Genomic DNA, 57,101 nt, shown 5'->3' with positions numbered 1-57,101 from the left:
TCCGCCATTTATCGCTGGTCGGGCGGCCATCCGGCAGCGGATGCGGCGCATCCTTCAGCGGTTCATCCAGCGCCACCACCAGCAGGTCGAGATCCGGCCCCAGCTGGCCGAGCCGCTCGGCAAAACTGTCACGCCGCCAGCGCCGCAGCGGACGGCGGCCGGTGACGATTTTGCCCAGATTATGTTCGCGCGCGTAGCCCAGCACCGCTTCGGCTTCATCCGGCTCGGAGAGGGTGGCGGTTTCCGCCCCCAGCTCCTGCGCCAGCTGCAGCGTGCGCAGAATCGCCCGCCGCCGTCCTTCCGGCAGCCGGTGAAGACGGGGCGTTTCAACATAGACCGCATGCCATTCACTGCCAAGACGCGCCGCCAGCCGGGCGGCCGTGCGCACCAGCTTCTCACTGCCGCTGTCGTCGCCGATGCAGAGCAGAATGGCGTCGCGGGTGTGCCAGACGCGATCCCGCCCCTGCTGATCGCGCCAGGCGCGCATCTGGTCATCCACCCGATCGGCGGTGCGGCGCAGGGCCAGCTCACGCAGCGCGAACAGGTTACCTTTGCGGAAAAAGTTTTCGATAGCGCGCTCTGCCCGGTCACCGATGTAGACCTTGCCCTCTTTCAGCCGCTGACGCAGATCGTCGGGCGGCAGATCGACCAGCACCACCTCATCGGCGCTGTCGAAAAAGGGATCGGGCACGGTTTCGCGCACCTGAATGCCGGTGACGCCCCCGACCACATCGTTGAGGCTCTCAAGATGCTGCACGTTGACGGTGGTCAGCACGTCGATGCCCGCTTCAAGCAGCTCTTCGATGTCCTGCCAGCGCTTGGGATGGCGCGAGCCCTGCACGTTGGTGTGCGCCAGCTCATCCATCAGGATCACCGCCGGATGGCGAGCCAGTGCCGCATCGAGATCGAACTCCGCATGACGCGAGCGACCGGTCGCACGACGCGGCAACAGGGGTAATCCCGTCAGCAGCTGCGCGGTTTCCGGCCGTTCATGGGTCTCCACCACGCCGATCAGCACATCCAGACCCTGCGCGCGCAGCCGCTGCGCCTCCTGCAGCATGGCGTAGGTTTTGCCCACACCGGCACAGGCACCAAAGTAGATTTTCAGCTGCCCGCGATGGGTTTCGCGGTTAGCCTGTAGCAGCGCGTCGGGATCGGGACGCTGGGGTTCGTGATTCATAGCTTCCTTAATGGCATAACAGAAACACCCTTACAGATCGTTGAGCGCCATATTGAGCTGCAGCACATTGACCGTCGGCGAGCCGAGGAATGGCATCAGCGGACGGTGCGTCTGCTGGTCGATCAGCGCCTCGACCTGCGCCAGCGGCAGCTTCCGGCTGGCGGCGATGCGCGGTGCCTGCCATAACGCGGCGTCAGTTGAGATATCCGGGTCCAGCCCGCTGGCTGAGGTGGTGACCAGCTCAACCGGCACTGCGGCAGGTGCCTGCGGATTGGCGGCCCGCAGCGCCGCGACGCGCTCCGCGACGGCTTTGTCCAGCGCCGGGTTACTGGCTGCCAGATTGCTGCCCCCTGAGGCCAGCGGATTATCGGGTTTGTCGCTGGTGGCTGAAGGGCGGCCCCAGAAATAACCGGGCTGCGTGAAGTTCTGACCAATCAGCGCGGATCCACGCACCACGCCATCCTCCTCCAGCAGCGATCCATTCGCCTGCGCCGGAAACAGCCACTGCGCCAGGCTGGTCGTGAGGAAAGGATAAACCACGCCGGTGACCAGGGTAAGCAGTAACAACAGTAAAATTGCCGGACGTAACTGACTCATTTTTTGCTCCTCAGGCCATGCCTGATAACACTAACAGCAGATCGATAGCTTTGATGCCGACAAACGGCACCAGCAGGCCGCCCAGCCCATAAATCAGCAGGTTGCGGCGCAGCAGCGCAGCGGCACTCAGTGGCCGGTAGCTGACGCCTTTCAGGGCCAGCGGGATCAGAAAGACAATCACCAGAGCGTTGAAGATCACCGCTGAGAGGATTGCGCTGGCGGGCGAGTGCAGCTGCATGACGTTGAGCATGTTGAGCTGCGGATAGGTCGCCGCAAACGCCGCCGGGATGATCGCAAAATATTTCGCCACGTCGTTGGCGATACTGAAGGTGGTCAGCGAACCGCGCGTCATCAGCATCTGTTTACCGATGTGCACCACTTCCAGCAGCTTGGTCGGGTTCGAGTCGAGGTCGACCATGTTGCCCGCCTCTTTCGCCGCCTGCGTACCGGAGTTCATCGCCACCGCCACATCGGCCTGTGCCAGCGCAGGCGCATCGTTGGTGCCGTCGCCGGTCATCGCGACCAGACGCCCTTCCGCCTGATACTGGCGGATCAGCGCCAGCTTCGCTTCCGGCGTCGCCTCAGAGAGAAAATCATCCACGCCCGCTTCCGCCGCAATCGCTGCCGCCGTCAGCGGGTTATCGCCGGTGATCATCACGGTTTTGATGCCCATCTTGCGCAGCTCGGCAAAGCGCTCTTTGATGCCGCCTTTTACGATATCCTTCAGCGCCACCACGCCCAGCACGTTTGCGCCCTCGGCGACGACCAGCGGGGTGCCCCCGGTGCGCGCCACCTCTTCGACCTGGGCATTCACCTCGGCCGGGAAACGGCCATGACTGGCTTCGATGTGGCGACGCACCGCATCCACCGCCCCTTTACGGATCAGCCGGTCCTGCACGTTGACGCCGCTCATGCGGGTCTGCGCCGAGAAGGGAATAAAGGTGGCCCCCATGCTGCTGAGATCGCGTTCACGCAGATTAAACTGCTGTTTAGCCAGCACCACGATGCTGCGGCCCTCCGGCGTCTCATCGGCCAGCGACGCCAGCTGCGCCGCGTCGGCCAGCTGCTCTTCGCTGACCCCCGGCGCGGGCAGGAACTGCGTCGCCTGACGGTTACCCAGGGTGATGGTGCCGGTTTTATCCAGCATCAGCACATCCACATCGCCTGCGGCCTCGACGGCACGGCCGCTGGTGGCGATGACGTTAGCGCCCAGCATCCGGCTCATCCCCGCCACCCCAATCGCTGACAGCAGGCCACCAATCGTGGTCGGGATCAGACAGACCAGCAGCGCCACCAGCACCGTAACGCTGACCGGCGTTCCGCCCCAGGCCGAGAAAGGCCAGAGCGTCACGGTCGCCAGCAGGAAGACGATAGTCAGCGAAACCAGCAGGATGGTCAGGGCAATCTCGTTTGGCGTTTTGCGACGCTTCGCACCTTCCACCATGGCGATCATCCGGTCGAGGAAGGTTTCACCCGGGTTGGCGCTGCAGGTGATCACCAGCCAGTCAGAGAGAATACGGGTCCCGCCGGTCACGGAGGCAAAGTCCCCGCCCGACTCGCGGATCACCGGGGCGGACTCGCCGGTAATGGCGCTCTCATCCACCGAGGCCCCGCCCTCCAGCACTTCACCGTCGCAGGGAATGATGTCGCCCGCTTCCACCAGCACCGCGTCGCCTTTGCGCAGCTGATCGGCGGCCACCTGCTGCCATTCTGCGCCATAGCGCGCCGCTGACAGTTTTTTGGCAAAGCTGGTCTTTTTCACCCCTTTCAGGCTGCTCGCCTGGGCCTTACTGCGCCCCTCTGCCAGCGCCTCCGCCAGATTGGCGAACAGCACGGTAAACCAGAGCCAGAGCGCAATCGCTCCGGTAAAACTGGCGCTGCCGTCGATCCGGCCCGCCAGCATCGCCAGCGCCAGCAGCGAGGTCAGGATGCTGCCGAGGTAGACCACAAACATCACCGGGTTACGGAACTGCACCCGGGGATCGAGCTTTTTCACCGCATCCCAGGCTGAGGTGCGCAGCAGCGCTGCGTCAAATAACGCCTGTTGTTGACGACTCATGAGGATTGTCCCTGAACAAGTTGCAGATGCTCAGCCACCGGGCCCAGCGCCAGAGCAGGAATAAAGGTCAGTGCGCCGACCAGCAGCACCGTACCGATCAGCAGTGCGATAAACAGCGGGCCGTGGGTAGGCAGCGTGCCATTGCCCACCGGCTGCACTTTTTTCGCCGCCATCGCACCGGCAATCGCCATCACCGGAATGATGATGCCGAAGCGGCCCAGCAGCATGCAGACGGCCAGTAACAGGTTCCAGAACGGCGTGTTGGCGCTGAGTCCGGCAAAGGCACTGCCGTTGTTGTTGGCCGCGGATGAGACGGCGTAAAGCACTTCGCTGAAGCCGTGAATGCCCGGGTTTGCCATAGCGCTGCGTCCGGCGTCGGTCATCATCGCCAGAGCGGTGCCGATCAGCACCAGCGCCGGGGTGACCAGAATCGCCAGGGCGGTCATTTTCATCTCCCAGACATCGACTTTTTTACCCAGAAACTCCGGCGTGCGGCCAATCATCAGCCCGGCGATAAACACCGCCAGCAGCACAAACAGCAGCATGCCATAGAGGCCGGCTCCGACACCGCCGAACACCACTTCGCCCAGCTGCATCAGCCACATCGGCACCATCCCGCCCAGCGCGGTAAAGGAGTCGTGCATGGCATTGACCGCACCGCACGAGGCTGCCGTCGTGATCACAGCGAACAGGCTGCTGTTAAGAATGCCAAAGCGCGTCTCTTTGCCTTCCATATTGACGGCGCTGTCAGCCCCCAGCTGGAGGAAGTGCGGGTTGCCCTGCAGTTCGGCCCACATCACCACCGCCACCGCCGCTACAAACATCAGCGTCATCGCCCACAGCAGCATGTGGCCCTGACGACGGTCACGCACGCTTTCGCCAAACGCGAAGCAGAGCGCCGCCGGGATCAGGAAGATGCTCAGCATCTGCACGAAGTTGGTGAGCACATTCGGGTTTTCAAACGGATGGGCGGAGTTGGCGTTAAAGAAGCCGCCACCGTTGGTGCCCAGCATTTTGATCGCCTCCTGCGACGCCACCGGCCCCATCGACAGCGTCTGCTGCGCGCCTTCCAGCGTGGAGAGGTTGTGATAAGGCAGGACGTTCTGAATGCTGCCCTGACTGACAAAGAACAGCGCCATCAGCAGGCTGATGGGCAGTAAGACGTAGAGCGTGATGCGCGTCAGGTCGCGCCAGGCGTTGCCCAGCGTGGCGATGCTGCGATTCGCGAAGCCACGGATCAGGGCAAATGCCACCGCAATGCCGGTCGCGGCAGAGAGGAAGTTCTGCACCGTCAGGCCCACCATCTGACTGAAATAGCTCAGGGTGCTCTCACCGCTGTAGGACTGCCAGTTAGTGTTGGTGACAAAGCTGATGGCGGTGTTGAGCGCCAGATGCCAGCTCAGGCCAGGCAGCTGCTGTGGATTGAGCGGCAGCGCCCCCTGCATCAGCAGAATCGCCAGCAGCACGACAAAACCCAGCGCATTAAACAGCAGAATCGCCAGCAGATAGTGCGGCCAGCGCATGTCAGATTGCTGCGCCCCCAGCAGTCGCCACAGCGGCGCTTCAAGGCGGGCAAACGCCGGCTTATCCGCCACTAACGACGCCAGACCCCGGCCGAGCGGCTGCGCCAGCACCATCAGCAGCAGCAGATAAACGGCGATAAGTAAGAAAGCATTGGCCGCCATCAGAAGGCCTCCGCATTTAACAGGGCATAGATCAGATAGCCCAGTAACAACACCACCAGCAGAATGCCGGTTATTACGCCCACGCTCACAGGAACCTCCAGAGGTTTGGATTTAGGGCATAGCTTGCGCGGAGGCGTATAAAGAAGGGGTTAAAATGCAGCGGGCGGGCGTAAAAATAGTGTAAAAATGGCGAAATATCAGGCGACTTCCAGCGCCCAGATACGATTAAGATCGACATTACCCCACAGCGTACTGTCCTCTGCGCCGACAATGCTGTCAGTGCAGAAACTGTCGCCAAGGTCGAGCTCCTCCGGTTTGACTTCGCGCTGGGCGTGCAGCGACCAGAACACATGCACACAGGGACGCATCAGCGACTTTTCACCCGCTCTGACCACCAGTGCCACCCGGCCGGAGGCGAGACGCACCAGCGATCCCACCGGATAGATGCCGATGGTGCGCACAAAGGTGTGCAGCAGGCCGGGGTCAAAATGGCCGCGCCAGCTCAGCATCTGATGCATCGCCTCAGCAGGCGTCCAGCCGTTGCGATAGGCACGGGTTGAGGTCACGGCATCATAGACGTCACACACCGCCGCCATGCGGGCATAGAGCGAAATCGCCTCCCCTTTCAGGCCGTGCGGGTAGCCGCTGCCATCATATTTCTCATGATGATGCAGGGCGATATCCAGCAGATCGTCATCGGCGTCAGCTTCTATCAGCATCTGCGTGCCAACCACCGGATGCTCGCGCATCACCCTGAACTCTTCGTCAGTCAGCTTGCCGGCTTTGTTGAGGATCGCCAGCGGCACGGCCGCTTTACCGACATCATGCAGTAAACCGCCCATGCCCACCCGCCGCAGCTGCTGGTCGTTCAGCCCGAGTGTTTTACCCAGCGCAATCATCAGCCCGCAGACCGCCATGGAGTGCAGGTAGGTATAGTCATCATGATTCTTCAGCCGCGCCACGCTCAGCATGGCGGAAGGTTCACGCGTGATCGATCCGGCGATTTCATCCACCAGATTCATCATATAGTCGAGCTTCAGGCCGTTACCCAGCCGCGCTTCGTTGAACATCGCCAGGACTTTCGGTTTGCCCTGCTGGAAGATCTGCTGGGCCTGATCGAGTTCCTGAAAAAAGGGGGTGCGACTAATGGTTTTTTTCGCGACCACGGTGGCGATCGGGGCCTGCACTGAACGATCGAGATCGATCCAGAGCTGGCGGATCCCTTCACTGCGTAACAGGGCGATTTGTCGTGGATCGGCGATCAGCATCTCATTACGAATGCGCTGGTCTTTGATCCACCAGACTTCCAGCTTGTGGATAAACATCCCCGGGCGCAGTTCATCAATGGTAATCAGCTTTATCACGCTATCACTCCTTAAGCTCAGCGAGGGAGATAAGGTGATATCGGCAGCTGGACAAATTTTCTTCAGGCTGTTTTGTGCGGCGGAGGCGTTCAGCACACGATATGTCTGTCATACCCGTTTCTTTCTTTTTGTTATTTACAGGACGCAGGACGTTCAACCTGTTTACCGACGCGCTCAATCAATGCTGTAGCCAGCAAAAACAGCAGGATTGCCATCGCACAGAGTGTGGGCTGGCTGAGTATTTCACCGGCGCTGACAGCAATAACGCCACGCTTTTCCGGCAAAGTGTGGCGGCGCCAGCAAGAGTGAAAAGAGGCGGTTGTCAAACCTGACTCTCCTTCATAAGCTGCAAATGATCTTATTTGTCCATTTGCAGAATAAATGAAAAATCCATTCCATCCGGTTAACCTCGGGAGTCCGCAATGAAAAAATGTGCATGGGCAATTCTCTGTCTGCTCGCTCTTTCCACGTCGGCGCTGGCAGAGAAAATTGGCGTGTCGATGGCCTATTTCGACCAGAACTTTCTCACCCTTATCCGCCAGGCGATCGACAAGGAGGCAAAAGCGCAAAAGCTGGATGCGCAGTTTGAAGATGCGCGCGGCGATGTGGGCCGTCAGACCGATCAGGTGCAGAGCTTCATCAGCGCCGGAGTGGATGCGATTATCGTCGATCCGGTCGACTCCGCCAGCACCCCTGCCCTGACCCGCCTGGCGCAGCAGGCTCACATTCCGCTGGTTTACGTTAACCGCACGCCGGGCGATAAAACCCTGCCTCCGGGCGTGGTGTTTGTCGGCTCAGATGAGCGCGAATCGGGCACGCTGCAGATGGAGGCGCTGGCAAAACAGGCCGGCTATCGTGGCCGGGTCGCCATTATGATCGGTAATCTTAGCGATGCGGGTGCGTTGCAGCGCACCCGGGATGTGGAGCAGGTGGTCGCAAAGTATCCCGGGATGAAAGTGGTGCTGAAACAGACCGCCAACTATGCGCGCAACGAGGGAATGGATTTAATGCTTAGCTGGCTGTCGAACGGCGAAGATATCGATATTGTCGCCGCCAACAACGATGAAATGGCGATTGGTGCCACTATGGCGATCGCGCAGGCGAAGCCGAAGAAAACCATTCTGGTGGGCGGTATTGATGCCACGCCGGATGGCCTGAAAGCGCTGGCGAGCGGCAAACTGGCGGTCACGGTTTTCCAGGATGCCGTGGGTCAGGGCAGAAAATCGGTTGAGGTGGCGCAGCAGATGATTAAAGGCCAGAAGGTAGCGTCCCATCAGTGGATCCCGTTTGAGCTGGTCACGCAGCAGAATATGCAGCAATACAGCACGAAGAACCCGTGACGCAGACTGGCGCGGCCGCGTGACCGCGCCGTTTATTACGCGTCGTTCAGCAGCTTCGCCATCATCACGACATCGCGCAGCTGCCCGTCACGCAGGGCGGCCTGGCGCTTCACCCCCTCCCGTTCAAAGCCCAGCCGCTGATAGAGCCGCAGCGCCCGTTCGTTGTCGTGAAACACCTCCAGCTCCATCCGGGTGATCCCCAGCCAGTTACGGGCATAGTTCATCGCGGTGCGGATCAGACGCTCACCAACGCCGCGTCCGGCAAAGTCAGGATGTACACCCAGCCCAAAGCTGATGCAGTGGCGGGTACGCGGCTTACTGTCGACGAACAGCGTCAGCTCACCGGCCAGCACGCCGTCGATTTCGGCGACAAACGCAACAAAACCCTCTGCATCCATCCTGGCGAATTTTTTCTCCCAGAGGGCGACGCTGGGAAACGGCAGTTGCAGTGTCCAGGGGTAAACATCGGGGTGACTGTAAAGCCGCTGATAGGCGGCAGCATCCTGCGGTTCCCGTGCCCGTATGACAATTTCCATATTTTCTCCTGTTAGCCGGATGGGGTTCATGCACTAAGCTGTAGCTCTTTACCGGATGAAAAGAGCCTCGCTATGTTGTATCGCCGTTTTGAGCGTTTTATCAATATTTTTCATGACGCGCCGACCGATTCACCGCCCTCCACGGTCTGGCCCTTTTACCTCTACTATCTGCGCCAGGTCTGGCCCAGTTTTGCGGCACTGCTGCTGGTAGGCCTGGTCTCCGCGCTGATCGAGGTGTCGCTGTTTGGCTATCTGAGCCGCCTCATTGATATGGTCAATCACGCCACGCCCGCCACGCTGTTCCGGGATAACTGGCCACTGCTGCTCTGGATGGGGGCGGTGGCGCTGATTCTGCGGCCAATCTTTATCGGCCTGCACGACATGCTGGTGCACCAGAGTATCAGCCCGAGCATGACCAGTATGATCCGCTGGCAGCATCACAACTACGTGCTGCGTCAGAGCCTCAACTTCTTTCAGAACGATTTTGCCGGTCGTATCGCCCAGCGCATCATGCAGACCGGCAATTCACTGCGCGACTCGGCGGTGCAGCTGGTGGATGCCATCTGGCATGTCCTGATCTACGCCGTGACGTCGCTGATCCTGTTTGCCGATGCCGACTGGCGGCTGATGATCCCGCTGATCCTCTGGATGGTGGCCTACAGCGCCTCACTGCGTTTCTTTGTGCCGCGCGTCAAGGCGCGTTCGGTGGTCTCCTCAGAAGCACGCTCTAAGCTGATGGGCACCATCGTTGACGGTTATACCAATATCGCCACCATCAAGCTGTTCGCCCACAGCGATCTGGAACGTCAGTATGCGCGCGAGGCCATTCAGGAGCAGACCGATAAAACCCAGCACGCCAGCCGCATGGTCACCAGCATGGATCTGACGCTGTCAGCGCTGAACGGCCTGCTGATTGTCTCCACCTCCGGGCTGGCGCTCTGGCTATGGAGCCAGTCACTGATCAGCGTCGGGGCGATTGCCCTGGCGACCGGTCTGGTGATCCGCCTGGTGAACATGTCCGGCTGGATCATGTGGGTCGTCAACGGCATCTTTGAAAATATCGGCATGGTGCAGGATGGCCTGAACACCATCGCCCAGCCGCTGAGCGTGCAGGATGCGCCGCAGGCGAAGCAGCTGAAGGTGACGCGCGGCCAGATTCGCTATGAAGATGTGCGCTTCGACTATGGTGGCGGTCGTCAGGTCATTAACCACCTTAACCTCACCATTCAGCCCGGCGAGAAGATTGGTCTGATTGGTCCCTCGGGTGCCGGCAAGTCGACGCTGGTCAACCTGCTGCTGCGGCTCTATGACCTGAACGGTGGCCGGATTGTGATCGACGATCAGGATATCGCCAGCGTGACGCAGGAGAGCCTGCGCAGCCAGATTGGCATGATCACCCAGGACACCTCGCTGCTGCACCGCTCAATCCGCGAAAACCTGCTTTATGGCCGTCCCGACGCCAGTGAAGAGGCGCTCCAGCTTGCGATCCGCCGCGCCCGCGCCGACGAGTTTATTCCCCTGCTCTCCGACCCGCAGGGCCGCACCGGCCTGGACGCCCACGTGGGCGAACGCGGGGTGAAGCTGTCGGGCGGTCAGCGTCAGCGTGTGGCGATCGCCCGCGTACTGCTGAAAGATGCCCCGATTCTGATCATGGATGAGGCCACCTCGGCGCTCGACTCAGAAGTGGAAGCCGCGATTCAGGAGAGTCTGGAGTCGCTGATGCAGGGTAAAACCGTCATCGCCATCGCGCACCGCCTGTCGACCATCGCGAAGATGGACCGGCTGGTGGTGCTGGATAAGGGAGGCATCGCCGAGATGGGCAGCCATCAGGAACTGCTGGCGCAAAACGGCCTCTATGCCCGGCTGTGGCAGCATCAGACCGGGGGGTTTGTCGGCGTCGATTAATCGCCGCGCCGATAGGGTAAGGCGTCGCGCGCTTCTTCCGCCCAGCCGCGCACGCCTTCCCGCTCCTGCTGCAGAAAATCGGCGACGGCATCGCGCAGGCCGGGATGCAGCAGATAGTGCCAGGAGTGGGTGATTTGCGGCTCAAAGCCGCGCACCAGCTTGTGCTCACCCTGCGCACCCGCATCAAACCGTGTCAGCCCTTCATCCAGAGCCAGATCCATCCCCTGATAGAAACAGGTTTCGAAGTGCAGCCGGTCAAACTCCGCCAGACAGCCCCAGTAGCGGCCATAGAGCGTGTTGCTGTCGCGCAGATAAAAGGCCATCGCCGCCGGTTGCTGCTGTAAGCGGGCGATCACCACCACAATATTCTGCGGCATCCGCTCCGCCAGCAGGCTGAAGAAATCCCGCGTCAGGTAGGGGCGCTGGCCGCGCACCGCATAGGTGTTGGCGTAACAGGTATAGACAAAATCCCACTGATCTTCCCGCAGCTGATGGCCCGGATAGCGGTCAAATTCGAAGCCGCTCTGCGCCACCTGTTCACGCTCTTTGCGTAGCTGTTTGCGCTTGCGCGACATCAGCGTATCGAGGAAATCCTGAAAATCACGGTAGCCCCGGTTGTGCCAGTGATACTGACAGCCGAGCCGCGACAGCCAGTCGGGCTGCTCAGCCAGCAGGGTATTGGCCTGCGCGTCGGTAAAGTTGATGTGCGCGCCGCTTAAGCCCTGCTGCAACAGGTGCTCAGGCAGGGCCGCCAGCAGGTGTGCGGCGGCAGAGGGATCACCCAGCAGACGGGCACCGCTGACGGGGCTGAAGGGAATCGCCCCCAGCCATTTCGGGTAGTAGCGAATCCCGGCGCGCTGGCTGGCATCCGCCCAGGCGTGATCAAAGACATACTCGCCCTGGGAATGGCGTTTGCGGTAGCCCGGCAGCGCGGCGCGGGTCACGCCGTTTTCCTGCCACAGCAGATGATCAGGCTGCCAGCCCGATGCAGGCCGCACGCTGCCGCTCTCTTCTAACGTGAGCAGAAAGGCGTGGCGCAGAAACGGCTGGTCATCCGGCAACAGGGCATCCCACTCAGCGGCGGGAATCGCCGTCAGCGAGTTCAGGTGGATCAGCGACATGAATTACTCCAGACAACGGCGGGCAGAGATGCAGTCAAGCAGGTTTTGCGCGTCAGCGAAAGGGCTAAGGCACGCAAAGTGAAGGCTGCATCCGCTGAGCACAGCCCCTATACTGCGACTTTATCCCACAGGATATCGCCATGGATCGACTCGATTGTGACCGGATGTTTGTCACGGTGCTGGAAACCGGCAGCTTTTCTGCGGCGGCGTTACGTCTCGGCACCAGCAGCAGTCAGGCGTCAAAGCTGGTATCGAAGCTGGAGCAGCAGCTCGGTGTGCAGCTGTTTAAGCGCAGCACCCGCGCCCTGTCGCCGACCGATGTCGGGCGCGCCTATTACGAACGGGTCAAACACCTGCTCGACGCGTTTGAGACGCTGGATGCCAGCGTGCGCGAAAGCGCCATGACGCCGACCGGCCGGCTGAAAATCAGCGCGCCCGGCTCCTTTGGCACGGCGGTGCTCTCTCAGGTGCTGGTCGCCTTTGCCCGCCGCTATCCGCTGATTGAGCTGGACGTCAGCTTTTCAGATCGGGCCGTGAACATCGTCGATGAAGGATTTGATATGGCGATCCGCATCGGCAACCTGAGCGACAGCAGCCTGGTGGCGCGCAGGCTGGGCGAGGTTCACGTGCGCTTCGCCGCCTCACCGGCCTATCTTGAACAGTTCGGCACCCCGCAGCACTGGCAGGAGATCGCTCAGCATCAGTGCATTATCGACACCAATTTTCGCGATCCCCGGCACTGGCCGTTTGCCGGTTCCGACGGTGAGGTCGTGACCGTGCCTGTGCAGGGCCGTCTGCGCTTCGCCAACACCGAAGCCTGTCTGCAGGCGGCTATCGCGGGCCTGGGCATCGCGCGCCTGCCCGGATTTATCGCGGCCCCTGCGCTGCAACGCGGTGATATCGTTCGGCTGCTGGAGAACTTCGAGACGCCGCCACTGGGTCTGTTTGCGGTTTATCCGCCCGCCCGCCATCTGCCCCACCGGGCGCGCCTGCTTATCGACTTCCTGGTCACCCATTTCATTCATTTTCCACCCGTCTGATTTCTTCCAATATGGAAGAAATCATTGTCTTCAGAGCCGGATTATCAGCCTTTTAGTCATCAGTTATGCTGCTTCTCATCTCAACAGAGGAGTCGCACAATGTTAGTAGAAGGCAAGTGGAGTAGTGACTGGCATCCGGTGCAGGCTACCGATAAACAGGGCGGTTTCGTCCGCCAGACATCCGGTTTCCGCGACTTCATCAGCAGCGATGGCTCAACAGCATTCCCGGCAGAGCCCGACCGCTACCATCTCTATGTGGCGCTGATCTGCCCGTGGGCATCACGTGCGCTGATCGCCCGCAGGCTCAAAGGGCTGGAGTCGCTCGTCGGCGTCACGGTGGTGGAGCCGCAGCTCGGTGCTCAGGGCTGGCGCTTCGGTGATTTTCCTGGCGCGCAGCAGGACCCGCTGAATAACGCGCAGTACCTGCATGAGATCTATACCCGCGTGGCACCCGATTACACGGGCCGGGCCACCGTGCCGGTGCTGTGGGACAAGAAAACCGGCACCATTGTCAGCAACGAGTCGGCAGACATCGTGCGCATGTTCAACAGCGGCTTTGGCGATCTGGCCGATAACCGCATCGACCTCTATCCCGCCGCACTGCGCGCTGAGATTGATGCGCTCAATGAGAGCCTCTATCCGCGCCTGAATAACGGGGTTTACCGCGCCGGATTTGCCACGACCGCCATCAGCTATCAGCAGGCGTTTAACGACGTCTTCAGCCAGCTGGATGAGCTGGAGGCGCTGCTGAGCGATGGCCGCACGTTTCTGCTGGGGGAACGGCTGACCGAAACCGACATTCGCCTGTTTGTGACCCTGATCCGCTTTGACGTGGCCTATCACGGCCTGTTCAAATGCAACCTGCGCCGCATACGCGACTATACGCTGCTCAACCGCTATCTTAAGAGCATGCTGTCGGTCTCCGGCGTGCGTGAGACGGTCAACATCGATCACATCAAACAGGGTTACTACTCGATCAAGGCGCTCAACCCGAACGGCATCGTGCCGGCGGGCCCGGATATGAGCGAATACGGTTTTTAAAGGAGCAATGATGGCAAAGGCACTGGTGATTTTTCTGCATGGCGTGGGGAGTAACGGCGATGACCTGGCCCCGCTGGGCCACCACTGGGCGACGCTGTTGCCGGATGTGATTTTTGCCGCGCCCAATGCGCCTGAACGTTTTGCCGCAGGGTTTGGCTGGCAGTGGTTCAGCCTGACCGACGTGACGCCAGAAAATCGGCCAGGCCGGGTGCGGGCAGCGCGCGCCGCGTTTGACGCAACCCTGAACGCTATCGTTGCGCAGCATGGCTTCGCCGACCGCTGGCAGGATGTGGTGCTGGTCGGCTTTTCACAGGGGTCGATTATGGCGCTGGACGCGCTCGCCTCGGGCCGTTATCCGCTGGCAGGCGTGGTCGCCTTTTCCGGTCGTCTGGCCGTTGAGGGGCAATTAACCCCGCAGGCTCATGTGCCCGCGCTGCTGATCCACGGCCAGGCCGATGAGGTGATCCCGTGGCAGGAGAGCGAATCGGCCGCGACACGACTCAGAGCTGCCGGGGTGCCGGTCGACGCGCGCTTTGAACCGGCCACCGGCCACACCATTTCAGGTCCGGGCGCGATGCACGCCGCCGCCTTTATCGGACAGTGCCTGCAGGATTAACGCCGGTAGCGGTCTAACGCCTGCCAGGCCTGCGCCGCCGCCACCTCAGGCGGCAGGCGTTTCAGTCTGTCATTGAAGACTTCAATACCCAGCGGCCCCTGATAGCCTGCGCTTTTGAGCTTATCGACAAAGCGATCCACGTCGATAATGCCGTCGCCAGGCAGCAGACGCTGATGCTTCGCCATCGCCATCAGGCTCTGTTTGTCCTGAGCCGGAACGGCGGCCATATCACACAGCTGCACCTCATAAATGCGGTCGGCCGGAATGCCATCCAGATGGGCGGCGTCGCCCCCGCGCGCGCAGATATGGAACAGGTCGACCACCAGACCGATATTCGGCTGGTCGAGCCGCTGCAACCGCTGCCACGCCAGCGGCAGCGTGTTATCCACACTACACCAGGCCATCGGCTCATACATAATGCGCATGTTGTAGCGCGCGGCTTCAGAGGCCATCCAGCGCAGGTCATCATCGATCAGTTCAGCGCAGCAATCTTCCCGGGTGCTGGCCGGAGCCTGAAGGGTATCGCAGCCCAGCGCCTGGGCGATCTGAATAAACTGACGCAGCTCTTCGCGCTTCTGTGCGCGCAGTGCCATGGGTGCGCCGGTGAAATCGCGCAGCACCTGGAGGTTGGTAAAGCCGGGTCCCTGCCGGGCCGCGATCTCAGCCAGCGCCGCCGCACCGCCCTCGCACGCCTCAACATCCTCGCGCCAGATCTCCACCTGATCGAAACCGGCGTCACGCGCCGCCTGGAGTTTCTGGCCGGGTTCACCGTTTAACAACACCAGGTTAAGGAAGGTGGGGTTGGTTCGCATTGCTCGGCTCCTTAATCGTCCGGAATAATCGGTGATGTTCAGGTCATGCCCCCGGTGAGAGACGGGCGTGACCTGAACCCCTCTGTTTCTCTGGCGCACAGGGGCCGGTTAACCGGCTCAGCCCAGCAGCGTCACCAGCGCAAAACCGGCAAACGCCATCAGCAGTGAACCGATCACATGGACCAGCGCGCTGGCCATCGCCCAGAGATACTTACCTGATTGTAGCAACACCATTAATTCTGCCGTGAAGGAGGAGAAGGTGGTCAGCCCGCCGCACAGGCCGGTGACGATCAGCAGTTTCCAGATCGGGTCGATGTCGGGGTGGCGAACAAACCAGGCCATCGCACCGCCAATCACCAGCCCGCCGATCAGATTCACCAGCAGCGTGCCGGGTGGCAGATTGGGAAAGAGCGCATTAAAGCGCATCGCGAACAGCCAGCGCAGCACACAGCCGGCCGAGCCGCCGATCATCACCGCCAGTAACGGTTTCAACATAACTTGCTCCTGATTGCAGATTAACGCCGGGCTGAGAGGAGAGGCAGAGATAAACTGCGCCTGACGCCTCAGCTCCCGCGAAAGGATTGAGTGTCAGGCGTCATCAGCCGGTGTTAAGCCCACCGGCGGTTGGGAAAGGTGGCACGCCATCACCTTGAGCCGGTGATAATACGACGCCCGTTTCAGGCTGGCAACCTTGCGCCGGGAAACCGGCCCGGCTGGCGTAAATGCTTGACGCCCACGCTGCGGGCGGGGTAATGCTGAGGGATGAGAGTCGGTGACGGAGAGGCGATGCGAACCCTGATTTTTGATACTGATATCGGCGTGGATGATGCTTTTGCGCTGGCTTATGCGGCGCGCACCCAGCATCTGCTGGGCATTACCACCGTTTTCGGCAACGTGGCGGTGGGTCAGGCGGTGAAAAATGCCCGGCTGTTCTGCCAGAAGATGGCGATCGACGCAGAGGTTTATCGCGGCTGCGCGCGACCGCTGGCGATGGCCCCGTCGGCTCCCGCCACCCTGCACGGCCAGGATGGGCTGGGTGATGCGTTTGAAAACAGCTGTAGCGATCAGGCCCCCGGCGCAGTGCAGTTTATTATCGACAGCGTGCGGGCACAGCCGCATCAGATCACCCTGGTGGCGATCGGTCCGCTGACCAACATCGCCTCGGCCATTAATCAGGCACCCGACATCATTCCGCTGGTGAAAGAGCTGGTGATCATGGGCGGTGCGTTCGGCAGCGGGGGACACAGTGGCAACGTGACGCCCTTCAGCGAATTTAATATCTGGAAAGATCCCCATGCTGCCGATCAGGTGCTCACCTCGGCGCTGAATGTGGTGGTGATCCCACTGGATGTTACCCACAAGGTCCTGATCACCGGCGAAGAGGTTCAGCGGCTGAATCAGCCGGTGCTGAGTGCCATCTGTCGCCCTTACCTGGCTTACAGTCTGGCGAAAGAGGGATTTAACGGCATGGCGCTGCACGACACCCTGGCGGTGGCATGGCTGAGTCTGCCAGAGGCGTTTACCCTGGCCGAAAGCCCGCTGCGGGTGATCACCGAAGGGATCGCCTGCGGTCAGACGGTGCGCAGGCTGAGCGCACTGGCCTCCCGGCAGGACCCGTTTGCCGGTCTGCCCGCCCAGCGCATCGCGCTCGGCGTGGATGCTGACGCGGTGCGGGCGCACTTCTTTAACACCCTCACCGCGCCCTGACGCGCTGGCTGGCCGCGTTACCGGTCGAAATGAATCACGCCTTTGATCAGTTCGCGATTGTTGATGACCTGCGGTTCAAAGGTTTCATCCAGCGTGGAGAACGCCAGAGAGTGATTCAGCATCATGCTGGCGCGCAGCTGACCGCTGGCCATCAGGGAGCAGACCCGATCAAAATCTTCGCGGGTGGCGTTGCGGCTCCCGAGCAGGGTGGCCTCTTTTTTGTGAAACTCACTGTCCGGGATCACCAGATCGCCTTTGTGCAGGCCGACATAGACGACCGTGCCGCCGTGCCGTATCAGGCTGACCGCGTTGTTCATGGCCGCCGGGTTGCCGGTGGCGTCGATCACTTTCAGCGGCAGCCGCCCGCCCGCTTGCTCGCGCAGCGCCGCATCGAATGCCGCGTCTGCCGGGTTCAGCGCCACCAGGCCAAGCTGGTCAGCGACATGCTGACGACGAAATGCGCTGGTGTCCGCCACGATCACCTGCGCACCGCTGGCAGCGGCAATGGCAGCCACACCCAGGCCAATCGGCCCTGCACCCACCACCAGCACCTGCTCATCAGCGGTCACGCCAGCCCGACGCACCGCATGCGCGCTGATGGCAAACGGCTCAATCAGCGCAGCCGCCTCCGGTGTCACTTCATCCACCGCCAGCAGCGTGCTGACCGGCACGCTTAAGTAGTCGCTGAATCCCCCATCCTGATGGACGCCAATCACGGAGATCTGCTCACAGCAGTTAGTTTTACCGCTCTGGCAGGCGTCGCAGTGCAGGCAGGCGATGTAGGGCATAAGCGCCACCCGCTGGCCCGGCTGAACACCTTCAGCGCCACGGCCCAGCGCGACCACCTCCGCACAGATTTCATGGCCCAGCACCCGGGGATAGCTGAAAAAGGGCTGATTGCCGGACCAGGCGTGAATATCTGTTCCGCAGATCCCGGCGGTAAGAATTTTGATCAGCGCCTCGCCCGCGGCGGGCGCTGGCCTGTCGCGGGTGGCCCAGACCATTCTGCGTGGTTCAGCGATGACCAGTGCTTTCATTGTTGTCATGGTGAGTCTCCGGTTGTCCTGCAGGCAGTTATGCCGAATCCGGCAGCGGACGCGGGTCTCGCTTGCCGGAAGTGTGAAGCACCACGGTTTTTTTGGGCTCTGAATGGTTTTTAATGCATAAAAAACCGGAGAGTGCGATGAGCCGCAGCCAGAATTTGCGTCAGAACGTGGTTAACCAGATGCTGGAAAGTATTGCTCAGCGCCATATTCGCTCCCCGCTGCCGCCACAGGCGGCGCTGGCGGAGATGTTCAATATCAGCCGGACCACGGTGCGCCATACCCTGCACTACCTGCACCAGTGCGGCGTACTGGATAAGGTTGAACAGACCTGGGTTATCGTGCGCGAGCCGCGCGAAGAGGACAGTTTCAGCGCCGTCACGCCGCCGATTGAGCAGCAGGCCAGCCACGTAGAGCAGATGTTTTTTAATCTGATTAACCAGCGGCAGCTGGTGCCGGGTGACACGTTCAGCGAACTGCAGCTGGCGCAGCAGGTGAAGGTCAGTCCGGTCGTGGTGCGTGAATTTCTGCTGCGTTTTATGCGCTATGACCTGCTGGAGCCGGTTAAACGCGGCCAGTGGCGGATGAAGAAATTCACCCAGGACTACGCGGAGAAGCTGTTTGAACTGCGCGAGATGCTGGAAACCCACGCCCTGAGCCGCTTCCTGAATCTGCCCGCCAGTGATGAGCGCTGGGTTCAGGCGCGGGATCTGCTGGATCGCCATCGATCGATGCGCGACACCATCGCCAGCAATTATCGCCACTTTGCCGCGCTGGATCGGCAGATGCATTCCCTGATCTTATCCGCCGCCAGCAATCCGTTCTTTAATCAGTCGCTGGAGATCATCTCGGTGATCTTTCATTCGCACTATCAGTGGGATGAGAGCGATCTTAAGCAGCGCAATATCGTGGCGCTGGAGGAGCATATGGCGATTCTGACCGCGCTGATTGGCCGTCAGGATGTCGACGCGCTCTGCGCCCTGCACAACCATCTGGCCACCGCAAAAACCTCCATGGTGCGATCAATCAGCCAGTACAATTAAAAACCGATTAAAAACCACAAAGCATTAGCTCCCGCACGCTTCAGAAACATCTTTGCAACATCCTTTTCCCTTTGCTCTTAGTCTCGACGGTAACGTCACGGCGGCCTTTTGCCGCTGCGCGCAGACCCTTCTCACCATAACGATAACCAGCCAGTTTCGGGAGAGTGCAATGGAAAAGACCTCAGTATCCGGCCGTGATCGCGCGTCCGGTGAGATGACACCAGACCAGGATTTCGTGCCCATGCGCAGCGACGTGGTGCGCTCACCGCGCATCCGTAAGATTCAGGTCACCGCGATGCTGCTGTTGCTGTTTGCGGCCGTCATCAACTATCTGGATCGCAGCTCGCTGTCGGTGGCCAATATGACTATCCGTGAGGAGATGGGACTGAGCGCCACCGAAATCGGCGTTCTGCTCTCCGCTTTTTCGCTGGCTTATGGTCTGGCGCAGCTGCCGTGCGGTGCGCTGCTGGATCGCAAAGGGCCGCGCATCATGCTCGGCATCGGCATGTTCATCTGGTCACTGTTTCAGGCGGCCTCCGGCCTGGTGCACAACTTCACCCAGTTTGTGCTGGTGCGTATCGGCCTCGGCATTGGCGAAGCGCCGATGAACCCGTGCGGCGTCAAAGTGATCAACGACTGGTTCAATATCAAAGATCGCGGCATGCCGATGGGGATGTTTAACGCCGCCTCGATGATCGGGCTGTCGGTTGCACCGCCGATTCTGGCGGCGATGATGCTGGTGATGGGCTGGCGGGGGATGTTTGTCACCATCGGCATCCTCGGCATCTTCCTCGCCATTGGCTGGTACATGGTCTATCGCGACCGCGATAACCGCACTCTGAGCGCCGAAGAGATCCACTATCTGCAGGCGGGCAGCGTGGCGTCACGCAAAGAGCCAATCAGCTTCAGGGAGTGGCGCGGCCTGTTTAAGCAGCGCACCATGTGGGGCATGATGATTGGCTTCAGCGGCATCAACTACACCGCCTGGCTCTATATCGCCTGGCTGCCGGGCTATCTGCAGTCGACTTATCACCTCGATCTCAAAAGCACGGGCCTGCTGGCGGCGATTCCGTTCCTGTTCGGTGCGGCGGGCATGCTGCTGAATGGCTATGTGGTCGATACGCTGGTGCGCCGCGGGTTTAACGCGGTGAAAATCCGCAAAGTCTGCATCGTCAGCGGCATGCTGCTGTCAGCCGGATTTACCGCCGTTGTCACCCGCGCGACCGACACCACCAGCGCCGTGACGCTGATCGGCATGGCGCTGTTCTGTATCCACTTTGCCGGTACGTCGTGCTGGGGGCTGATCCACGCCAACGTTACCGCGCGCATGACCGCCTCGGTCGGCAGCATTCAGAACTTCGCCAGCTTTATCTTTGCCTCGTTTGCGCCGGTCATTACCGGCTGGGTGCTCGACACCACCCAATCGTTCAGCCTGGCGCTGATGATTTGCGCCTGTGTCACGCTCATCGGCGCCCTCGCCTATCTGCTGCTGGTGCGTAAGCCGATCATCGACGGCGAATAACCCCCGCTGACGGCGCGGCGGTCAGCTCAGCGTCGTCAGCGTAACCCCATGTTTCGCCCCGTAACGCTGAATACCGGCGATCACCTTCTCCGTGCTGAGCGGCGGTGGCGGTGGCAGCAGCGGTGCTCTTTCACGCAGCGCCGAGTCGAAGCGGGCAAAGGTAGCAAAATCGCGCGGGAACCGCTCTTCATCCACGCCGATGAAGACCCCCTCATCACGGGCATGCTCCAGCAGCGCCCGCCAGCGATCAATCTCCGCCAGCCCGATGCTGTCGGTGCCGTGAGAAAAGAGCATCATGTCGATATTGCGGAACGGCGGCTGTTTTTCCAGGAAGCGTTGCAGGGCCGCCGCTGACGGCTCGGTGCAGAACACCAGCCAGAACGGGATAGCCTGCTGCCGGATGCTGCTCCACGGGTCCATCAGCAGGAAACTGTCCACCGTCAGACGGGTCGGTAAAATACCGGCAGCCAGATACCAGTCACGATAGATCTCTGCCACCACATAACTCATCGCTTCCGGATCTTCATAGCGAATCTCCATCAGCTTCCAGTTCTGGGCTTCCGCCAGCTTTTTCAGTGGTGAGATGAGATAGCCATCCAGCCCCCACTCCGCTTCCGGCACCCGATCGGTGATGGCGGGCGGTGTCCAGCGCTCGCGGTCAACGCCATAACGTGCCAGATACTCCGCAACCCGCGGACCACCCTGTAAATACTCCTGCTCGGTTGCCCCGCCGAGCGCGCCAAACTGAAAGAAGGAGCGATCGCTGGTGCGCGTGACCGGCCACTGGCGGGTACAGTGATTAATGAACAGGGTGGATCCGGCAGGCAGGCTGCCCATCAGGAACTCGTTAAAGGCCAGCGGCAGGTCGCGCAGTTTCAGCCGGAAATAGCGCATCTGGTCCAGCATCAGCCGATCCTGATTGGGGTCCTGCATATGGTGAACCGCCAGCCGCGGCCAGGCGGAGAGCAGCGCAGCGGCAATCTCTTTACCCTCCTCAAAACCTGCCTGCGCATCATCGGGATCGCTGCTGGTTGCCCGCACCGGGCAGAGAAAGGTTTGTGGCAGCCAGGGCACGCCCATCGCCGCCGCCAGATGCATCAGCGCACCGTTCGACGAGCCGATAAAGGCGGCGGGATAATCCTGCTGGGGATACTCACTGACCATCCATTCGGCGATGCCCTCCACATCCAGCTCCCCCGCCTGGCGCAGGCTGATGCCCTCTGCCATCCCGCCCAGCGCGTAGCCCCACTCCCGCAGTCCGGTCGGCAGCCGGTTCAGCGACGGCAGCAGCCGATCCAGCGTCGGAGACTGGCTGGGACTGGCAAAGGGGCGATCGTGCAGCGCATTCGCCAGCGCCAGCAGCATCGCTGCGGCGGAGTCAAAACGGGCAATACCTTTCGGGGGTTTACTCATGCTGATTCTCCTGCTGAATGCGCGCCAGGAACGGGCGAATGGCGTGACAGAAACTCCACGGATAGACGTAATGCAGGGTGTGCGTGCCGTCGCGCAGTGTAATCAGTTCGCTGTGCGGCATCAGCGCGGCAAGCTCATCCAGCCAGCGTGCCGGACAGACCGGATCGCGCGAGCCGCGCAGCAGCAGCGTGGGCGCATTGATGTAGGTAAGGCGATGCTCGATGTGGTCGCGCATCATCTCACGCATCGTGCCAAAGGCGCGGCGCAGACCCGCTTTAGCGTAATCGATGCGGGCCAGCGGCCCCGGCGGTCGCCGTGTTTCCAGCCGGCCATTGCGCCAGTCGCGCCACAGCTGACGCGGCAGGCTGCGGGCATGGCGGTCCACCGTCGGTCCCTGCAGCACCAGCCCCGCCACCACCTGCGGATGCTTCACCGCCAGCGCGGCCAGAATCTGACAGCCAAACGAGTTACCGACCCAGATTGCGCGCTGAAAGCCGTTGTGCTGCAGCCACAACCAGAGCGCCTCCGCCTGCTGGTCGACTGACATCACCGGCGCAGAAGCGGGCAGCGTACTGGCTCCGAAACCAGGCAGGTCCGGCACCAGCACGTGATAGTCGCGGCTCAGCGCCAGCGCCAGTGGCTCCATCGCCCGGCCTGACATCACCAGTCCGTGGATCAGCACCACCGGCAGTCCCTTATCCTCATTGGGCGTGACCCGGGTGAACATCCGCCAGTCGCCCACCTGCTGAAAGTAACCGGCCATGCCGGCATGGTGGCTGCGCGGTGACACCGGCGGTGTCTGTTTCAGCTGCTGCCAGCGTTTCATGCCCCACAGGGTGGCCGCCACACCTAATCCCACGCCTGCCACCATCGCTGCCTGTTTTCGTCGCTGCTTCTGGCTCATCCACTGCTCCTGTTTCGGGGAGAATAATTCAGTGTAGGCCGGGATCGGATGGGAGGCGGTTTATCGGTGTCATGGCGAGGAAAAGTTCAGCGTGTCTCTTGCGGGGAGGCGGGACGCCGGAAAGCGTGTCTTCAGCCCCTGGATTCGCGGAGAGGGGAAAAGGCGCCAGCGCGCCTTTTCCCTCTTATTACTGTGCTTTGCGATAGGGATCTTTGATTAATGCCACGGAGAACGCCCCAATCAGCAGCACGGCAGAGACCGCCAGCAGTGCCCAGGTAAATCCCCCGCTGCTCTGGCGGATATAGCCAATCAGGGAGGGGCCGACAAAGCCGCCCAGATTCCCGACAGAGACGATCATCGCTAATCCACCTGCCGCTGCGCTGCCGGTAAGAAAGCCCGAAGGGAGAGCCCAGAATGAGGCCTGAAAAGCGAGAATGCCGCTGACGGTAAAGCAGAGTGCCAGCATCTTCAGAACGGGCTCATTCACGACGGCGCTGCAGGCCAGCGCAAAGGCGGCGATAACGAGTGCACCACTGATCCAGCGAATGCGATGCCCGGAGGCATTGGCCCGCCGTGCCCAGAACAGCATGCTGAACGCGGCACAAATGTAGGGTAATGCGGTCAGGAAACCGGTGGTGGTGTGGCTGACGCCAAGCTGGCGGATGATCTGCGGCATCCACAGGCCCACCCCGATCGAACCGACAATCCCGCAGAAGTTAATAAATGCCAGCAGATAAAGCAGCGGATTCCGCAGCGCATCGCGCAGGCTGGAGCCGTGTGCTTTTTCAATCTGCTGTTGCTCGTTCTTCAGTCGTCTGCTCAGCAGGGACTTTTCCGTGTCGCTCAGCCAGTTTGCCTTCTCCGGGCGGTCGTTAAGGAAGAAGAGGCACAGCACGCCGAGGATCACTGCCGGGAACCCTTCCAGCAGCAGCAGCCACTGCCAGTTACGGATATGTTCATGCCCTGTGATTTGCATCAGCATCCCCGATAGGGGAGCCCCGATGATATTGGCCACGGGGATCCCGACTAAAAAGGCGGCCGTAATTTTTGCGCGCCAGCTTCCGGGGAACCAGTATGTGAAGAACAGGTAAATACCGGGCGTGAATCCGGCTTCGGCCACCCCCAGACAAAAACGGGCAAAGGCAAAGCTCAGGGGGCCGGACACGAAGGCGGTCGCCATGGAGATGAGTCCCCATGAGATCATGATGCGGGCGATCCAGATACGGGCGCCCACTTTTTGCATGATCAGGTTGCTGGGCACTTCAAACAGAAAATAGCCGATAAAAAACATCCCGGCGCCGAATCCGAACTGCTCAGCCGTGATGCCCAGATCGGCATTCATGCCCAGCGCCGCGAAACTGACGTTGGTGCGATCCAGATAGCTGACGACATAACAGATGAAAATAAAAGGCAGGATGCGGCGAAACGCTTTACCGGCTGCCTGTTCACTTTGTTCAAAATCCTTTTGATTCATCTCTTCACGATCGCCGGACACGGTTTCCGGCTCCGCAGGTGAGCCAGTGCTTACAGTATGCAGATTCATGAGTGCCTCCGCTGCGTTCAGAGAACGCAGAGTTGTTCTTAGAGAAAAGCAGTGGACATAAAGGACAGTGGATGGCCGGGCGTCTTCATTGAACAGGTAAGAATGCTGCCGCTGACCGATTCGGTGATAAACAGCTGCTGTAAATTTTCGCCACCAAAGCAGAGGTTGGTGGTGGAGCGTCCGGCGGGACTGGTGAGGATTTCGGCAGGCTCAGCCAGATCGTTGAGCAGCCAGACGCGACCCAGACCCGGATTGGCAATCAGTAGCTCACCCTGCGCGTTGATGGCCAGTCCATCGGGACCGCTGGGCCCGTGCGAGGTAAAATATTGACTCACTTTGCTGACCGACCCATCACGCTGAAGCGGCACGCGCCAGATGGCATTGCCGCGCGTCATCGCGACATAAAGCACTTTTTCATCTGGCGACAGAACCAGCCCGTTTGGGCTTGGACAGTTATCCAGCAGGATATCCAGTCGTCCGTCCTGGCTGAGACGATAAACACGGCCAGTCGGATCGTGAAGTCCCGTCTGACCCTGATCGGTGAAATAGAGGTTTCCCCGGCTGTCGGGCGTTAAATCGTTCACACCGCGAAAGCTCTCACTGTGGCGGCGAGGCAGCCACGGCGTCACGTCCTGCGTTTTAAGCGAGAGCTTCATTAACCCGTGATGATAATCTGTAATCAGAAGGGTATCCGGATCGACGAGTTTCATGCCGTTCGGTTCGCCATCATATTGCACGATGAGATCCCAGTTGCCTGCCATATCGACCCGGAATATCCGGCCATACGGGATATCGGTCAGGTACAGACAACCGGAAGGGTGCCAGATCGGCCCTTCCAGGAATGAGTCGGTAAGCTGTCCTCCGCGATTGGCGGCAGCCCAGACATTGTTGCTATCAGGGGAACGAAAGTGGTCGGGCAGCCGGGTAAAAATTGATGTCTCCCTGACATCCGCCTGCGTCAGATAAGTCATAGAATGGTGCCCTTTTCAGTGAATCCCATAACCCGGCTGACACAATCCGTGCGCACGTGTGCGTCTCTGCGGTGAATCAGCGGTGTCTCATCAGCGAACATAGCCTGCCTCACATTATGTTTTACTAAGTAAAACTCAGGTGTACATGATGAAATAACTATATCGACCACACTGGCGCTGATGCCAGTGTTATGAGCTTGTTTATTATGTAAACAAGATATCACTCACAAATTATGCCGACATGTACCGGCCAGGTCATGAACCGCAGACGGGTGAAAAGCGAGAAAGGCTGAAGCCGCTTTTTAAAATGATGATGGAAAAGGGTTGAAGTCGTGTATAAAAAAATAATTTTTTCAATATCTTATACCTGAAGAAGAAATGATCACCTGTCACGTCAAATACGTTATCGATCCCTGTCAGATACGCGAATTTGAAAATTATGCTTCGGGATGGAACTGCTTCAGGGTTTAAGAAAGAGAACGGAGAAACGGAGGCGGCAACCTGAACAGACCTCAGGCGCAGAAAAAACGGGTTTCAGTCAGCGGAGGCAAAACAGAGAGGTGATAATCACCGGTCGATCCCTGACCGCGATTATCGAGGGTTTCCTGCGGGGTGCTCAGGAGATGGCACCCGGCGGTACGTGTTTGAACGTCTCAACGTAAGCACGGAACACGTATTTGAAAATGCGTTTCATGGAGCACCTGATTCAAATTAAGTTGAAGATATACTGAAAAAGTATAACTTCTGTGCGTTTTAACAGCAAATAAATTTGAACCCGATCACAAAACTACGGCTTCTCGCTTCATAAAAACCTATGCGGTGTAGCCGAGATGCTGCAGCAGAATGGTGGAACCAACGGCAATTAAGACGAGGCCACCGAGCACTTCCGCCCACTTACCCAGCACCGGACCAATAAAGCGCCCGACCAGGACACCGGTCGTTGCCATTACCGTGGTCGCGGCACCAATCGTCAGCGCGGTGGTGATGATGTTCACCTGTAAAAAGGCCAGGCCAACACCGACCGCCAGCGCATCAAGGCTGGTGGCTACCGCAGTGGTCGCCAGTACCACAAAGCCGTGGCTTTTTGGCGCTTCACAGGGTTCGGCGACCGCAGTCTGACGGAAGCCTTCCATCATCATACGGCCACCCAGGAACGCCAGCAGTGTAAACGCAACCCAGTGGTCCCACGCCATGATGTAACGGCTGGCTGCCAGGCCGAGTGCCCAGCCAATCAGCGGAGTCAGTGCTTCAATAGAGCCGAAAATCAGACCGGTGCGCAGCGCTTCTTTAAAACCAGGACGATGCAGCGTCGCACCTTTGCCCAGCGCAGCAGCAAATGCGTCCATCGACATACCCAGCGCAAGAATTAACGTAGCAATAAAGGTCATGATTTATTCACCTGGGGCGAAAAAGCGGCTATTCACGCTGAATTCACCACACAAAGTGTTCAGTTATGAAAAAGTGCGCGCAGTCTACCATGCAAACCCGCAGATAAAAAGACAGCAAAATCAGGGATTTAAGTATAGCAAAGGCTATAACTCTTATCTTCCGCTATGAATGGACCTAAGTCGATGGTGGCAAAGCGTTTTCTGGCCACTCTGAGTGCCTGAATCCCCGCTCCCTTCGCCTTTGCGCCCGACACCGCCATTGAACCGCGCGACCAATTACCGGAAAATACCGGGCTGATAATGATGGGATACCGGTAATGAATAACCCTTTTGAAACGTTGATCGTGCCTGGTGGCATTCTGCTGCTGGGTTTTCTCTCGGCGCTGCTGCTGCCCGCCCCTGCCTTCAGCCTGACCGTGGCGCAGCATCTGCTGCAGCTGTTCCATCTGCAGGATCTTAATCAGCTTTACACGGTCGTGTTCTGCATCTGGTTTTTACTGCTGGGCGCGCTGGAGTTTTTCGTTATCCGCTTTGTCTGGCGTCGCTGGTTCAGGGCCTGACGGCACAATGGGCGTCCACCAGCGCTTTTAGTTGTCCGGCGCTGCGGGCATAGCCTTCGCGCGGCAGATGTGCCGCGCCCAGCAACAGGCCTGCGCGGCGCTGATCCGCATCCTGATACCAGAGTGACAGCGGCGAGGGTGCCATCCCCCACTCTGCCGCCTGCTGAGCAATAAGCTGGTCCGGGGAACCGGCGGGCAGGCGAACGATCACCGCCAGCCCGGCGCGCTGCAGGTCCGGAAAATGGGGGTGCAGCGCGGCAACCATCTGCTCCAGCCGCTCGTGATACACACGCTTCATCCGCCGCAGATGCCGCATGAAGTGACCTTCCCGCAGAAACTCTGCGACCGCATTGTGCAGCAATCCTGCCGATGCCGGTGCCAGTAACGCACACACATCACCGAACCGGGCAGCCAGTGCAGGCGGCACCACCATAAAACCGAGCCGCAGCTGTGGCGTCAGCGTCTTGCTGAACGTGCCGATATGCAGGACCCGTCCCTCGCTGTCGAGGGCGGCCAGTGCTGGCGCGGCGCGATGACCAGGCTGGAGCTCACCCAGATAGTCATCTTCAATAATCCAGCGCTGTTCGCGGCTGGCCCACTCAAGCAGGGCATGGCGGCGCGCCAGACTCATCGTCATGCCAAGCGGTGCCTGCTGGCCCGGCGTCACCAGCGCGAAAGCGGCGTCCGGCGCACGCGTCACCCCGGCAGCGACCTGCATCCCCTCCTCGTCGACCGGCACCGCAACCGGCCTGACCCGCAACGCTTCCACCGCGCCGCGCGCCAGCCAGAATCCGGGATCTTCCAGCCAGGCGGTTTTGCCCTGAAAATCCATCGCCAGGCCAATCAGCCCCATCGCGCCTGCATAGCCACTGGTAATGATGATCTGCTCCGCCTGACAGCGCAGACCGCGCGCCACCGCCAGATAGGCCACCAGTGCCTGACGCAGTGCCAGACTGCCACGCGGATCGGGATAGCTGGCTGGCCGGCTGACCTGCATTCGCGCCTGCCGCTGCAGGATGCGCAGCCAGACTTTGGCCGGAAATGCATCGCTGGCGGGCGTCCCCATCTGGAAGGTCAGCGGCGGCGCGTCAAACGCCTTGATCCCTTCAGAATGCGGTGGAAGGTACCCGGCATCGGAGCGGGCCGGTTTTAATGGCGGTAAAGTGCTGACGAAGGTGCCCGCCGCGCCCCGGGTCTCCAGAAACTGACCATCGGCCAGCATGTCATAACTGGCACGGACGGTGCCGCGGGCAACACCGAGCTGCGCGGCCAGATCGCGACAGGAAGGCAGACGCGCCCCCGGCTGTAAACGGCCTTCACCAATCGCCTGCTCAATCAGCTGGCGCAACTGTTCGCTCAGCCCACGCGGCGTACCGCGCTGCAGCGTCAGCGAGAAAAGGGGGGATGGACCAGTCAGACTCTCATTTTTTGGCACTTTATCTGCTCCATTCAAAGGCCGAAAATCGCCTCATCAATCCCAGGAGGCAATAAGATGAGCGAACGTATCGATTTTCACCAGGCAGCACCGGCAGGCATGAAAGCACTGAGCGGCGTATACGGTTATCTGTCACAAACCGATCTGCCGCTCACTTTACTGGAACTGCTGTTCCTGCGCATATCGCAGATTAACGGCTGCGCTTACTGCATTGATATGCATACAAAAGCGCTGAACAAGGCGGGGATCGGCTGGGATAAAATTGTACTGACGTCGGTCTGGCACGAATCCGGCACTCTGTTCAGTGAAAAAGAGAAAGCGGCCCTGCAGTGGGCGGAGTGCCTGACGCTGATTGCACAGCATGGCGCGCCGGAAGCAAGTTATACCGCGCTGAGGGAGCACTTCAGTGATAAAGCAATTGTCGATCTGAATATCGCCATTGGCCTGATGAACACCTACAACCGCATGGCGATAAGTCTGAAAAAGCTGCCTGCCAGTGCGAATGCGTCATAAGTGAAACCGATGCGTGCGCCGCTGCGCGCGCATTTTAAGACTCACAAAAATGTAACATTATTTTTACACAAGAGGCTATCTGGCTGCTTTGTCGACAATTCAAACTATTCCGCATTGCATAATAAATCGCTAAAATTCAGATAATTAAATAATTCCGCACCGTTCATATCGATTCTGCCGTTGCACCATCATGGCGCTTTTCCGCAACATCCTTTCCGGGTTAACCCTCTGACTTAACAATAAAAAATCCCTAATCGCGCAGCCATGCTGATGATTAATTCTTATGCTGAATCATTTCTGCATTTAAAAAATAAACAAATGTTTAATTCAGGGGTGAGAATGTTATATTCGGATGACAAAGCATAACGTGCAGTTAACCCGTTATCACCGCTTTAACCTATACCTGAGACTTAACCTTTGAGAAATAGCGCAACGCGCTCGCAAGAAGCGTGACTATTTCGCCTGCAAAACTGTTGGGCTTCAGGTCAACAGAAGAGGAGATGTCGCCTCATGTGCAATTCAGCTGTAAACCTTGCGCTCGCGATGAGTGCCATGGCAAAGGACACCACTACCGCGCAGGAGCGCAAAGACGTTGACGTGCTGCTGATTGGCGCAGGTGTGATGAGCGCTACCCTCGGTGCATGGCTGCAGGATTTAGCGCCGGACTGGTCCATCGAAATGGTGGAGCGGCTGGACAGCGTGGCCGAGGAGTCGTCCAACGGCTGGAATAACGCCGGCACCGGTCATGCCGCCCTGGCCGAGCTGAACTATACGCCGCAGCAGGCGGATGGCAGCATCGACATCTCTAAAGCGGTGACGATCAACGAATCGTTCCAGATTTCCCGCCAGTTCTGGGCATATCAGGTCCAGAAAGGCAACCTGCGCAATCCCAAAAGCTTTATCCACAGCACGCCACACATGAGTTTTGTCTGGGGAGACGACAACGTCGAATTCCTGCGCAAACGCTATCAGGCGTTGCAGAAAAGCACCCTGTTCCGGGGCATGGCCTACTCCGAAGATCCGCAGCAGATTGCGCGCTGGATCCCGCTGGTCATGAATGGCCGCGATCGCCGTCAGAAAGTGGCCGCGACCTGGACGGAGATGGGCACCGATGTGAACTTCGGTGAAGTGACCCGTCAGCTGATTGCCTCCTTAGAGAAGAAGGCGAACTTCCGCCTGCGTCTGCGTCAGGAAGTGCGTGACCTGAAGCAGCTCGCCGACGGGCGCTGGCAGGTGACGCTGCAGTGTCTGAACAGCGGCAACCGCCGCACGCTGACAGCGGGCAAAATCTTTATCGGCGCTGGCGGCGCGGCATTGCCGCTGCTGCAGAAGGCCGGTATCCCGGAAGCGAACGGCTACGCCGGATTCCCGGTAGGGGGTTCATTCCTGGTGACGGAAAATCCGCAGGTGGTGGCGCAGCATATGGCCAAGGTCTACGGCAAAGCCAGCGTCGGCGCACCGCCGATGTCCGTGCCGCACGTTGACACCCGCGTACTGGATGGCAAGCAGGTGCTGCTGTTTGGCCCGTTCGCCACCTTCTCCACCAAGTTCCTGAAGCAGGGTTCGCTGATGGATATGTTCACCTCTCTGAACAGCAGCAACATGCTGCCGATGGTGAAAGTGGGGCTGAAAAGTTTCGATCTGGTGAAATACCTGATGGATCAGGTGCTGCAAAGCGATCGCGACCGTATGGACGCCCTGCGCGCCTACGTGCCGCAGGCGAAGCAGGAGGACTGGCGGTTAGTGACGGCCGGTCAGCGTGTGCAGATCATCAAGAAGGATGAGAAAGAGGGTGCTGTATTGCGCCTCGGCACCGAAGTGGTCGCCTCACAGGATGGGACGATTTCAGCACTGCTGGGCGCCTCACCGGGCGCCTCGACAGCGGCACCGATTATGCTGGAACTGCTGCATAAGGTCTGTCCTGAGCAGATGGCCACGCCGGAATGGCAGAATAAAATCCGCGCCGTCATCCCTTCCTGGGGCCGTAAGCTGAACGGTGACGTGGCCCTGACAGAGAAAGTGTTGGCCGAAACCAGCCGTATTCTGCAGCTCGACTACTCGCCGGTGACACCGATGGCGGCAAACGATGAAGGACGTGAAACCGCGTTCGTTGTCGGCAAGTAATTCCGCACCGCTGATAAAAAGGCCGCTCAGACTCTCTGAGCGGCCTTGAGAGCTGGGTTAGGTACTTAACCGAACCCGGCTCTTTCATTTTGGTTTCCGAAACATGCTTTGCACCTCTTCCTGCGATATTAGCTTTGCCTGATGACTCGCCATTCGATATTACTCGCACGCTCTCGCCTCATTTTTAAAATCGTAAAGTTACGATAAAAATATGAGTTCTTTGTCACACCCCGCCACACCCCTCTTTGTTACATTCCCGAACTCTCTATTTAAAAGTTTCTCATGTAAGAAATAAATAGTTCAGGTATGTTCAAGTCCGCATTAGCATCTGGAGTACTGGGTTCAGTAAGCGCAGGCGTAATCATTCCTGGAATCGGATTGGTACCGGGATGGATCGCCGGAGCCGCTTCAGGCGCCGCAGGTGCGGCCTTTACTTATGGATTAACCAGTTGGTGGTGATGAAGGCGGTAAAAAGAGTCATCCTTAATACGCTGCTAATCGTTTTAGCCCTGTTTTTAATTGACTATTTTATCCATGATTCACTGACGATAAAAAACGCAATTAAAATAGCGATCACTGGAATAGTGATAGGGCTGATAAATTATAAGCTTTATATCAAATAAAGCTGCCCGGCGTTGAATCAAAAAATCATCTTTAAAACGCTTATTCAATGAACTGACGTCATCATGTCGGACAGTTTATATCAGGCGATTTTCACGGCCTGGGTTCGTTATCGATAGGGACCCTGGCCTTTTTTATTGGCCGGTTGCCTGGTCGTCCTGGGGTTTCTCTATTAGGGTTAAGAGATCTTTTAGCTGAACACTCAGGAGGAAAAGGCATGTCTTACTCCCCTGCTTCACCGGAATTCACGCTGCTTGACCGCTACTGGCGGGCGGCGAACTACCTCTCCGTCGGGCAGATCTACCTGATGGATAACCCGCTGTTGCGCGAGCCACTCCGGCCGGAACATATCAAACCGCGCCTGCTGGGCCACTGGGGCACCACGCCAGGGCTGAATTTTATCTATGCCCACCTCAACCGGATTATCCGGCAGCAAAATCTGAACATGATCTACATCTGCGGACCCGGCCACGGCGGCCCCGGCATGGTGGCTAACACCTGGCTGGAGGGCAGCTACAGCGAAATTTATCCGCACATCAGCCAGGATGCGGCGGGCATGCAGCGCCTGTTTAAACAGTTCTCCTTCCCGGGCGGCATTCCCAGCCACGCGGCCCCGGAGACGCCCGGCTCAATTCATGAAGGGGGGGAGCTGGGCTATTCGCTCTCTCATGCATTTGGCGCGGCTTTCGATAATCCCGACCTGGTGGTGCCCTGCGTCATCGGCGACGGCGAAGCGGAAACCGGACCGCTGGCGTCCAGCTGGCACGGCATCAAATTCCTCAATCCGCAACGTGATGGCGCGGTGTTACCTATTCTGCATCTCAACGGCTACAAGATTGCTAACCCGACGCTGCTGGGTCGCAGCAGCGATGAAGATCTGCGTCAGCTGTTCAGCGGTTACGGCTATGAGCCGCTGTTTGTCAGCGGACATGAGCCGGAGAAAATGCATCCGTTAATGGCGGAAGCGCTGGACAATGCTCTGGCAAAAATCACCGCCTTCCAGCGTGAGGCGCGCCAGGGCAACGCCACGACCGATGTGCCGCGCTGGCCGATGATTATCCTGCGCAGCCCCAAAGGCTGGACCGGCCCCAAAACGGTCGACGGCAAAAAAGTAGAGGATTTCTGGCGGGCGCATCAGGTGCCGGTCGCCGCCTGTCGTGAAGATGAAGGTCATCGTCAGATTCTGGAAACGTGGATGCGAAGCTACCAGCCGGATGATCTGTTCGATGAACAGGGTCGCCTGAAGCCGGAGCTGCAGGCGCTGGCGCCGGAGGGCGACAAGCGCATGGGGGCTTCACCTTATGCTAATGGCGGCCTGTTGCGCCGTGAGCTGGAGACGCCCGAGCTCGCCGCGTTTGCCTGCGAGGTCGGCGAACCGGGTTCACAGATGGCGCAGGCTACCGAGCATCTGGGACGCTACCTCAGCGTGCTGTTTCAGCGAAACCGCGACAACTTCCGGCTGTTTGGCCCGGATGAAACCGCCTCAAACCGCCTGACGCCGGTCTTCGACGTGACCAGCCGCACCTGGCTGGAAAGAACAGAGCCCTACGACGAGCAGCTGGCGCGCGATGGCCGCGTCATGGAAATTCTCAGTGAACATCAGTGTCAGGGCTGGCTGGAGGGCTATCTCCTGACCGGCCGTCACGGGCTGTTCAACTGCTATGAAGCCTTTATCCACATCATCGATTCCATGTTTAACCAGCATGCCAAGTGGCTGAAAGTCACGCGTAAGCTGGGCTGGCGTAAACCCATCTCCTCACTCAACTATCTGCTCTCTTCGCACGTCTGGCGCCAGGACCACAATGGCTACAGCCATCAGGACCCCGGCTTTATCGATCACGTTGCCAATAAGAAAGCGGACATCGTACGTATCTATCTGCCGCCCGATGCCAATACGCTGCTCTGGGTAGGCGACCACTGTCTGCGCACCTGGGACCGCATTAATGTCATTGTGGCGGGCAAACAGCCTGCGCCGCAGTGGCTCGACATGGCCAGTGCCATAACCCACTGCGAAGCGGGCATGGGCGAATGGCGCTGGGCGGGCACTACGCCCGATAATGCACAGCCGGATGTGGTGATGGCCTGTGCCGGTGATGTGCCCACCATGGAAACCCTGGCGGCCGTCGATCTGCTGCGCGAGATGCTGCCAGAACTGCGGATCCGGGTGGTAAACGTGGTCGATTTAATGGCGCTGCAGACGCAGGATCAGCACCCGCATGGCAAATCCGACGCGGAATTTGATGCGCTGTTTACGCAGGATAAACCGGTGATTTTTGCCTTCCACGGCTATCCGACGCTGGTGCATCGCCTGACCTATCAGCGCACCAATCATCGCAACTTCCACGTGCGTGGCTTCAATGAAGAGGGCACCACCACCACGCCATTTGATATGACGGTACTCAACGAACTGGACCGCTATCATCTGGCGCAGGAGGCGATTCTGCGCGTGCCCGGGCTGGCGGATGCTCATCCCGCGCTGCTGGAGGATTTGCAGCAGCGTCTGGCCGCGCATCACCAGTATGTCCGCGAACATGGCGAGGATCTGCCGGAGGTGCAGAACTGGAAATGGCCATCCGCCACTGCACCAGGCGCGCCTGACTAAGCGGCCTGCAGCGCGTCGGTCACCATCCAGACGGTGGTCGCCACCAGCGACAGCGCCATCAGGCTGTTAAACAGCTGGCGCTTCCAGGCAATCTGCAGATGGCTGCGCAGGCGGTCGCCCAGCGCAGCCCAGATCAGGATGCAGGGCAGATTGAGCAGCATGAAGCAGATCATCACCGTGACGACGCCGCTGCTGGCGCTGTAGAGCAGTGCCACGTTGCTGGCCATCAGCCAGGCTTTGGGGTTAATCGCCTGGAAACAGGCGCCACCCAGCAGCGTCATCGGCTGCGGCCGGGTTCGCGTTTCGGGGGCGGCAGCACGAAATATCTTCCAGGAGAGCCACAACAGATAGGTGCAGCCTGCCAGCGTCAGCGGCAGGCGAATCGCCGACATCCAGTGCAGCAGCACCTCCAGCGCCATTCCGGCAATCACCGTTTGCACCGCACAGCCCAGTAAAATGCCGAACATCATCGGCAGGGTGCGCCGCATGCCAAAATTGACCCCGGAGGTCGCCAGCAACAGATTGTTCGGGCCTGGCGTAATCGACATGACGGTGACGTAACTGAAGAAAGAGGGATCAAGCATGGTGGCGCTCCTGAAAGTGGACAGAGCTCTATGCTACGGCGCGGAAAAGAATGGTAACAGTGACACAAAATCACTATTGTGATGGTTACAGTTTACGTTTGCAACAATTGTACCCATCCAATCCGGAGGCTACTGTGTCCCTTGCTCCCTCTTCCGATCAGCGTCTTTATCAGCAGCTGGCGGACAGCTTCGCTGAGGCCATCCACCAGGGCACGCTGAAACCGGGCAAACGCCTGCCAGCGATCCGGCGTGTCGCTCAGTCCCATCAGGTCAGTGTGAATACGGTGCTGAATGCCTGGCAGCTGCTGGAAGATCGCGGTCTGATTGAGGCTCGGCCGCAGTCGGGCTACTACGTGCGCGGCGTGCTGCCCGCCGTGACCCGTCACGGTGAGCATAAGACCCGGGTACGCGACCCCGGCAGCGGTAAACTCGACCTGATTGATAAGGTGTTTGCCGCACAGAACCATCCCGACTACGTCAATATCTCGCTGGCCTGCCCGCAGGACAGTGAACTTTTCCCTGCGACCCGCATCGCCCGGATCACGGCTTCACTGCTGCGCCGTCATCCCAATCTAATCGGGCGCTATGCGCTTCCGCCCGGTAGTGAGCGCTTACGGGAGGAGATTGCGCGCCGGGCGCTGCACGCCGGACAGCGGCTGACCGCCGATGAGATCACCCTGACCCACGGCTGCATGGAAGCCCTGCAGCTGGCATTACGTGCGGTCACGCAGCCCGGCGACTGTGTCGGGCTGGAGTCGCCGACCTACTTCTTCCTGTTTCCACTACTGGCGTCGCTGGGCCTTAAAGCGCTGGAAATCCCCACCGATCCGCAGCATGGCCTGTCGCTGGATGCGCTGGAGATGCTGCTGCAGGAGCAGCGCATCAAGGCACTGATTGCCATGCCCGGTGTGCAGAACCCGCTGGGCTGCGGCATGTCGCTGGCAAACAAGAAGCGGCTGGCAAAGTTAGTGAATACTTACCATATTCCGCTGATCGAAGATGGACTGTATGACGAGTTGCAGTTCGACTGGCCCCTCTCGCCCGCTGTGAAAGCGTTTGATCGCGATGGCTGGGTGATCTACTGCACCAGCTTCACCAAAACCGTGGCACCCGACTTCCGGATTGGCTGGACCGCTGCCGGCCGTTTTCACGACGCGATTGCCCGGCTCAAAGCGGTTTCGTCGATGGCTGAATCGGCCCTGCTGTCAGAAACACTGGCGGAGTTTCTTGCGTCCGGCGGTTACGATCACCACCTGCGCACCCTGCGCCGTCGCTACGCAGCCAATCTGGATGAGGCGCGGGGACTGATCGCCCGCTACTTCCCGCAGGGCACCCGCGCCACGCTGCCGCGCGGAGGATTCGTCTTCTGGGTCGAGTTACCCGGCAACGTGAAGACCACGGAGATGTTTGACCGGCTGCTGCAGGAGCAGATCTGCGTCACGCCTGGCGCGCTCTATTCCCTGAGCGAGCGTTACAACCATGCGCTGCGTCTCTCCTGCTGTTATCCGTTTGATGCGCGCTATAGCCGGGCGATTCAGCGCGCCGGAGAGATTGCCTGTGAACTGTCAGGACTCCCGGCTGGCGAGGCTCAGGGCGTCCCGTTGCGGCCCCAGACGGTGTAACCACGCCGTTCGGTCAGGCGCTCGTAATAGGTGCGAACCGCCGGATAATCGGGATGCTCAAGCGGCGTCTCAAACCAGCGGTTTACCGCCAGACCAATCGGAATGTCGGCCAGGGTGAAATTGCGTCCGGCAACGTAGCGACCGGTTTTTTCCAGCTGCTGATTAAGGATGCTCATGGTGTGCGCCCAGCCTTTGCAGGCCGCTGCCAGCAGGCGCGGATCCTGATGAGCCGGAGAGTTTCTTACCAGCGACATGAAAGCGTAGCGCCAGGAGGTATTCAGTTCTGTGGCCTGCCAGTCCATCCACTGATCGACCGGTGCACGCGCCTGCGGATTAGGCGAATAAAGCCACTCGCCGCCATAGGCATTCGCCAGATAGCGCAGGATGGCGTTAGATTCCCAGATGACTAAGTCATCATCTTTCAGCACCGGCACCATCGCATTCGGATTGAGTGCCATGAACTCCGGCAGATGCGTGGAGCGGAAACCGTCGCCCCACTCTTCGCGCTGGTAATCCAGATCCAGCTCGTCACACAGCCATAATACTTTGCGCACGTTGATTGAGGAGGCGCGTCCCAGGATCGTTAGCATGCAGAGTCTCCGGTAGAATCTTTAACTTATTGATAACGCTGTTAGCTGTTATAAGCAATCATCTGGCAGAGAAAAGGCCACCCAGAACACCCTCAGCAAGGAGTCACCATGCAGGTCGCGTTTAAGCAAGTCGATGTGTTTACTTCATCAGCCTTTAACGGCAATCCGCTGGCGGTCATTATGGATGCGCAGGGGTTAAGCGACAGCCAGCTGGCCGCCATTGCCCGCTGGACTAATTTGTCGGAGACCACCTTTGTGCTGCCGCCTGAGCATGCGGAAGCCGACTATCGGGTGCGCATTTTTACCGTTAAAGGCGAGCTGCCGTTTGCCGGTCATCCCACGCTGGGTACGGCGCACGCCCTGCTGGAGGCCGGCTGGCCAACCCGCACACCCGGCGAGATTGTGCAGGAGTGCGGCGTCGGTAACGTCACGGTGAAGATTAATGAGACGGGTGAACTGGCGTTTGCCGCCCCGGCTGCCACGCTGACACCCTGGCAGGATGCGCTGATGGCGAAGGCGTTAAACAGCGAGGCTTTCGATCTGACGCAAAGCCCGACGGTGGTTGATATGGGTATCCGCTGGCTGCTGGTGCCGATGACCAGCGCCCACGCGGTGCTGGCGCTGCAGCCCAGCGTCAGCGAACTCGATCGTCTGCTTAAACAGGCGGACGTATCGGGGATAATGGTGTTTGGCCGCCTGCCGCAGGGAGAAGAGGAGCAGTATGAAGTACGCGCCCTGCTGGTCGAGAATGGCAGCCTGACCGAAGATCCGGTGACGGGCAGTGCCAACGCCTGCCTGGCGCGTTACTTTGCCATGGCGGGACAGACCACAGGCTATCGTGTGCGTCAGGGCACGGCGCTGCAGCGTGCCGGTCGGGTAAACGTGACCTTCGATAGTGGCACGATCTGGATTGGCGGCCATACCGTCACCGTCATCGACGGCACAATCGCGCTGTAAGGCTGGCGGCATCGGCGGGCCACGATGCCGCCGGGGGTTAAATGCCCTGCCCGCCTGAGGCTTCGATGCGCTGCGCGGTGATCCAGCCGGTTTCATCACTGAGAATCGCGCTGATGGCATCGCCGATATCGTCCGGTAATCCCACCCGGCCCAGCGCCGTCAGTGCAGCAATCTGATCGTTAATCTCCCGGGTGTCACGCACCCGGCCTCCGCCGAAGTCCGTTTCTATCGCCCCGGGTGCCAGAATATTGACCCGAATCCGTCTCGCCCCCAGCTCCTTCGCCTGATAGCGGGTCAGCACCTCCATCGCCCCTTTCATTGATGCGTAGGTCGCAGAGCCCGGATAGACCAGCCGGGTCAGACCGCTGGAGATGTTCAGGATGCGGCCTCCGTCGTTGATCAGCGGCAGCAGCTTCTGGGTCAGAAAATAGGGACCTTTGAAATGGACATTCACCAGGGCGTCAAATTCCGCCTCCGTGGTATCGGTAAACGGCTTATAGTGACCGTGCCCGGCGTTGTTCACTAAATAGTCAAAGCGATCCCGTTGCCACTGCTGCTGCAGGGCCTCTTTCACCTGCCCGACAAAGCGATCGAACTGACCGGTTTCGCCGACATCCAGCGCCAGCGCCACTGCACGCCGTCCCATCGCCTCAATCTCTTTGACAACCGCCTGCGCCTCATCGGCATGAGTGCGGTAGGTCAGGATGATATCGGTGCCTCTGGCAGCCAGTTTTAACGCGCCGTTACGGCCTAAACCGCGATTTGCACCGGTAATTAACGCAACTTTCTGATTCATCTCTCACACCTGTTGAAAAGTTGAACACGTGTTAAGGATATTCGCGAATTATTGATCTATAAACAGTGTAAAAAGCGCATCACTGTTTCAATAAAAACAACAATCGGTGAACAACATGGACAAAATTCACGCAATGCAGGTATTTGTGCGGGTGGCCGAAATGGGCAGTTTTACCCGCGCGGCAGAGAGTTTAGGCGTGCCTAAAGGCAGCGTATCGCGGCAGATACAGGCGCTGGAGAATCAAATGGCAACCCGTTTGCTGCATCGCACCACGCGCCGGGTGCAACTGACTCAGGATGGACTGGTCTATTACGATCGCTGTCTGGACCTGCTGTCGATGATCGACGATATGGACAGTCTGTTCCAGCACGATCCCGCCACGCTCAGCGGCAAGCTGCGGGTCGATATGTCCGTCGCGATGGCGACCGGTTTTATCCTTCCCCGCCTGCCGGAATTTTTGCAGCACTACCCTGGCGTAGAGATTGAACTGAGCAGCAGTGACCGTCAGGTGGATGTGATCCGGGAAGGCTTTGACTGTGTTATCCGGGTCGGCGAGCTGAAGGATTCGGGACTGATCGCGCGAAAAATTGGCACCCACACCTTGATCAACTGCGCCAGCCCTGGCTACCTTTCGCGTTTCGGGATGCCGGTCCGGCTGGAGGAGCTGTCGCAGCATGCGATGGTCCACTACAGCCAGCAGCTGGGCCAGGCCGCACCGGGTTTTGAATATTTTGATGGCAGGCAGTGCCACTATGTTCACACCGGCGGCGCGGTGACCGTGAACAGCACCGAAACCTACCGCGCCGCCTGTCTGGCTGGATTAGGCATTATTCAGGTGCCGGCGGCCGGCATTCAGCCCCTGCTGGAAAACGGCGAGCTGGTCGAGGTGCTGCATCGCTTCCCTGCCAGGCCCATGCCGATCCACCTGCTCTATCCGCACCGGCGCAATGTGGCGCGTCGCGTGCGGGTTTTTATGGAGTGGCTGAGTCAGGTGCTGCAGGAGTACGTCACCTGAGCGACTATACTCTGATTTTAATGACAAACAGGACAGTGAAGGTCTATGACAGACAAGCAGGAACATTCGCAGGATACACAGCCAGAGAAACCGCTTATCGACATTAAAACCGGCAATCAGACCGTGGACCAGTCGATTGTCCGCGTGTCGCGTTTTGCCGCCTGGTTTCAGGCCATTCCGGCGGTGGCGCATTTTATCCGTGCCCTTGAGCGCTTTAACGACCGGCTCGGCAGCCAGTTTGGTGCGGCCATTACCTATTTCTCATTTTTATCGCTGATCCCGATTCTGATGGTGTCGTTTGCCGCCGTGGGTTTTGTACTCGCCTCCAATCCGGATCTGCTGACCGATATCATCAATAAAATCGTCAGCAGCATCAGCGACCCGACGCTGGCGACCACGCTGAAGAATACGGTGAATACCGCCATTCAGCAGCGCGCCACGGTGGGGATCTCCGGTTTACTGCTGGCGCTCTATTCCGGTCTGAACTGGATGGGGAATCTGCGGGAAGCCATTCGTGCCCAGTCGCGCGACGTCTGGGAACGCAATCCTGATGACCAGGAGAAGATCTGGAAACGCTACATCCGCGATTTCCTGTCGCTGACCGGCCTGATGCTGGCCCTGATCATTACGCTTTCGCTGACCTCAGTGGCGGGGTCTGCCCAGGCGACCATCGTGAGCGCCCTGGGGCTGGATGGCATCGACTGGCTGCGGCCTGCGATGACCATTATCGCCACCTCGATTTCTGTGCTGGCTAACTACCTGCTGTTTCTCTGGATTTTCTGGATCCTGCCACGACATAAGCCACGCAAGAAGGCGCTGTTCCGCGGGACGCTGCTGGCGGCCATCGGTTTTGAGGTGATCAAGTTTGTCATGACGCTGACCCTGCCAAAGCTGGCAACCTCCCCTTCAGGCGCGGCCTTTGGTTCCGTGCTCGGCCTGATGGCGTTCTTCTACTTCTTCGCCCGTCTGACGCTGTTCTGTGCGGCATGGATCGCCACAGCTAAATATAAAGACGATCCGCAGATGCCTGAAGCGGGCAGCGCAGCACGACGCAAAACGTCCTGATCTGTTAACAACAGCGGAAAACACCTCCCCTCGGCTATTTTTTACTCAGATAACAGGATGAATAGCTGAGGGGTCACTTTTATTTAGCCCTTTCACAGAGTATCCCGCCAGATATCGTCCGGTTTACCCCGGTATCACCCGGCATTCGCCGCACCACAGAAATTATCCTCTTTTTGCCCGCTGAAGCCAGGCGCGGCGCGGGTTTTCGCCATTGAATGCGGTCAGTCAGGTGCGTAAGATTCTTTGTCTGTATTTACAAATAAGAAACAGTTATGCAAGCCTCCCTCTCAGACACACTCGACAAACAGCAGGACCCCGCACCGGTTAACTCACGCAGTAAAGTGGTGATAGCCTCACTGGTCGGCACGGCCATCGAATTCTTCGACTTTTATATTTATGCCACGGCTGCGGTGATTGTTTTTCCCCATATTTTCTTCCCGCAGGGTGATGCCACCGTCGCCACGCTACAGTCGCTCGCCACTTTCGCTATCGCCTTTATTGCGCGTCCGATTGGCTCTGCCCTGTTTGGTCACTTTGGCGACCGCGTAGGACGTAAGGCCACCCTGGTTGCCTCGCTGCTGACCATGGGGATCTCCACCGTGGTGATTGGCCTGCTGCCGGGCTATGAAACCATTGGTGTGATGGCGCCGCTGCTGCTGGCGCTGGCGCGTTTTGGTCAGGGGCTGGGCCTGGGCGGCGAATGGGGTGGCGCAGCGCTGCTGGCAACGGAAAACGCTCCGGCGAAGAAGCGTGCGCTCTATGGCTCCTTCCCGCAGCTGGGCGCGCCGATCGGCTTTTTCTTTGCTAACGGCACCTTTCTGCTGCTCTCGTGGCTGCTGACTGACGAGCAGTTTATGCAGTGGGGCTGGCGCGTTCCCTTCATTCTCTCTGCCGTACTGGTGCTGATTGGCCTCTATGTGCGCGTTTCGCTGCATGAAAGTCCGGTGTTTGCCAAAGTGCAGAAAGAGCAGAAGCAGGTTCGGGTACCGATTGCGGCGCTGCTGAGCAGGCACCTGACTGCCACCATTCTCGGCACCTTTATCATGCTGGCGACCTATACGCTGTTCTATATCATGACGGTTTATTCAATGAGTTACGGCACCACGCCAGCGCCAGCGGGTCTGGGCATTCCGCGTAACAGTATGCTGTGGATGCTGATGCTGGCAGTCATTGGCTTTGGCGTGATGGTGCCGATTGCGGGCGTGCTGGCGGATCGCTTTGGTCGTCGCAAGACCATGATTACCATCACGCTGATGATTATCGCGTTTTCGTTCCTGTTCCCGGCGATGCTCGGTTCGGGTTCGCAGGCGCTGGTGATGGCGTTCCTGCTGCTGGGTCTGAGCATTATGGGGCTGACGTTTGGCCCGATGGGCGCACTGCTGCCGGAGCTGTTTCCGACCGAAGTGCGTTATACCGGTGCCTCGTTCTCCTACAATCTCTCCTCGATTCTGGGTGCCTCAGTTGCGCCTTACATCGCGACCTGGCTGAATGCCAGTTATGGCTTACAGGCGGTAGGGTTCTATCTGGCGTCGATGGCGGTGCTGACACTGATTGCGTTGCTCGCCTGTAAAGAGACGCGTCACCAGACGCTGTATGACGTGTAGTCCGGTAGGATGAAAGTCAGTAAAACCCGGCAGATGCCGGGTTTTTTTATGGGTTGGGTTTAGTCAATAAAGGGCGGTTCAGGGAGCATACATTTACTCCGCAGGGTTCAAAGTGTCGCCTTGAGGTTAGCCGACAGGCTCAGGGAGTATACGCCTTTCGCAAAGACGCAAAAGACGCTATCCCTGGCGGGCTCAGCGCGGGCCATCCCTGGCCCGCTATGCTTTGGCTACAGGCGTATGCTCCCATCGCTTTAAATTGATTGGCTGTCTGTTTGAAGATCCTGCATCGTGCTAATGGGCAGGGTTATTCTGGCAGCAATGCAGAAGCTTAAGGGCACAGGGAACACGGGCAGAAGAGGAAAGCGTCCCGCCGCCCGGATAAAAACGCCGGGAGCGTTTTTGAACAACGCAACGCGTTGGCCCGTTTACGGGCGCACCTCAGGGATGAGGTGCGTAATCGCGCGGGCCGAGCGGCCAGGGATTGGCTTAAGCGCCTTTCCGATCTGACCGTGTTGCCTGTGCAGGCTCGGTCTCACAGCGAAGCAGGCAGTGCAGGCGCCATTCCACCAGCGAACTTCTCAGGCAGTGTTCCCAAACAAAAAACCCCGGCAAGCCGGGGTTTGTTTTGCTGAAAACGGGGGTGCCGCTTATCAGCCTGCGACAGCGATACGCTTCATGTCGGTCATGTAGCCACGCAGTTTGCGGCCCACGATTTCAATCGGATGCTGGCGAACCGCTTCGTTGACGTCACGCAGCTGCGCGTTGTCTACCTGCGTTCCCTCAATGGCTTTACCCAGGTCGCCTGGCTGCAGCGTGGTCATGAACTCTTTCAGCAGCGGTACAGCCGCGAAGGAGAACAGGTAGTTACCATATTCGGCGGTATCCGAGATAACCACGTTCATTTCGTACAAACGCTTACGGGCAATGGTGTTAGCAATCAGCGGCAGCTCGTGCAGGGATTCATAGTAAGCAGACTCTTCGATGATGCCCGCATCAACCATGGTTTCAAACGCCAGCTCCACGCCCGCTTTGACCATGGCGACCATAACGACACCTTTGTCGTAGTACTCCTGCTCGTCGATCTTACCTTCAAACTGCGGCGCATTTTCGAACGCAGTTTTACCGGTCTCTTCACGCCAGGTGAGCAGGTTTTTGTCGTCGTTCGCCCAGTCGGCCATCATACCGGAAGAGAATTCGCCTGAGATGATGTCATCCATGTGCTTCTGGAACAGCGGAGCCATGATGGTTTTCAGCTGCTCAGACAGCGCGTATGCACGGATTTTTGCCGGATTAGAGAGGCGATCCATCATCAGGGTGATGCCGCCGAACTTCAGCGATTCGGTGATGGTTTCCCAGCCGAACTGAATCAGTTTTTCGGTGTACGCCGCGTCATGACCTTCCGCCACCAGCTTGTCGAAGCAGAGCAGTGAACCCGCCTGCAGCATGCCACACAGAATAGTCTGCTCACCCATCAGGTCAGATTTGACTTCTGCCACGAAAGAGGATTCCAGCACGCCAGCACGATCGCCACCGGTTGCGGCTGCCCAGGCTTTAGCAATCGCCATGCCTTCGCCTTTTGGATCATTTTCCGGGTGAACAGCGATCAGGGTCGGAACACCGAAGCCACGCTTATACTCTTCACGCACTTCTGTACCCGGACACTTCGGTGCCACCATGACGACAGTGATATCTTTGCGAATGCTCTCGCCCACTTCAACGATGTTGAAGCCGTGTGAGTAGCCCAGCGCAGCGCCATCTTTCATCAGCGGCTGAACAGCCTGAACCACCGCAGAGTGCTGTTTGTCTGGCGTCAGGTTTACCACCAGGTCCGCCTGCGGGATCAGCTCTTCGTAGGTTCCCACTTTGAAACCATTATCGGTCGCTTTGCGCCATGAAGGGCGTTTCTCAGCAATCGCTTCAGCACGCAGTGCATAGGCGACATCCAGACCGGAATCACGCATGTTCAGACCCTGGTTCAGGCCCTGTGCGCCACAGCCAACGATAACGACTTTTTTGCCCTTCAGGAAACTCGCACCATCTGCGAACTCATCGCGCGCCATGAAACGACATTTGCCTAATTGCGCCAGCTGATTGCGCAGATTCAGTGTGTTGAAATAGTTAGCCATGGGTACTCCGGTAAGTTGTGTTTGCTTTTTTTGTTCAGGAACGGCGTGTCATGCAGCGCCGCGAATGACCCCATCATATGACAGGAATTCTGTTGCTTAAATTGATATATTAACAACGTCACATTGCAATAAATGCAACACCACCCAGAGGCGACGCGCACATGGATTTACGGGATCTGAAACTGTTTCTTCATCTGGCAGAAAGCTGCCACTTCGGGCGCAGCGCGCGTGCTATGCACGTCAGCCCTTCCACGCTGTCACGCCAGATCCAGCGGCTTGAAGAGGATGTCGGCCATGCGCTGTTTCTGCGTGATAACCGTACCGTCACGCTGACGGAGGCGGGTGAACGCCTGCGTCAGTTTGCCCAGCAGACGCTGCTGCAGTATCAGCAACTGCGTCATGTCATGGATCTCAATGGTCCGTCACTCAGCGGCGAGCTGCGGCTGTTCTGCTCGGTAACGGCGGCCTACAGCCATCTGCCGCCTATCCTCGACCGCTTTCGCGCCGAACATCCGCAGGTGGAAATTAAACTGAATACCGGCGATGCCGCGGATGCGCTGGAAAAAGTTCACTCCGGTGATGCCGATCTGGCGATTGCCGGACGCCCTGAAACGCTGCCAGCCAGCATTGATTTTATGCCACTGGGGCTGATCCCGCTGGTCCTGATTGCGCCCGCCTTACCCTGTGCCGTTCGTACGCAGGCTACACAGCCACAGCCAGACTGGGCACAGATTCCGTTTATTCTGCCGGACCAGGGTCCGGCACGGCGGCGTATCGATCTCTGGTTCCGCCGCCATCGCATTCCTAACCCGCTGATTTACGCCACGGTGTCGGGGCATGAAGCGATTGTCTCGATGGTGGCGCTGGGATGCGGCATCGCGTTGCTGCCGCATGTGGTGCTGGAAAACAGCCCGGAACCGGTGCGTAACCGCGTGATGATGCTGGAAAATGTTGAATCGGTCGCGCCGTTTGAACTCGGCATCTGCGTACAAAAAAAGCGGCTCGGTGAGCCGCTGATCAGTGCCTTCTGGAGCCAGCTGTAATCAGCTGCCTGACAGGAAGAAGCGGAACGCCGGGTTCTGGCTTTCATCATGAAAGTCATAGCCCAGATCGGTGAGATGCTCTTCGAAACGCGGCTCATCGCTGCCCAGTTCAAAGGCCGCCAGCACGCGGCCATAATCAGTGCCGTGGCTGCGGTAGTGAAACAGCGAGATATTCCAGTGCGTGCCAAGCGTCTGCAGAAACTTCAGCAACGCGCCGGGTGCCTCCGGAAATTCAAAGCTGAAAAGCCGTTCACGCAGCGGTTTGGAAGGTCGTCCGCCCACCATGTAACGCACGTGCAGCTTTGCCATCTCATCATCAGAGAGATCGACCACCTGATAGCCGCCGTGGGTCAGTTCGCTGATAATCTCGCTGCGCTCCTCGACGCCACGGGTCAGCCTGACACCAACAAAGATGCAGGCTTTATCCGCGTCAGCGTAGCGGTAATTGAACTCCGTGATGGCACGCCCGCCCAGCGTCTGGCAGAAGCGTAAAAAGCTCCCCTGCTGTTCCGGGATGGTCACAGCCAGCAGCGCCTCACGCTGTTCGCCCAGCTCGCAGCGCTCAGAGACATATCGCAGGCCGTGAAAATTGACGTTGGCCCCGGATAAGACATGCGCCAGCCGTTCGCCTTTGATCTCATGCTGCTGGATATACTTCTTCATGCCCGCCAGCGCCAGCGCCCCGGAAGGCTCCGCCACGGCACGGACATCTTCGAACAGATCCTTCATTGCTGCGCAGATGGCATCGCTGTCGACGGTGATGATGTCGTCAAGATACGCTTTGCACAGGCGAAAGGTTTCGCTGCCGATACGCTTCACCGCCACGCCTTCGGCAAACAGCCCGACGCGGGGCAGATCGACCGGATGACCCGCCTCCAGCGCCGCCTTCAGACAGGCTGAATCTTCTGACTCCACCGCAATCACTTTGATTTGCGGCATCAGCTGTTTAATCAGCACCGCCACACCGGCTGCCAGACCGCCCCCGCCAACCGGGACAAAGACCCGATCCAGATGCGCATCCTGCTGCAGCAGCTCCATCGCCAGCGTGCCCTGTCCGGCAATCACTGCCGGATGGTCAAACGGTGGCACGAAGGTGTAGCCGCGCTGTTCCGACAGTTCGATCGCTTTAGCTTTCGCCTCATCAAAGTTGGCACCAAACAGGTAAGCCTCACCGCCAAACGCGCGCACCGCATCTACCTTGATATCGGCTGTCGCCAGCGGCATCACGATCAGTGACTTAATGCCCAGCTTGCTGGCGGAGAGCGCCACGCCCTGTGCATGGTTACCGGCGGAGGCCGTTACCACGCCGCGCGCTTTCTGCTCTTCGTTCAGGCCGGCAATCATCGCGTAAGCACCGCGCAGCTTGAAACTGTGCACCGGCTGGCGATCTTCCCGCTTCACCAGAATGGTGTTGCCAAGACGCGATGATATTTTTTCCATCTTCTGCAGCGGCGTTACCTGTGCGACTTCGTACACCGGTGAACGCAACACTGCGCGCAAATACTCGGCGCCGCAGGGTGCGTCGGGTAGCGGTTGAGACTCGGCCATGGTCAGCCTCCCAGCTTGCTCTTATCGCGGACAGCACCTTTATCAGCACTGGTCGCAAGTGAGGCGTAAGCACGCAGCGCGAACGAGACTTCACGCTGACGATTGATCGGCGTATAGGCCGCATCGCCACGTGCCTGCTGTTCTTCACGGCGGGCGTGCAGTTCATCATCCGGCACGGCAAGTCTGATGCCGCGGTTCGGGATGTCGATCTCAATGGTGTCGCCATCTTTCACCAGCGCAATGGTGCCGCCGTTTGCCGCTTCAGGTGAGGCGTGACCGATAGAGAGACCGGAGGTGCCGCCAGAGAAACGACCGTCGGTGATCAGGGCGCAGCTTTTGCCCAGTCCCATCGATTTCAGATAGGTGGTCGGATAGAGCATCTCCTGCATGCCCGGCCCGCCTTTTGGCCCTTCGTAGCGGATCACGACCACGTCGCCAGCCACCACTTTGCCGCCCAGGATCGCTTCAACAGCATCATCCTGACTTTCGTAGACTTTAGCCGGGCCGGTGAAGGTCAGGATCTCTTTGTCTACGCCTGCGGTTTTAACGATACAGCCATCTTCTGCGATGTTGCCGTAGAGTACGGCCAGACCACCATCCTGCGAATAGGCGTTTTCGCGGGTACGGATACAGCCTTCAGCACGGTCATCATCCAGCGTGTCCCAGCGGCAGCTCTGCGAGAATGCCTGGGTGGTGCGGATGCCCGCCGGACCGGCACGGAACATCTCTTTTACCGCCTGATCGCTTGTGAGCATGATGTCGTACTGATCCAGCGTTTCACGCATCGTCTGCTGCAGGATATTTCGGGCGCTGCTGTCGAACAGACCTGCGCGATCCAGCTCGCCGAGAATCGCGTAAACACCACCCGCGCGATGCACATCTTCCATGTGATATTTCGGGGTACTTGGCGCGACTTTACAGAGCTGAGGGACTTTGCGTGACAGGCGATCGATGTCAGAGATATTGAAGTCGATATCGCCTTCCTGCGCGGCTGCCAGCAGGTGCAGTACGGTATTAGTGGAACCGCCCATGGCGATATCCAGCGTCATGGCGTTTTCGAAAGCGGCCTTGTTGGCGATGCTCCGCGGCAGCACGTTGACGTCATCCTGTTCATAGTAACGTTTGGTCAGGCTGACGATGCGCTTACCGGCGTTGATGAACAGCTCTTTACGATCGGCGTGAGTGGCCAGCAGGGAGCCGTTGCCTGGCTGCGACAGGCCGAGTGCTTCGGTCAGGCAGTTCATTGAGTTCGCGGTAAACATGCCGGAGCAGGAGCCGCAGGTCGGACAGGCAGAGCGTTCGATCTGCTCACTGTCGGCGTCGCTGACGTTCGGGTTGGCACCCTGAATCATCGCATCCACCAGATCCAGCTTGATGATCTGGTCAGAAAGCTTGGTTTTACCGGCTTCCATCGGTCCGCCTGAAACGAAGATCACCGGGATATTGAGGCGCAGTGACGCCATCAGCATCCCCGGCGTGATTTTGTCGCAATTGGAGATACAGACCATGGCGTCGGCGCAGTGTGCGTTCACCATGTACTCGACCGAGTCAGCAATCAGTTCACGCGAAGGCAGTGAATACAGCATGCCGCCATGACCCATGGCAATACCGTCATCCACCGCGATCGTGTTGAACTCTTTAGCCACACCGCCTGATGCTTCGATCTGTTCGGCGACCAGTTTACCAAGGTCACGCAGGTGAACGTGGCCCGGGACAAATTGGGTGAATGAGTTAACCACAGCGATAATCGGCTTACCGAAATCGTCATCGGTCATTCCTGTCGCGCGCCATAAGGCACGGGCACCCGCCATATTACGGCCGTGGGTGGTGGTGGCGGAACGGTACTTAGGCATGCTCTATTTACTCCAGTAAGAAAAAGCTCGCGGACGTCAGATGACGTCCGCGCTGTATCTGATTATGGATTAACCGGATCTAACCAGCCCCATTTGTCTTCGGTTTCGCCGGTGAACAGACCAAAGAAGGCCTGCTGGATGCGTTTGGTCACCGGGCCACATTTGCCTTCGCCCACCTGAATACGGTCAACGCTGCGCACCGGGGTAATTTCTGCAGCGGTACCAGACATAAACACTTCATCAGCCAGATAGAGGGATTCACGCGACAGGGTCTGCTCGCGCACTTCAATGCCCATATCACGCGCCAGGGTGATGATGGCATCACGGGTGATGCCCGGCAGAGCTGAAGAGGTGAATGGCGGGGTAAAGAGCACGCCATCTTTAACTTCAAACAGGTTTTCGCCCGCACCTTCTGAGATCAGGCCATTGGTATCCAGCGCGATACCTTCCTGATAGCCGTGACGACGGGCTTCGCTGCCCACCAGCAGTGAGGAGAGATAGTTACCGCCCGCTTTTGCGGCAGTTGGCAGGGTATTCGGCGCCACACGGCTCCAGGAGGAGACCATCGCATCAATGCCGTTTTCCAGAGCTTCCGCACCCAGGTACGCGCCCCACGGGAAGGCTGCAATGATCACGTCGGTGGTAAAGCCATCTGGCGGGTTCACGCCCAGGCCCACATCGCCCACGAAGGCCAGCGGACGGATATAAGCACTTTTCAGTTTGTTCACGCGGATGACTTCGCGGCACGCTTCCATCAGCTCATCAACGCTGCTTTTAATCGGGAAACGGTAGATTTTGGCGGAGTCGTGCAGACGTTGCATGTGTTCACGGTGGCGGAACACAACCGGTCCTTTGTGAGAGTCGTAGCAGCGGACGCCTTCAAACACCGACGTGCCATAGTGCAACGCGTGGGACATGACGCTGACCTTCGCCTCTTCCCACTTAACCATCTCGCCATTGAACCAAATAAAGTCTGCTTTCTTCGTGCTCATTGTTATTCCCTCTCGCGGCTAGGCGCGGATTTGTTGTGTTGTCTGTTGTTGAATCTGAACGCATGCAACGTCAATCAATTTACTTAACTGCGAAGACAGTAAATCGACGGAGCGCTGGCTGGCAACGGTCATTTCAATATTAATGTTTTCCGCGTTGGCGACTGAAGCCATATTCATAGAACAGACCTGAAAACCGCGGTGGCGCACGACGCGTAAAATGCGCTCCAATATTTCAGGGCGGAAGCGGGCTTCGATAGACAATTGATGCTGGTTCATACGGTTTTCTCCATCATGTTTGCATTGCTGGCACCCGGCGGTACCAGTGGCCAGACGTTTTCATGCTCATCAATTGCAACATGCAGGAAGTAAGGACCTTCGCTGTTCAGCAGAGCATCAAGTGCGGCGTCGACCTGATCTTTACGGGTAATGCGCTGGCCGGGAATATTGAAAGCGCTGGCCAGCGTGAGGAAGTCGGGATTGTCAGAGAGATTGGTTTCGCTGTAGCGACCGTCGAAGAAGAGCTGCTGCCACTGACGCACCATGCCCAGACGCTGGTTATCCAGCAGCACGATTTTGACCGGCAGCTTTCCGCGCTTAATGGTGCCCAGCTCCTGAATATTCATCATGATTGAGCCGTCGCCCGAGACGCAGATTACCGTATCTTCCGGACGGGCGACCTGTGCACCGATGGCGGCAGGCAAACCAAAGCCCATCGTGCCTAAGCCGCTGGAGGTGATGAAGTTCTCCGGCGCGCTGAAGGCCATATGCTGGGCCGTCCACATCTGGTGCTGTCCGACATCGGTGGTGACCACCGCGCTGTCCGGTTTGCGCTCGGAGAGCTGCTTCAGCAGCAGCGGTGCATAGATTGCCTCGCCTGGATGATCGTAGCGCCAGGCGTGACTGGCCTTGAGTGCCTTCACCTCGTCGCGCCAGGCGTCGATGTGCAAAGGCTGACTCAGCGCGGGCAGCAGCGCGTTGAGATCGCCCTGCAGTGAGACGTGCGCGCGACGTAACTTATTTAACTCTGCGGGGTCGATGTCGAGATGAATCACGCTGGCGTGCGGCGCAAAGGTATCCAGCTTGCCGGTCACCCGATCGTCAAAACGGGCACCGACCGCAATCAGCAGGTCACACGCCTGAACAGCATAGTTAGCGGCTTTGGTGCCATGCATCCCCAGCATGCCCAGATAAACCTCGCTCTGCGCATCGACGCTGCCCAGACCTTTCAGGGTCGCAACGGCAGGGATGCCGGTTTCTTCTGCGAATGCACGCAGTGCCGGAACCGCCTGCGCCATGCCCACGCCTCCGCCAACATAGAGCATCGGTTTTCTGGCCTGGGTCATTATTGCCCGCGCCTCGCGGATGGCATGATGCGGCAGCGACTCTTCCTCCTCAACCGAAACCAGATGCGGCGCGGGTTCACCCTGCGCAATCTGAATATCTTTGGGAATATCAACCAGTACCGGCCCCGGACGCCCTGCCTGCGCCATGGCAAAAGCCTCAGCCATGATAGCGGGCAGCTCATCCAGTGACTCAACCAGGAAGCTATGTTTGGTGCAGGCCAGGGACAGTCCCAGCACGTCGATCTCCTGGAAAGCGTCAGTACCGATAAACGCAGACGAGACCTGACCGGTTACCGCAACGATCGGCACGGAGTCCATCATGGCATCAGCCAGACCGGTGATCAGGTTGGTAGCGCCGGGGCCGGAGGTGGCAATACAGACACCGGTTTTGCCGGTGGAGCGCGCATAGCCAATCGCGGCCATAACCGCCCCCTGCTCATGACGGCACAGTAGGTGTTCCACGCCGCCATCGTATAGCGCGTCGTATACCGGCATGATGGCGCCGCCAGGGTAACCAAATACGGTATCAACACCCTGCGCGCGTAAAGCCTGAACTACCCACTGAGCACCTGTCATCGCTATTCTCCTGTGTCCTGACGGGAACAACAGAATTTTATGCTACTGTTCATTGTTTGTTCCTTGCAGATTTACTGATATTTCCCCGGGTCGAAAAAAAACCCCCGGACCTTTCGGTGCGGGGGTTTTTTCGGATTCGAGGCTTGATTTTTAAGCCTTTCTTTCTCCAAGCGTTGCCCCGCACGGTAGGTTAATAACCACCACCACGCTAATCACGACCAGGCTAATCACTTGTAGAAGGGCTTTCATGTGTTGTTCAATTCTTTTACGTGTTCGAAGTAATGCCTACAGAGTTATCATAGTCAGGGGCCATAACACAACTTTTTTTGCAGGTTTTTTTTAGCGCGGGAGATTAAATCCCGTCCTATCGATTTGTAATACAAGTAATAATTACAAGATGATAAATATTCATCACTTTACTGACGTAATGATGTTCTGCTGAATTTACGTGCAGTTTCGCAGCACGATGAGAGTCAGTGAAAGTGACTTCAATTTCTTGTGCAGTGCGTCGGAATCGTCAGAAGGCGTACTCGCTTTCCTTTTCGGTGCTGATCAGACTGATGGCAACAAGGAGTGAGTATGTCATTGTCTAAAGTTCTGACCCGCGCAGCATTAGGCGTGGAAGCGCCGCTGGTGACCATTGAGGCTCACATCAGTAATGGCCTGCCTGCACTGACGCTGGTGGGTCTGCCTGAAACCACGGTCAAAGAGGCGCGTGAGCGGGTTCGCAGCGCCATTATCAACAGCGGTTTTACCTTCCCGGCCAGACGGGTCACCATCAATCTGGCTCCAGCGGATTTACCCAAAGAGGGCGGGCGCTATGACCTGCCCATGGCAATTGCCATTCTGGTCGCCTCAGAGCAGCTTCCTGCGGATAAGCTGATGCACTTTGAGTTTCTGGGTGAACTGGCGCTGGATGGCGCGCTATGCGCCGTTCAGGGGGCAATTCCTGCGGCCATGATGGCCCTTCAGGCTGGGCGACAGCTGATTCTCTCTGCGGAAAATCAGCGTGACGCCGGGCTGATTCGTGAGGGCGCGTCACTGGTCGCCGCTCACCTCAGTGAGGTCTGCGCTTTTCTCCGTAATGCGCTGACATTATCACCGGCTCCCTACCCTGAGCATCAGCATGCCACGCCTGGGGACGATCTCGCGGATATCATCGGTCAGCAGCAGGGGCGCAGAGCACTGGAGATCACCGCGGCGGGCGGGCATAACCTGTTACTGATTGGGCCGCCTGGCACCGGCAAAACGATGCTCGCAACCCGTCTGCCTGGCATCATGCCCGCCTTAAGCGACCAGGAAGCGCTGGAGTGTGCGGCGATAGCCAGCCTGATAAACAGCACTGCCCTGCACCGACAGTGGCGCAGCCGGCCTTTCAGGTCGCCTCATCACAGCGCGTCTCTCTATGCTCTGGTTGGCGGAGGGTCATTGCCGCGGCCCGGAGAGATCTCCCTGGCGCATAATGGCGTGCTGTTTCTGGATGAATTACCGGAATTTGACCGCAGGGTTCTGGATTCACTGCGTGAGCCACTGGAGTCAGGCCTCATCGCCATTTCGCGAGCCCGGGCAAAGGTCACGTTCCCGGCACGGTTTCAGCTGATTGCTGCCATGAATCCCGGGCCAACCGGGCATTATCAGGGACAGCACAATCGCTGCTCGCCTCAGCAGATCCTGCGTTATCTCAGTAAGTTATCAGGCCCGTTTCTGGATCGCTTTGATCTTTCGCTGGAGGTGCCGCTGTTGCCCGGTGGCATGCTCAGCGGTCAGCGACCGGCCGCTGAAAGTTCTGAGCAGGTTCGTCAGCGGGTCGTTGCGGCGCGAGCGATCCAGCTCGCCCGCGCAGGTAAAATTAACGCGCATCTGAATAATACGGAAATCCTGCGCTGGTGCCAGCCTGAAAAAGAGGATGCCGAATGGCTGGAGTCTGTGCTGGAAAAACTGGGGTTATCTGTGCGAGCCTGGCAGCGAATTTTAAAAGTGGCGCGCACCGTGGCCGATCTGGCCGGAGAGAAAGAGATTACCCGCCTCCATCTGCAGGAGGCGGTCAGCTATCGCGCGATTGATCGATTAATGATCCATTTGCATAACAGCCTGCAATAAAAAAGGGGCTCTCGCCCCTTTCTGTTAATCGTCGCTGTCGCTGTAGTCTTCAACGGTGTCCATCTGCGGCTTACCGCCAGACAGCGTGTGAAAACGCTTAGGACGCTTGATGCGGGTCATATACTTTGACCATACACGCTCAGCTTCCGTCTGCGGCTCACGCACGCCACGACACACTTCGATAAACAAACGTTCTTCTTCTGTTGCCGGCTCACGCTTCGATAAATCCAGCTCATTAAAGGCGAAACCGTGGCGTTCCAGAAGCTGGGCTTCTTTAATAGTAAAGTCACCGTGGCGTGAGAAACCACGCGGGTAATGTTTGTTATCAAAGAAACGATTCTCTGTTAAGAAGCTTTCCGCCATGTTACACGCTCCTGATTCTCTAATGCCGTGCTGTTAATGGCGCGGAGTATTAGATAGGCTTGACAGAGTGTAAAACAAAACATTTAAATCTATACGACAAACAATTTTTGGGAGCGCGTTGTGGATACGGAATTACTGAAAACTTTCCTTGAAGTGAGCAGAACACGTCATTTCGGGCGTGCTGCTGAAGCCCTTTACCTTACGCAATCTGCTGTCAGTTTTCGCATCCGTCAGCTGGAGAATCAGCTCGGCGTTAACCTTTTTACCCGGCATCGCAACAACATACGTCTGACTGCCGCCGGGGAGCGACTGCTTCCTTATGCGGAAAGCCTGATGAGCACCTGGATAATGGCGAAGAAGGAGGTTTCTCATACTGAGCAGCATCATGAGCTCTCGATAGGTGCCAGCGCATCGCTCTGGGAGGCCTATCTGACACCCTGGCTTCAGACGCTGTATGAGAATCGTGAGAGCCTGCATTTAGAAGCACGCGTGGCGCAGCGGCATCTGCTGGTTAAGCAGCTTCATGAGCGTCAGCTGGATCTGTTAATTACCACTGAAGCGCCTAAGATGGATGAATTAACCAGCCAGCAGATTGGCCATATTTCGCTGGCACTGTTCTGTGCCCGCCAGAGCGAAAAGCGCGAAAAGTATGACTACATCAAGCTGGAGTGGGGAGCCGATTTCCATCAGCATCAGAGCTACCTCTCTGGCGCTGATGATGTGCCGGTGCTGACCACGACATCGGCACATGTCACCCGTGAACTGCTCTGCACTACGGGTGCATGCGCGTTTCTGCCAGACTTCTGGCAAAGCGTATACAGTGAACTGATGGTGATGCCGGATGCACCGGTCGCCGTTCGTCCGCTGTATGCGGTCTGGTTGCAGAACAGCGATCAGCAGGCGCATATCCGTCAGCTGCTTAAATTCCCGATTCTGGTCAGGCAAAACAGCTGAATTAGCAGGCAGGCGTGCAGAAAGAAGAGATCAGAGACCAGTTAGATTTAGCTGGTTTTTCTTTTTTGCTTTTTTATAAGCAAAAAAAAATCCTTTGCCGAAGCAAAGGATCGTTTTCTGGCAGGGGCGGAGGGACTCGAACCCCCAACACCCGGTTTTGGAGACCGGTGCTCTACCAATTGAACTACGCCCCTAAATAGGGTGGCGGAACGGACGGGGCTCGAACCCGCGACCCCCTGCGTGACAGGCAGGTATTCTAACCAACTGAACTACCGCTCCACCGATTCTGTACTGAGGTCCGCTTGCGCTGACTTCAGGTATTTCGCCCGCTCCGCGTCACCGGAGTGGTCACGACCAGCATACTGGTCTTAAATTGATGCCTGGCAGTTCCCTACTCTCGCATGGGGAGGCCCCACACTACCATCGGCGCTACGGCGTTTCACTTCTGAGTTCGGCATGGGGTCAGGTGGGACCACCGCGCTAAAGCCGCCAGGCAAATCTTGGTGCACGAAACGAAAAACTCTTCGCTTCTGCTTATTCTTTATCCGTCACAAACTGAAAATCATGTCTCTCAAAAACGCCTCTGGCGTTGTAAGGTTAAGCCTCACGGGTCATTAGTACCGGTTAGCTCAACGCATCGCTGCGCTTACACACCCGGCCTATCAACGTCGTCGTCTTCAACGTCCCTTCAGGACCCTCAAGGGGTCAGGGAGAACTCATCTCGGGGCAAGTTTCGTGCTTAGATGCTTTCAGCACTTATCTTTTCCGCACTTAGCTACCGGGCAGTGCCATTGGCATGACAACCCGAACACCAGTGGTGCGTTCACTCCGGTCCTCTCGTACTAGGAGCAACCCCCCTCAATTCTCCAGCGCCCACGGCAGATAGGGACCGAACTGTCTCACGACGTTCTAAACCCAGCTCGCGTACCACTTTAAACGGCGAACAGCCGTACCCTTGGGACCTACTTCAGCCCCAGGATGTGATGAGCCGACATCGAGGTGCCAAACACCGCCGTCGATATGAACTCTTGGGCGGTATCAGCCTGTTATCCCCGGAGTACCTTTTATCCGTTGAGCGATGGCCCTTCCATTCAGAACCACCGGATCACTATGACCTGCTTTCGCACCTGCTCGAGCCGTCACTCTCGCAGTCAAGCCAGCTTATGCCATTGCACTAACCTCACGATGTCCGACCGTGATTAGCTGACCTTCGTGCTCCTCCGTTACTCTTTGGGAGGAGACCGCCCCAGTCAAACTACCCACCAGACACTGTCCGCACCCCGGA

49 protein-coding genes, 2 tRNA genes, 2 rRNA genes and 1 riboswitch (1 of these 54 running past the window's edge) are annotated in these 57,101 nt (G+C 58.5%); of the genes, 20 read left to right on the top strand and 33 right to left on the bottom strand.

The features are described 5' to 3' along the window. The 6 genes from kdpD to CKF42_RS06755 form a co-directional block, all read right to left on the bottom strand. Positions 1-1,180 carry the start of a two-component system sensor histidine kinase KdpD gene (gene kdpD, locus CKF42_RS06780; RefSeq protein ID WP_111207838.1) on the bottom strand. The gene continues 1,496 nt to the left of window position 1, outside the view, so the window shows 1,180 of its 2,676 coding nt (coding positions 1-1,180); its start codon is at positions 1,178-1,180; its stop codon lies beyond the left edge, outside the window. 30 nt (positions 1,181-1,210) lie between these two features. Beyond that, on the bottom strand, positions 1,211-1,777 hold the full coding sequence (gene kdpC, locus CKF42_RS06775; RefSeq protein WP_046100786.1) for a potassium-transporting ATPase subunit KdpC: 567 nt from the start codon (positions 1,775-1,777) through the stop codon (positions 1,211-1,213). Between the two features lie 10 nt (positions 1,778-1,787). Then, on the bottom strand, positions 1,788-3,836 hold the full coding sequence (gene kdpB, locus CKF42_RS06770; RefSeq protein WP_058956927.1) for a potassium-transporting ATPase subunit KdpB: 2,049 nt from the start codon (positions 3,834-3,836) through the stop codon (positions 1,788-1,790). Beyond that, positions 3,833-5,521, bottom strand: a complete 1,689-nt coding sequence (gene kdpA / locus CKF42_RS06765; RefSeq protein WP_111207837.1) for a potassium-transporting ATPase subunit KdpA — start codon at positions 5,519-5,521, stop codon at positions 3,833-3,835. Before kdpA ends, kdpB begins: the two co-directional genes overlap by 4 nt. Continuing rightward, positions 5,521-5,610: a K(+)-transporting ATPase subunit F gene (kdpF, locus tag CKF42_RS06760; RefSeq protein ID WP_009087918.1), complete on the bottom strand. Its 90-nt coding sequence runs from the start codon at positions 5,608-5,610 to the stop codon at positions 5,521-5,523. Before kdpF ends, kdpA begins: the two co-directional genes overlap by 1 nt. Before the next feature lie 108 nt (positions 5,611-5,718). Continuing rightward, entirely contained in the window at positions 5,719-6,885 is a 1,167-nt protein-coding gene (locus CKF42_RS06755; protein ID WP_111207836.1) for an HD-GYP domain-containing protein, read from the bottom strand. 422 nt (positions 6,886-7,307) lie between these two features. On the opposite strand from CKF42_RS06755, the gene CKF42_RS06750 reads away from it, so the two are divergent. Next, positions 7,308-8,225, top strand: a complete 918-nt coding sequence (locus CKF42_RS06750) for a sugar ABC transporter substrate-binding protein (RefSeq protein ID WP_058956922.1) — start codon at positions 7,308-7,310, stop codon at positions 8,223-8,225. A 35-nt stretch (positions 8,226-8,260) separates the two neighbouring features. Here CKF42_RS06750 and CKF42_RS06745 read toward each other — a convergent pair whose 3' ends face one another. After that, positions 8,261-8,761 carry a GNAT family N-acetyltransferase gene (locus CKF42_RS06745; protein ID WP_046100790.1) on the bottom strand — a complete coding sequence of 167 codons (501 nt, stop codon included), beginning with the start codon at positions 8,759-8,761 and terminating at the stop codon, positions 8,261-8,263. A 72-nt stretch (positions 8,762-8,833) separates the two neighbouring features. Between CKF42_RS06745 and CKF42_RS06740 the strand changes: the two genes are divergently transcribed. Then, on the top strand, positions 8,834-10,666 hold the full coding sequence (locus CKF42_RS06740; protein WP_009087928.1) for an ABC transporter ATP-binding protein: 1,833 nt from the start codon (positions 8,834-8,836) through the stop codon (positions 10,664-10,666). Here CKF42_RS06740 and CKF42_RS06735 read toward each other — a convergent pair. Next, the gene (locus CKF42_RS06735; protein WP_111207835.1) at positions 10,663-11,787 is read right to left on the bottom strand and encodes a GNAT family N-acetyltransferase; all 1,125 of its coding nucleotides are present in this window, start codon (positions 11,785-11,787) and stop codon (positions 10,663-10,665) included. The genes CKF42_RS06740 and CKF42_RS06735 overlap by 4 nt on opposite strands. 140 nt (positions 11,788-11,927) lie before the next feature. Here CKF42_RS06735 and CKF42_RS06730 point away from each other — a divergent pair, with 140 nt between their 5' ends. From CKF42_RS06730 to CKF42_RS06720, 3 genes are all read left to right on the top strand, one after another. Beyond that, the gene (locus tag CKF42_RS06730; RefSeq protein WP_009087932.1) at positions 11,928-12,827 is read left to right on the top strand and encodes a LysR family transcriptional regulator; all 900 of its coding nucleotides are present in this window, start codon (positions 11,928-11,930) and stop codon (positions 12,825-12,827) included. A gap of 99 nt (positions 12,828-12,926) precedes the next feature. Then, a complete protein-coding gene (locus CKF42_RS06725; RefSeq protein WP_111207834.1) occupies positions 12,927-13,868 on the top strand; it encodes a glutathione S-transferase family protein in 942 nt (313 codons plus the stop codon). A gap of 10 nt (positions 13,869-13,878) precedes the next feature. Beyond that, on the top strand, positions 13,879-14,484 hold the full coding sequence (locus tag CKF42_RS06720) for an alpha/beta hydrolase (RefSeq protein ID WP_233501031.1): 606 nt from the start codon (positions 13,879-13,881) through the stop codon (positions 14,482-14,484). On the opposite strand, the gene CKF42_RS06715 is transcribed toward CKF42_RS06720, so the two are convergent. Beyond that, positions 14,481-15,296: a sugar phosphate isomerase/epimerase gene (locus CKF42_RS06715; protein ID WP_058956919.1), complete on the bottom strand. Its 816-nt coding sequence runs from the start codon at positions 15,294-15,296 to the stop codon at positions 14,481-14,483. The two genes, CKF42_RS06720 and CKF42_RS06715, sit on opposite strands and share 4 nt — an antisense overlap. 117 nt (positions 15,297-15,413) lie before the next feature. Next, the gene (gene crcB, locus CKF42_RS06710) at positions 15,414-15,791 is read right to left on the bottom strand and encodes a fluoride efflux transporter CrcB (protein WP_009087940.1); all 378 of its coding nucleotides are present in this window, start codon (positions 15,789-15,791) and stop codon (positions 15,414-15,416) included. 87 nt (positions 15,792-15,878) lie between these two features. Further along, positions 15,879-15,954: riboswitch (Fluoride riboswitch) on the bottom strand. Between the two features lie 128 nt (positions 15,955-16,082). Between crcB and CKF42_RS06705 the strand changes: the two genes are divergently transcribed. Further along, the gene (locus tag CKF42_RS06705) at positions 16,083-17,003 is read left to right on the top strand and encodes a nucleoside hydrolase (protein WP_111207832.1); all 921 of its coding nucleotides are present in this window, start codon (positions 16,083-16,085) and stop codon (positions 17,001-17,003) included. 17 nt (positions 17,004-17,020) lie between these two features. On the opposite strand, the gene CKF42_RS06700 is transcribed toward CKF42_RS06705, so the two are convergent. Further along, on the bottom strand, positions 17,021-18,049 hold the full coding sequence (locus CKF42_RS06700; RefSeq protein WP_111207831.1) for a zinc-binding alcohol dehydrogenase family protein: 1,029 nt from the start codon (positions 18,047-18,049) through the stop codon (positions 17,021-17,023). 137 nt (positions 18,050-18,186) lie between these two features. Here CKF42_RS06700 and CKF42_RS06695 point away from each other — a divergent pair, with 137 nt between their 5' ends. Both CKF42_RS06695 and CKF42_RS06690 read left to right on the top strand, forming a co-directional pair. Next, positions 18,187-19,089 (top strand): GntR family transcriptional regulator, encoded by a 903-nt coding sequence (locus CKF42_RS06695; protein WP_009087945.1) that lies wholly within the window; start codon positions 18,187-18,189, stop codon positions 19,087-19,089. Positions 19,090-19,258: 169 nt separating this feature from the next. Then, on the top strand, positions 19,259-20,611 hold the full coding sequence (locus CKF42_RS06690) for an MFS transporter (RefSeq protein WP_111207830.1): 1,353 nt from the start codon (positions 19,259-19,261) through the stop codon (positions 20,609-20,611). Between the two features lie 21 nt (positions 20,612-20,632). On the opposite strand, the gene CKF42_RS06685 is transcribed toward CKF42_RS06690, so the two are convergent. From CKF42_RS06685 to mntP, 6 genes are all read right to left on the bottom strand, one after another. Next, positions 20,633-22,024, bottom strand: coding sequence for a hypothetical protein (locus CKF42_RS06685; protein WP_009087949.1), 1,392 nt, complete (start codon positions 22,022-22,024; stop codon positions 20,633-20,635). Then, the gene (locus tag CKF42_RS06680) at positions 22,017-22,928 is read right to left on the bottom strand and encodes an alpha/beta fold hydrolase (RefSeq protein WP_111207829.1); all 912 of its coding nucleotides are present in this window, start codon (positions 22,926-22,928) and stop codon (positions 22,017-22,019) included. The genes CKF42_RS06685 and CKF42_RS06680 overlap by 8 nt, the downstream gene beginning before the upstream one ends. Before the next feature lie 187 nt (positions 22,929-23,115). Further along, positions 23,116-24,471, bottom strand: a complete 1,356-nt coding sequence (locus tag CKF42_RS06675; protein ID WP_058956913.1) for an MFS transporter — start codon at positions 24,469-24,471, stop codon at positions 23,116-23,118. A gap of 38 nt (positions 24,472-24,509) precedes the next feature. Beyond that, complete coding sequence (locus CKF42_RS06670) at positions 24,510-25,442, bottom strand: SMP-30/gluconolactonase/LRE family protein (protein ID WP_111207828.1); 933 nt, start codon at positions 25,440-25,442, stop codon at positions 24,510-24,512. A gap of 616 nt (positions 25,443-26,058) precedes the next feature. Next, the gene (azuC, locus tag CKF42_RS21500; protein ID WP_111207900.1) at positions 26,059-26,136 is read right to left on the bottom strand and encodes a stress response protein AzuC; all 78 of its coding nucleotides are present in this window, start codon (positions 26,134-26,136) and stop codon (positions 26,059-26,061) included. 118 nt (positions 26,137-26,254) lie between these two features. Beyond that, the gene (gene mntP, locus CKF42_RS06655) at positions 26,255-26,830 is read right to left on the bottom strand and encodes a manganese efflux pump MntP (RefSeq protein WP_009087956.1); all 576 of its coding nucleotides are present in this window, start codon (positions 26,828-26,830) and stop codon (positions 26,255-26,257) included. Positions 26,831-27,147: 317 nt separating this feature from the next. Here mntP and CKF42_RS06650 point away from each other — a divergent pair, with 317 nt between their 5' ends. Then, the gene (locus CKF42_RS06650; RefSeq protein ID WP_009087958.1) at positions 27,148-27,390 is read left to right on the top strand and encodes a DUF1158 domain-containing protein; all 243 of its coding nucleotides are present in this window, start codon (positions 27,148-27,150) and stop codon (positions 27,388-27,390) included. Here CKF42_RS06650 and CKF42_RS06645 read toward each other — a convergent pair. After that, positions 27,380-28,825 (bottom strand): PLP-dependent aminotransferase family protein, encoded by a 1,446-nt coding sequence (locus tag CKF42_RS06645; protein ID WP_111207827.1) that lies wholly within the window; start codon positions 28,823-28,825, stop codon positions 27,380-27,382. The genes CKF42_RS06650 and CKF42_RS06645 overlap by 11 nt on opposite strands. Positions 28,826-28,882: 57 nt before the next feature. Here CKF42_RS06645 and CKF42_RS06640 point away from each other — a divergent pair, with 57 nt between their 5' ends. From CKF42_RS06640 to CKF42_RS06625, 3 genes are all read left to right on the top strand, one after another. Further along, a complete protein-coding gene (locus tag CKF42_RS06640; protein WP_009087962.1) occupies positions 28,883-29,338 on the top strand; it encodes a carboxymuconolactone decarboxylase family protein in 456 nt (151 codons plus the stop codon). Positions 29,339-29,848: 510 nt separating this feature from the next. Then, positions 29,849-31,462, top strand: coding sequence for a malate dehydrogenase (quinone) (mqo, locus tag CKF42_RS06635; protein WP_009087963.1), 1,614 nt, complete (start codon positions 29,849-29,851; stop codon positions 31,460-31,462). Positions 31,463-32,300: 838 nt separating this feature from the next. Beyond that, positions 32,301-34,685, top strand: a complete 2,385-nt coding sequence (locus CKF42_RS06625) for a phosphoketolase (RefSeq protein ID WP_111207825.1) — start codon at positions 32,301-32,303, stop codon at positions 34,683-34,685. Here the strand turns inward: CKF42_RS06625 and CKF42_RS06620 are convergent. Next, on the bottom strand, positions 34,682-35,269 hold the full coding sequence (locus CKF42_RS06620) for a LysE family translocator (RefSeq protein WP_058956905.1): 588 nt from the start codon (positions 35,267-35,269) through the stop codon (positions 34,682-34,684). The genes CKF42_RS06625 and CKF42_RS06620 overlap by 4 nt on opposite strands. 134 nt (positions 35,270-35,403) lie before the next feature. Here CKF42_RS06620 and CKF42_RS06615 point away from each other — a divergent pair, with 134 nt between their 5' ends. Continuing rightward, positions 35,404-36,891 carry a PLP-dependent aminotransferase family protein gene (locus CKF42_RS06615; protein WP_058956904.1) on the top strand — a complete coding sequence of 496 codons (1,488 nt, stop codon included), beginning with the start codon at positions 35,404-35,406 and terminating at the stop codon, positions 36,889-36,891. Here CKF42_RS06615 and CKF42_RS06610 read toward each other — a convergent pair. After that, the gene (locus CKF42_RS06610) at positions 36,858-37,481 is read right to left on the bottom strand and encodes a glutathione S-transferase family protein (protein ID WP_046100809.1); all 624 of its coding nucleotides are present in this window, start codon (positions 37,479-37,481) and stop codon (positions 36,858-36,860) included. The genes CKF42_RS06615 and CKF42_RS06610 overlap by 34 nt on opposite strands. Positions 37,482-37,589: 108 nt before the next feature. On the opposite strand from CKF42_RS06610, the gene CKF42_RS06605 reads away from it, so the two are divergent. After that, positions 37,590-38,438: a PhzF family phenazine biosynthesis protein gene (locus tag CKF42_RS06605; protein ID WP_111207824.1), complete on the top strand. Its 849-nt coding sequence runs from the start codon at positions 37,590-37,592 to the stop codon at positions 38,436-38,438. 37 nt (positions 38,439-38,475) lie between these two features. Here CKF42_RS06605 and CKF42_RS06600 read toward each other — a convergent pair whose 3' ends face one another. Continuing rightward, positions 38,476-39,234 (bottom strand): SDR family NAD(P)-dependent oxidoreductase, encoded by a 759-nt coding sequence (locus tag CKF42_RS06600; RefSeq protein WP_111207823.1) that lies wholly within the window; start codon positions 39,232-39,234, stop codon positions 38,476-38,478. Positions 39,235-39,349: 115 nt separating this feature from the next. On the opposite strand from CKF42_RS06600, the gene CKF42_RS06595 reads away from it, so the two are divergent. The 3 genes from CKF42_RS06595 to CKF42_RS06585 all read left to right on the top strand — a co-directional run bounded on the left by CKF42_RS06595 (position 39,350) and on the right by CKF42_RS06585 (position 42,918). After that, positions 39,350-40,249: a LysR family transcriptional regulator gene (locus CKF42_RS06595; protein WP_009087975.1), complete on the top strand. Its 900-nt coding sequence runs from the start codon at positions 39,350-39,352 to the stop codon at positions 40,247-40,249. Between the two features lie 45 nt (positions 40,250-40,294). Further along, positions 40,295-41,314 (top strand): inner membrane protein YhjD, encoded by a 1,020-nt coding sequence (gene yhjD / locus CKF42_RS06590; RefSeq protein WP_009087977.1) that lies wholly within the window; start codon positions 40,295-40,297, stop codon positions 41,312-41,314. A 272-nt stretch (positions 41,315-41,586) separates the two neighbouring features. Then, positions 41,587-42,918 carry an MFS transporter gene (locus tag CKF42_RS06585; protein ID WP_009087978.1) on the top strand — a complete coding sequence of 444 codons (1,332 nt, stop codon included), beginning with the start codon at positions 41,587-41,589 and terminating at the stop codon, positions 42,916-42,918. A 650-nt stretch (positions 42,919-43,568) separates the two neighbouring features. Here the strand turns inward: CKF42_RS06585 and ilvC are convergent. After that, positions 43,569-45,044 carry a ketol-acid reductoisomerase gene (gene ilvC, locus CKF42_RS06575; RefSeq protein ID WP_046100812.1) on the bottom strand — a complete coding sequence of 492 codons (1,476 nt, stop codon included), beginning with the start codon at positions 45,042-45,044 and terminating at the stop codon, positions 43,569-43,571. A gap of 161 nt (positions 45,045-45,205) precedes the next feature. Between ilvC and ilvY the strand changes: the two genes are divergently transcribed. Further along, entirely contained in the window at positions 45,206-46,087 is an 882-nt protein-coding gene (ilvY, locus tag CKF42_RS06570) for an HTH-type transcriptional activator IlvY (RefSeq protein ID WP_009087982.1), read from the top strand. On the opposite strand, the gene ilvA is transcribed toward ilvY, so the two are convergent. The 6 genes from ilvA to ilvL all read right to left on the bottom strand — a co-directional run bounded on the left by ilvA (position 46,088) and on the right by ilvL (position 52,648). Next, a complete protein-coding gene (gene ilvA / locus CKF42_RS06565) occupies positions 46,088-47,635 on the bottom strand; it encodes a threonine ammonia-lyase, biosynthetic (protein ID WP_111207821.1) in 1,548 nt (515 codons plus the stop codon). A gap of 2 nt (positions 47,636-47,637) precedes the next feature. Then, positions 47,638-49,488 carry a dihydroxy-acid dehydratase gene (ilvD, locus tag CKF42_RS06560; protein WP_111207820.1) on the bottom strand — a complete coding sequence of 617 codons (1,851 nt, stop codon included), beginning with the start codon at positions 49,486-49,488 and terminating at the stop codon, positions 47,638-47,640. 62 nt (positions 49,489-49,550) lie between these two features. Continuing rightward, entirely contained in the window at positions 49,551-50,480 is a 930-nt protein-coding gene (locus tag CKF42_RS06555; RefSeq protein WP_009087986.1) for a branched-chain amino acid transaminase, read from the bottom strand. Positions 50,481-50,498: 18 nt separating this feature from the next. After that, entirely contained in the window at positions 50,499-50,756 is a 258-nt protein-coding gene (ilvM, locus tag CKF42_RS06550; RefSeq protein WP_008926359.1) for an acetolactate synthase 2 small subunit, read from the bottom strand. Beyond that, positions 50,753-52,399 carry an acetolactate synthase 2 catalytic subunit gene (ilvG, locus tag CKF42_RS06545; RefSeq protein ID WP_111207819.1) on the bottom strand — a complete coding sequence of 549 codons (1,647 nt, stop codon included), beginning with the start codon at positions 52,397-52,399 and terminating at the stop codon, positions 50,753-50,755. Before ilvG ends, ilvM begins: the two co-directional genes overlap by 4 nt. 150 nt (positions 52,400-52,549) lie before the next feature. Beyond that, positions 52,550-52,648: an ilv operon leader peptide gene (gene ilvL, locus CKF42_RS06540; RefSeq protein WP_072101316.1), complete on the bottom strand. Its 99-nt coding sequence runs from the start codon at positions 52,646-52,648 to the stop codon at positions 52,550-52,552. A gap of 330 nt (positions 52,649-52,978) precedes the next feature. Between ilvL and CKF42_RS06535 the strand changes: the two genes are divergently transcribed. Continuing rightward, the gene (locus CKF42_RS06535) at positions 52,979-54,499 is read left to right on the top strand and encodes a YifB family Mg chelatase-like AAA ATPase (protein ID WP_111207818.1); all 1,521 of its coding nucleotides are present in this window, start codon (positions 52,979-52,981) and stop codon (positions 54,497-54,499) included. A gap of 24 nt (positions 54,500-54,523) precedes the next feature. Here CKF42_RS06535 and CKF42_RS06530 read toward each other — a convergent pair whose 3' ends face one another. Beyond that, positions 54,524-54,862, bottom strand: a complete 339-nt coding sequence (locus CKF42_RS06530) for a DUF413 domain-containing protein (RefSeq protein ID WP_009087989.1) — start codon at positions 54,860-54,862, stop codon at positions 54,524-54,526. Between the two features lie 120 nt (positions 54,863-54,982). On the opposite strand from CKF42_RS06530, the gene hdfR reads away from it, so the two are divergent. Further along, positions 54,983-55,816: an HTH-type transcriptional regulator HdfR gene (gene hdfR, locus CKF42_RS06525; RefSeq protein WP_009087990.1), complete on the top strand. Its 834-nt coding sequence runs from the start codon at positions 54,983-54,985 to the stop codon at positions 55,814-55,816. A 118-nt stretch (positions 55,817-55,934) separates the two neighbouring features. Here the strand turns inward: hdfR and CKF42_RS06520 are convergent. The 4 genes from CKF42_RS06520 to CKF42_RS06505 all read right to left on the bottom strand — a co-directional run. Beyond that, positions 55,935-56,010 (bottom strand) — tRNA-Trp (locus CKF42_RS06520). An 8-nt stretch (positions 56,011-56,018) separates the two neighbouring features. After that, positions 56,019-56,095 (bottom strand) — tRNA-Asp (locus CKF42_RS06515). 99 nt (positions 56,096-56,194) lie between these two features. Beyond that, positions 56,195-56,310, bottom strand: a 5S ribosomal RNA gene (rrf, locus tag CKF42_RS06510). Positions 56,311-56,409: 99 nt separating this feature from the next. Further along, positions 56,410-57,101 (bottom strand): 23S ribosomal RNA (locus tag CKF42_RS06505); the annotation flags it as partial.

Source organism: Pantoea sp. ARC270 (assembly GCF_003236725.1).
Classification (GTDB): domain Bacteria; phylum Pseudomonadota; class Gammaproteobacteria; order Enterobacterales; family Enterobacteriaceae; genus Pantoea; species Pantoea anthophila.
This window is presented reverse-complemented; position numbering and strand designations above follow the sequence as displayed.

What these genes read in the sequence shown, in the direction of transcription:
- kdpC (WP_046100786.1), bottom strand. Translation starts at nt 1,777, where the DNA reads ATGAGTCAGTTACGTCCGGCAATTTTACTGTTGTTACTGCTTACCCTG.
- kdpB (WP_058956927.1), bottom strand. Translation starts at nt 3,836, where the DNA reads ATGAGTCGTCAACAACAGGCGTTATTTGACGCAGCGCTGCTGCGCACC.
- kdpA (WP_111207837.1), bottom strand. Translation starts at nt 5,521, where the DNA reads ATGGCGGCCAATGCTTTCTTACTTATCGCCGTTTATCTGCTGCTGCTG.
- CKF42_RS06750 (WP_058956922.1), top strand. Translation starts at nt 7,308, where the DNA reads ATGAAAAAATGTGCATGGGCAATTCTCTGTCTGCTCGCTCTTTCCACG.
- CKF42_RS06745 (WP_046100790.1), bottom strand. Translation starts at nt 8,761, where the DNA reads ATGGAAATTGTCATACGGGCACGGGAACCGCAGGATGCTGCCGCCTAT.
- CKF42_RS06740 (WP_009087928.1), top strand. Translation starts at nt 8,834, where the DNA reads ATGTTGTATCGCCGTTTTGAGCGTTTTATCAATATTTTTCATGACGCG.
- CKF42_RS06735 (WP_111207835.1), bottom strand. Translation starts at nt 11,787, where the DNA reads ATGTCGCTGATCCACCTGAACTCGCTGACGGCGATTCCCGCCGCTGAG.
- CKF42_RS06730 (WP_009087932.1), top strand. Translation starts at nt 11,928, where the DNA reads ATGGATCGACTCGATTGTGACCGGATGTTTGTCACGGTGCTGGAAACC.
- CKF42_RS06725 (WP_111207834.1), top strand. Translation starts at nt 12,927, where the DNA reads ATGTTAGTAGAAGGCAAGTGGAGTAGTGACTGGCATCCGGTGCAGGCT.
- CKF42_RS06720 (WP_233501031.1), top strand. Translation starts at nt 13,879, where the DNA reads ATGGCAAAGGCACTGGTGATTTTTCTGCATGGCGTGGGGAGTAACGGC.
- CKF42_RS06715 (WP_058956919.1), bottom strand. Translation starts at nt 15,296, where the DNA reads ATGCGAACCAACCCCACCTTCCTTAACCTGGTGTTGTTAAACGGTGAA.
- crcB (WP_009087940.1), bottom strand. Translation starts at nt 15,791, where the DNA reads ATGTTGAAACCGTTACTGGCGGTGATGATCGGCGGCTCGGCCGGCTGT.
- CKF42_RS06705 (WP_111207832.1), top strand. Translation starts at nt 16,083, where the DNA reads ATGCGAACCCTGATTTTTGATACTGATATCGGCGTGGATGATGCTTTT.
- CKF42_RS06700 (WP_111207831.1), bottom strand. Translation starts at nt 18,049, where the DNA reads ATGACAACAATGAAAGCACTGGTCATCGCTGAACCACGCAGAATGGTC.
- CKF42_RS06695 (WP_009087945.1), top strand. Translation starts at nt 18,187, where the DNA reads ATGAGCCGCAGCCAGAATTTGCGTCAGAACGTGGTTAACCAGATGCTG.
- CKF42_RS06690 (WP_111207830.1), top strand. Translation starts at nt 19,259, where the DNA reads ATGGAAAAGACCTCAGTATCCGGCCGTGATCGCGCGTCCGGTGAGATG.
- CKF42_RS06685 (WP_009087949.1), bottom strand. Translation starts at nt 22,024, where the DNA reads ATGAGTAAACCCCCGAAAGGTATTGCCCGTTTTGACTCCGCCGCAGCG.
- CKF42_RS06680 (WP_111207829.1), bottom strand. Translation starts at nt 22,928, where the DNA reads ATGAGCCAGAAGCAGCGACGAAAACAGGCAGCGATGGTGGCAGGCGTG.
- CKF42_RS06675 (WP_058956913.1), bottom strand. Translation starts at nt 24,471, where the DNA reads ATGAATCTGCATACTGTAAGCACTGGCTCACCTGCGGAGCCGGAAACC.
- CKF42_RS06670 (WP_111207828.1), bottom strand. Translation starts at nt 25,442, where the DNA reads ATGACTTATCTGACGCAGGCGGATGTCAGGGAGACATCAATTTTTACC.
- azuC (WP_111207900.1), bottom strand. Translation starts at nt 26,136, where the DNA reads ATGAAACGCATTTTCAAATACGTGTTCCGTGCTTACGTTGAGACGTTC.
- mntP (WP_009087956.1), bottom strand. Translation starts at nt 26,830, where the DNA reads ATGACCTTTATTGCTACGTTAATTCTTGCGCTGGGTATGTCGATGGAC.
- CKF42_RS06650 (WP_009087958.1), top strand. Translation starts at nt 27,148, where the DNA reads ATGAATAACCCTTTTGAAACGTTGATCGTGCCTGGTGGCATTCTGCTG.
- CKF42_RS06640 (WP_009087962.1), top strand. Translation starts at nt 28,883, where the DNA reads ATGAGCGAACGTATCGATTTTCACCAGGCAGCACCGGCAGGCATGAAA.
- mqo (WP_009087963.1), top strand. Translation starts at nt 29,849, where the DNA reads ATGTGCAATTCAGCTGTAAACCTTGCGCTCGCGATGAGTGCCATGGCA.
- CKF42_RS06625 (WP_111207825.1), top strand. Translation starts at nt 32,301, where the DNA reads ATGTCTTACTCCCCTGCTTCACCGGAATTCACGCTGCTTGACCGCTAC.
- CKF42_RS06620 (WP_058956905.1), bottom strand. Translation starts at nt 35,269, where the DNA reads ATGCTTGATCCCTCTTTCTTCAGTTACGTCACCGTCATGTCGATTACG.
- CKF42_RS06610 (WP_046100809.1), bottom strand. Translation starts at nt 37,481, where the DNA reads ATGCTAACGATCCTGGGACGCGCCTCCTCAATCAACGTGCGCAAAGTA.
- CKF42_RS06605 (WP_111207824.1), top strand. Translation starts at nt 37,590, where the DNA reads ATGCAGGTCGCGTTTAAGCAAGTCGATGTGTTTACTTCATCAGCCTTT.
- CKF42_RS06600 (WP_111207823.1), bottom strand. Translation starts at nt 39,234, where the DNA reads ATGAATCAGAAAGTTGCGTTAATTACCGGTGCAAATCGCGGTTTAGGC.
- CKF42_RS06595 (WP_009087975.1), top strand. Translation starts at nt 39,350, where the DNA reads ATGGACAAAATTCACGCAATGCAGGTATTTGTGCGGGTGGCCGAAATG.
- yhjD (WP_009087977.1), top strand. Translation starts at nt 40,295, where the DNA reads ATGACAGACAAGCAGGAACATTCGCAGGATACACAGCCAGAGAAACCG.
- CKF42_RS06585 (WP_009087978.1), top strand. Translation starts at nt 41,587, where the DNA reads ATGCAAGCCTCCCTCTCAGACACACTCGACAAACAGCAGGACCCCGCA.
- ilvC (WP_046100812.1), bottom strand. Translation starts at nt 45,044, where the DNA reads ATGGCTAACTATTTCAACACACTGAATCTGCGCAATCAGCTGGCGCAA.
- ilvY (WP_009087982.1), top strand. Translation starts at nt 45,206, where the DNA reads ATGGATTTACGGGATCTGAAACTGTTTCTTCATCTGGCAGAAAGCTGC.
- ilvA (WP_111207821.1), bottom strand. Translation starts at nt 47,635, where the DNA reads ATGGCCGAGTCTCAACCGCTACCCGACGCACCCTGCGGCGCCGAGTAT.
- ilvD (WP_111207820.1), bottom strand. Translation starts at nt 49,488, where the DNA reads ATGCCTAAGTACCGTTCCGCCACCACCACCCACGGCCGTAATATGGCG.
- CKF42_RS06555 (WP_009087986.1), bottom strand. Translation starts at nt 50,480, where the DNA reads ATGAGCACGAAGAAAGCAGACTTTATTTGGTTCAATGGCGAGATGGTT.
- ilvM (WP_008926359.1), bottom strand. Translation starts at nt 50,756, where the DNA reads ATGAACCAGCATCAATTGTCTATCGAAGCCCGCTTCCGCCCTGAAATA.
- ilvG (WP_111207819.1), bottom strand. Translation starts at nt 52,399, where the DNA reads ATGACAGGTGCTCAGTGGGTAGTTCAGGCTTTACGCGCGCAGGGTGTT.
- ilvL (WP_072101316.1), bottom strand. Translation starts at nt 52,648, where the DNA reads ATGAAAGCCCTTCTACAAGTGATTAGCCTGGTCGTGATTAGCGTGGTG.
- CKF42_RS06535 (WP_111207818.1), top strand. Translation starts at nt 52,979, where the DNA reads ATGTCATTGTCTAAAGTTCTGACCCGCGCAGCATTAGGCGTGGAAGCG.
- CKF42_RS06530 (WP_009087989.1), bottom strand. Translation starts at nt 54,862, where the DNA reads ATGGCGGAAAGCTTCTTAACAGAGAATCGTTTCTTTGATAACAAACAT.